The organism is Paenibacillus sp. MY03 (assembly GCF_002165585.1).
Taxonomy (GTDB): domain Bacteria; phylum Bacillota; class Bacilli; order Paenibacillales; family Paenibacillaceae; genus Pristimantibacillus; species Pristimantibacillus agaridevorans.
The window spans coordinates 1-49,008 of record NZ_MXQD01000066.1; the positions used below are offsets into that span (position 1 = coordinate 1).

The 49,008-nt window shown below is 54.4% G+C and carries 36 protein-coding genes; 17 read left to right on the forward strand and 19 right to left on the reverse strand.

Translation table 11 applies throughout. From position 1 onward, the window contains the following. The first annotated feature begins 441 nt into the window (after positions 1-441). On the forward strand, positions 442-1,497 hold the full coding sequence (locus B1748_RS32705) for an N-acetylglucosamine kinase (protein WP_306299355.1): 1,056 nt from the start codon (positions 442-444) through the stop codon (positions 1,495-1,497). A 28-nt stretch (positions 1,498-1,525) separates the two neighbouring features. Beyond that, on the forward strand, positions 1,526-2,713 hold the full coding sequence (locus tag B1748_RS32710) for an anhydro-N-acetylmuramic acid kinase (RefSeq protein WP_256976090.1): 1,188 nt from the start codon (positions 1,526-1,528) through the stop codon (positions 2,711-2,713). 394 nt (positions 2,714-3,107) lie between these two features. Here the strand turns inward: B1748_RS32710 and B1748_RS32720 are convergent, their stop codons facing one another. The 4 genes from B1748_RS32720 to B1748_RS32735 form a co-directional block, all read right to left on the reverse strand. Then, on the reverse strand, positions 3,108-3,566 hold the full coding sequence (locus B1748_RS32720) for a hypothetical protein (protein WP_143810427.1): 459 nt from the start codon (positions 3,564-3,566) through the stop codon (positions 3,108-3,110). A 6-nt stretch (positions 3,567-3,572) separates the two neighbouring features. Beyond that, complete coding sequence (locus B1748_RS32725) at positions 3,573-4,022, reverse strand: hypothetical protein (protein ID WP_087572173.1); 450 nt, start codon at positions 4,020-4,022, stop codon at positions 3,573-3,575. Positions 4,023-4,122: 100 nt separating this feature from the next. Next, on the reverse strand, positions 4,123-4,977 hold the full coding sequence (locus tag B1748_RS32730) for a lipase family protein (RefSeq protein WP_087572174.1): 855 nt from the start codon (positions 4,975-4,977) through the stop codon (positions 4,123-4,125). 299 nt (positions 4,978-5,276) lie between these two features. Beyond that, the gene (locus B1748_RS32735) at positions 5,277-5,855 is read right to left on the reverse strand and encodes a beta-class carbonic anhydrase (protein ID WP_087572175.1); all 579 of its coding nucleotides are present in this window, start codon (positions 5,853-5,855) and stop codon (positions 5,277-5,279) included. A gap of 273 nt (positions 5,856-6,128) precedes the next feature. Between B1748_RS32735 and B1748_RS32740 the strand changes: the two genes are divergently transcribed. From B1748_RS32740 to B1748_RS32755, 4 genes are all read left to right on the forward strand, one after another. Beyond that, on the forward strand, positions 6,129-6,557 hold the full coding sequence (locus tag B1748_RS32740; RefSeq protein ID WP_087572200.1) for an SRPBCC family protein: 429 nt from the start codon (positions 6,129-6,131) through the stop codon (positions 6,555-6,557). Between the two features lie 5 nt (positions 6,558-6,562). Then, entirely contained in the window at positions 6,563-6,952 is a 390-nt protein-coding gene (locus B1748_RS32745) for an ArsR/SmtB family transcription factor (protein ID WP_087572176.1), read from the forward strand. A gap of 337 nt (positions 6,953-7,289) precedes the next feature. Beyond that, complete coding sequence (locus B1748_RS32750; RefSeq protein WP_087572177.1) at positions 7,290-7,628, forward strand: VOC family protein; 339 nt, start codon at positions 7,290-7,292, stop codon at positions 7,626-7,628. A gap of 97 nt (positions 7,629-7,725) precedes the next feature. Next, a complete protein-coding gene (locus B1748_RS32755) occupies positions 7,726-7,962 on the forward strand; it encodes a small acid-soluble spore protein H (protein ID WP_087572178.1) in 237 nt (78 codons plus the stop codon). Positions 7,963-8,205: 243 nt separating this feature from the next. Here B1748_RS32755 and B1748_RS32760 read toward each other — a convergent pair whose 3' ends face one another. The 6 genes from B1748_RS32760 to B1748_RS32785 form a co-directional block, all read right to left on the reverse strand. Beyond that, complete coding sequence (locus B1748_RS32760) at positions 8,206-9,099, reverse strand: 1,4-dihydroxy-6-naphtoate synthase (protein WP_087572179.1); 894 nt, start codon at positions 9,097-9,099, stop codon at positions 8,206-8,208. A 1,313-nt stretch (positions 9,100-10,412) separates the two neighbouring features. Then, complete coding sequence (locus tag B1748_RS32765; protein ID WP_087572180.1) at positions 10,413-11,252, reverse strand: futalosine hydrolase; 840 nt, start codon at positions 11,250-11,252, stop codon at positions 10,413-10,415. Between the two features lie 20 nt (positions 11,253-11,272). Beyond that, complete coding sequence (locus tag B1748_RS32770; protein ID WP_256976091.1) at positions 11,273-13,582, reverse strand: ATP-binding protein; 2,310 nt, start codon at positions 13,580-13,582, stop codon at positions 11,273-11,275. 63 nt (positions 13,583-13,645) lie between these two features. Continuing rightward, on the reverse strand, positions 13,646-14,146 hold the full coding sequence (locus B1748_RS32775; RefSeq protein ID WP_087572181.1) for a hypothetical protein: 501 nt from the start codon (positions 14,144-14,146) through the stop codon (positions 13,646-13,648). A gap of 30 nt (positions 14,147-14,176) precedes the next feature. Further along, positions 14,177-14,680, reverse strand: a complete 504-nt coding sequence (locus B1748_RS32780; RefSeq protein ID WP_087572182.1) for a hypothetical protein — start codon at positions 14,678-14,680, stop codon at positions 14,177-14,179. Between the two features lie 86 nt (positions 14,681-14,766). After that, a complete protein-coding gene (locus B1748_RS32785; protein WP_087572183.1) occupies positions 14,767-16,911 on the reverse strand; it encodes a multicopper oxidase family protein in 2,145 nt (714 codons plus the stop codon). A 521-nt stretch (positions 16,912-17,432) separates the two neighbouring features. Here B1748_RS32785 and B1748_RS32790 point away from each other — a divergent pair. From B1748_RS32790 to B1748_RS32805, 4 genes are all read left to right on the forward strand, one after another. Further along, complete coding sequence (locus tag B1748_RS32790; protein WP_087572184.1) at positions 17,433-17,684, forward strand: hypothetical protein; 252 nt, start codon at positions 17,433-17,435, stop codon at positions 17,682-17,684. An 844-nt stretch (positions 17,685-18,528) separates the two neighbouring features. Beyond that, positions 18,529-19,062, forward strand: coding sequence for a YceI family protein (locus tag B1748_RS32795; RefSeq protein ID WP_087572185.1), 534 nt, complete (start codon positions 18,529-18,531; stop codon positions 19,060-19,062). Between the two features lie 450 nt (positions 19,063-19,512). Further along, complete coding sequence (locus B1748_RS32800) at positions 19,513-21,654, forward strand: GTP-binding protein (RefSeq protein ID WP_087572202.1); 2,142 nt, start codon at positions 19,513-19,515, stop codon at positions 21,652-21,654. A gap of 35 nt (positions 21,655-21,689) precedes the next feature. Beyond that, positions 21,690-21,947 carry a DUF2164 domain-containing protein gene (locus tag B1748_RS32805; protein ID WP_087572186.1) on the forward strand — a complete coding sequence of 86 codons (258 nt, stop codon included), beginning with the start codon at positions 21,690-21,692 and terminating at the stop codon, positions 21,945-21,947. A gap of 214 nt (positions 21,948-22,161) precedes the next feature. On the opposite strand, the gene B1748_RS32810 is transcribed toward B1748_RS32805, so the two are convergent. The 6 genes from B1748_RS32810 to B1748_RS32835 form a co-directional block, all read right to left on the reverse strand. Continuing rightward, a complete protein-coding gene (locus tag B1748_RS32810; RefSeq protein ID WP_179215941.1) occupies positions 22,162-22,971 on the reverse strand; it encodes an alpha/beta hydrolase in 810 nt (269 codons plus the stop codon). A gap of 84 nt (positions 22,972-23,055) precedes the next feature. Further along, positions 23,056-23,892, reverse strand: a complete 837-nt coding sequence (locus B1748_RS32815; protein ID WP_087572188.1) for a carbohydrate ABC transporter permease — start codon at positions 23,890-23,892, stop codon at positions 23,056-23,058. A gap of 13 nt (positions 23,893-23,905) precedes the next feature. Next, on the reverse strand, positions 23,906-24,856 hold the full coding sequence (locus B1748_RS32820) for a carbohydrate ABC transporter permease (protein ID WP_256976092.1): 951 nt from the start codon (positions 24,854-24,856) through the stop codon (positions 23,906-23,908). Positions 24,857-24,981: 125 nt separating this feature from the next. Further along, on the reverse strand, positions 24,982-26,463 hold the full coding sequence (locus tag B1748_RS32825; protein ID WP_256976093.1) for an ABC transporter substrate-binding protein: 1,482 nt from the start codon (positions 26,461-26,463) through the stop codon (positions 24,982-24,984). A 28-nt stretch (positions 26,464-26,491) separates the two neighbouring features. Beyond that, entirely contained in the window at positions 26,492-30,271 is a 3,780-nt protein-coding gene (locus B1748_RS32830; protein WP_087572189.1) for a DUF4838 domain-containing protein, read from the reverse strand. 243 nt (positions 30,272-30,514) lie between these two features. Continuing rightward, positions 30,515-32,767 carry a helix-turn-helix domain-containing protein gene (locus B1748_RS32835; protein ID WP_179215942.1) on the reverse strand — a complete coding sequence of 751 codons (2,253 nt, stop codon included), beginning with the start codon at positions 32,765-32,767 and terminating at the stop codon, positions 30,515-30,517. Between the two features lie 154 nt (positions 32,768-32,921). On the opposite strand from B1748_RS32835, the gene B1748_RS32840 reads away from it, so the two are divergent. After that, positions 32,922-34,496: an extracellular solute-binding protein gene (locus B1748_RS32840; RefSeq protein ID WP_179215943.1), complete on the forward strand. Its 1,575-nt coding sequence runs from the start codon at positions 32,922-32,924 to the stop codon at positions 34,494-34,496. Between the two features lie 69 nt (positions 34,497-34,565). On the opposite strand, the gene B1748_RS32845 is transcribed toward B1748_RS32840, so the two are convergent. Beyond that, the gene (locus tag B1748_RS32845) at positions 34,566-37,127 is read right to left on the reverse strand and encodes a TIM-barrel domain-containing protein (protein WP_256976094.1); all 2,562 of its coding nucleotides are present in this window, start codon (positions 37,125-37,127) and stop codon (positions 34,566-34,568) included. A gap of 66 nt (positions 37,128-37,193) precedes the next feature. Beyond that, entirely contained in the window at positions 37,194-38,786 is a 1,593-nt protein-coding gene (locus tag B1748_RS32850) for an FAD-dependent oxidoreductase (protein ID WP_087572192.1), read from the reverse strand. A gap of 282 nt (positions 38,787-39,068) precedes the next feature. Between B1748_RS32850 and B1748_RS32855 the strand changes: the two genes are divergently transcribed. The 5 genes from B1748_RS32855 to serS all read left to right on the forward strand — a co-directional run bounded on the left by B1748_RS32855 (position 39,069) and on the right by serS (position 44,710). Beyond that, complete coding sequence (locus B1748_RS32855) at positions 39,069-39,785, forward strand: N-acetylmannosamine-6-phosphate 2-epimerase (protein WP_087572193.1); 717 nt, start codon at positions 39,069-39,071, stop codon at positions 39,783-39,785. Positions 39,786-39,795: 10 nt separating this feature from the next. After that, positions 39,796-40,671, forward strand: a complete 876-nt coding sequence (locus tag B1748_RS32860; protein ID WP_087572194.1) for a MurR/RpiR family transcriptional regulator — start codon at positions 39,796-39,798, stop codon at positions 40,669-40,671. Positions 40,672-40,682: 11 nt separating this feature from the next. Then, positions 40,683-41,876, forward strand: a complete 1,194-nt coding sequence (locus B1748_RS32865; RefSeq protein ID WP_087572195.1) for a glycoside hydrolase family protein — start codon at positions 40,683-40,685, stop codon at positions 41,874-41,876. Positions 41,877-41,914: 38 nt separating this feature from the next. Further along, on the forward strand, positions 41,915-42,883 hold the full coding sequence (locus tag B1748_RS32870; RefSeq protein WP_087572196.1) for an ROK family protein: 969 nt from the start codon (positions 41,915-41,917) through the stop codon (positions 42,881-42,883). Between the two features lie 540 nt (positions 42,884-43,423). Beyond that, complete coding sequence (serS, locus tag B1748_RS32875) at positions 43,424-44,710, forward strand: serine--tRNA ligase (RefSeq protein ID WP_087572197.1); 1,287 nt, start codon at positions 43,424-43,426, stop codon at positions 44,708-44,710. Between the two features lie 208 nt (positions 44,711-44,918). Here the strand turns inward: serS and B1748_RS32880 are convergent, their stop codons facing one another. After that, a complete protein-coding gene (locus tag B1748_RS32880) occupies positions 44,919-47,243 on the reverse strand; it encodes an AraC family transcriptional regulator (protein ID WP_087572198.1) in 2,325 nt (774 codons plus the stop codon). 150 nt (positions 47,244-47,393) lie between these two features. Here B1748_RS32880 and B1748_RS32885 point away from each other — a divergent pair, with 150 nt between their 5' ends. Then, on the forward strand, positions 47,394-48,917 hold the full coding sequence (locus tag B1748_RS32885) for an extracellular solute-binding protein (protein WP_087572199.1): 1,524 nt from the start codon (positions 47,394-47,396) through the stop codon (positions 48,915-48,917). Positions 48,918-49,008: the final 91 nt, after the last annotated feature.

Here is a 49,008-nt window from a genome sequence, read left to right on the forward strand (position 1 = left end):
TCCACTATTTATTCTACTTACAAAGCTCCCTCTGATCTGGATAAATCGAGCTATGGGCTCGGCATAGAGGGAAAAGCTCCCTTTAATCGGGGTGATTCTATCCCAATACAGCGATTTGGTCTGGATTAGAGGTAGGATTTCCCTTTAAATCGCAAGCGAGGGCGGAGACGGGGACATTAGAGGTCCAATTTTCCTCTTGCTGCAAAACGGTAAGGTGTGCGCGGTGGGTGGGGCGGAAATGTAACGGACATTCTCGACCCTTAGCCGCCTGTTTTTTGTTAGCCGCGATTGTAACGGACATACGCGACTCTTAGAAGCTTAAAAGGGGAGAAATGCCCCTGATTTGAAGCTGTAAGAGTCGCTGATGTCCGTTAAAATCTCAATTTGTTCGATTTCTCCCCTAAGGGTTGCTGGTGTCCGTTACAATTTCGGCAGCCGGGCGTGGCTATCGTACGGGGGAAACAAGATCGCCGCCGGCATGGCCATCTTACGGGACAAACAAGATCGCCGCAAGGCGTTTTTCTCATAATTAGATTGGAAAAGCGGAGGTTGACGAGCATGCGTTATGTGGCGGGACTGGATGGCGGCGGTACCAAGACGGCCGTGACGGTGGCGGAGGAGAGCGGACGTGTTGTGCACAGGTTCACGGCGGGCCCTCTGAACTTGAACGGCCAGGACGAAGCCAGCGTGAAGGCGACTTTGCATGAGATTGCTGCGAATGTCGGACATGTCTGTGAGGGAGGTCTCGCAGCCTGTGTCGCGATGGCTGTAGGAGCAGCCGGCATCAGCAACCCTACCGTAAGCGGGCGATTGACGGAAGGCTTAAGAGAGGGGGGCTTCGCAGGGAGACTGGTGCTGGTAGGCGACCATGAGACGGCGCTGTGGGGCGCCCACGAAGGACCCCGCGGGATGATTCTGATCGCGGGAACCGGCTCCATCGCGTACGGCCGCAACGCGGACGGAACCGTACATCGCGCCGGCGGCTTCGGCCATCTGATCGACGACGAAGGCAGCGGCTACAGTATCGGCCGCGATCTGCTATCCGCCGTCGTAAGAGCCTCGGATGGCCGCGAAGCAGCGACCGTCGTGACGGAGCTGGTCTACGCGCGGCTCGGCCTGTCGACGGTGCAGGAGCTCGTCGGCTTCGTTTACGCCAAGGAGCGCAACAAAGCCGACATCGCCGCGCTCGCTCCGCTGTTGTCCGCCGCCTGCGAGGCGGGCGACGCATCCGCTCTGCGCATCGCGGAGCGGAACGCGCTGGCGCTCGTCGACACGGCTTCTGCCGTCGCGGAAGCGCTAGGCCTCGCCGAGAGCGGCGAGCTTGCGCTGCTCGGCAGCGTGCTGCTGCAGAGCAGCCAGGTGCGCGCGGCGTTCAAGGCGGGCATGGCGGCGCGCCACCCGCGGCTGCGATGTATCGATGCGCGGCGCGACGCGGCGCATGGCGCCATGCTGCTCGCGCTTTCGGAGCTGCGAGGCGTGTCTGCCGTGCGCGAGTAACCAAGTGTGCGGAAGGAGTGGATTGGGTTTGTTTCAGTGGAAGCAAGAGAAGTCGTACGTCTACGCAGTGGGATTGATGTCCGGCACGTCGCTGGATGGCGTGGATGCCGCTGTCGTTCGGATTGACGGCTGCGGCTTGGAGTCGAAGGTCGAGCTGGTGCATTACTATAGCCGTCCTTATGACGATGCGCTAAGGGGGCGTCTAAAGGAGCTATGCGATCCTGTGTCATCGGATGTGGCGAAGATCGCCGGGATGAACGTTTACATCGCCGAACGGTTCGCCGAGGCGGCGATCGAAGCCGTGCGAGAAGCAGGACTTCGGATGAGCGATATCGCTTTCGTCAGCTCGCACGGTCAGACGATCTGGCATATGCCGGAGACGTCAACGACCGATCCGTACCTGACTCGTTCGACGCTGCAGATCGGCGATCTGTCCGTCATCGCCAAGCGGACGGGATGCCTGACGGTCGGGGATTACCGTCCGGCCGATATGGCCGTTGGCGGACAAGGAGCTCCGCTTGTGCCCTATGGCGACTTGATCCTGTTCCGCCATCCGTCCAAGGGGAGACTGCTCCAGAACATCGGCGGCATCGGCAACTGCACGGCTATTCCGGCGGGTGCAGGAGTAGAAGACTTGTTCGCGTTCGATACCGGACCTGGCAACATGATTATGGATCAGGTGATCTTTACGTTGACAGACGGTCAAATGAGCTATGACTCCGAGGGCGCCTGGGCTGCTCAGGGCCAAACTGATGAGGAGCTGCTAGAGTGGATGCTGTCGAATCCTTATTTTGCCCTGCAGCCACCCAAGTCGACAGGACGCGAGTTGTTCGGAGCCAGCTATACGGCCGAGTTCATCGAGATGGCAAAGGCACGCGAGCTGGAGGCGGCTGACATGGTTGCGACCGCGACGGCTTTCACGGCGCGATCCATCGCGAATGCATGCCGCGACTTTGTCATGCCTCGCTGCCGTCTGGACGAAGTCATCGTAAGCGGCGGCGGAGCCCATAATCGCACATTGCTGAGACAGCTTGCGGAGTTGCTGCCAGAGCAGGCGATTCTGACCTCCGGCGAGCTGGGCTTAGCCGACGATGCGAAGGAAGCCGTTATTTTCGCCTTGCTCGGTAACGACTTCCTGAGAGGGATCAGCAACAATGTGACGGCAGCCACGGGAGCCTCCCGACCGACAGTCATGGGCAAGTTGGCTTTGCCATAACGGAGCAAGATTAGGGAAGCATGACAAGAAGATTCCCCTTGTCTTGTCGTCGCACGGAGAGAGGAGAGCGGATGAAATAAGCCGCTGCAACTAAGCTTTCCTTCTCCCTGCGGCCATCAGTCGGGAAGCAAAGCGCAAGCCTTGCCTTCGGGCGGATCGGCCATCTCTGTCGTCAGTTTCGTTATTCCCCTGCCATCAGGATCGACGCGCTAAGCGTCCACATTATAAGAGCGAAGAATATACCGGAAGAGAAAACGTACCTGTCAATAGACGCGTCTTTTTTTATCGCGCGAAGCAGTCCGGCAAAGCTAACGATAAAACAAAATGCATAAATTGGCATAAACAACGTACCTGAAAAACCGATAAATGCCTCCAATTCCATCATCGCTCCCTCTTATGAAAATACAACCGCAAACCCCACGACGGCAAGCGCCGGCATCGCCACCATCACAATGATCGCCAGCCTGCGCCAAGACTTCCTCTCCGCTATACGGAGCAGCATGTCCACCCCAAAGTACAGCAGCGCCGTAACGGCAAAACTCGCGATAACCCACCATTCGAGCTTGTCCAACTGCATAAGCCAACCGAACAAGGCGCCAAAAAACGTATGGCCAATGGCCGACAGCCCTATTCTTGCAGCGCGATTAGGCAACCATTTGTCCGTTGCAAACTCTAGCGCAAGCGACACGATTGTACCGTACAACAATACGACAGGGTACGCGACGAACGAAACGACTCCAAGCGTGGAGATGAACTGGCCTGGGTTTCCATTGTTAATTGCTGTTGCAAAAAACAGCACGCACGCGCTCCCTGCCGCAAACGAGCTGATCATCTTTCGGAGAAACATATACACGCGACATCACCTCGCCTTTTGTTTGGAGTTTGCACCTCGCATCGCCGCTATGATTGCAAGGACTACGACCGCAGCCGCTCCCATCCACACATAAACCGAAGTCCAAGGTCCCGCCCCCGCATAGCGGCCATCATAAACAGCGGCAATGTAGTCGCCCTCCGGCGTCTGAACGGCAATGGTGTCTCTCGTATTCTCGCCGATTATGGCATAATATGCCGTGCCCTTAGGCATCGTATTGGAGAAATTGCCTCGATACGTATCCTCGCGGTCAGAGTAATGAGTTACTTTGCCGATCTTTTTGCCAATCCGATCCTCCGTGACCTTTGCATCCGTTACCGTATAACTGCCTCCGTCATACACGACGAATCTCGAATTCCAATCAGCGAATACGTTGGAAGACGAGCCGCAGCATAGCAGCACGAAAGCCAACAAGAATACCGTCGTCCATTTCTTCATTAGCATCGTCTCCCGTTTCCGTTTTATCCAATCCGTTCAAAAGATTAGACGCATGTAACAAGGGATAAGTTGTTCCCAATTCTACACGGATACCCATCGTCTACTGAGGATTCAAGCTGCGATACATTTTCGCCAGCGATTGGCAGATTCTCTCCTGAATAACTTTCGAACGGAAATATCCGCCATGGGAACCAAGCGGCGTCCAGGCCATGAGCCCTGGATTGCAAACCTCGACGTCTTCGACGACGGCATTATCGTATTCCGGGCTTAACGGTTTGAGCGGATAGGCAATCATATCGTCCTTATCATAAAAGTTGACCCATTCGCCTACGTGCTTCAACCTGAACTTGGTGGCAGGGACCGAGACGGGCTTGCCAAAATCGTCGTAGCGAAGCGTCCACAACGCCAGCGGGCTGCCCATCGTAAAGAGATGGGAGAGGGTCTCGCCTTTGACGAGCGGAGAATTGCCATGCGCAATGATGGATTGAATGCGGGGAGGCAGCTTGCGGTTCTGCAAATCGTAGAGATAATTGCTGGCTACGACTGTTCCCAGACTGTGGCCGATGAGACAGAGGGGAGCTGAAGCCCCGGCCCGTTCGGCAAGACATTGGAGCTTGCGAGCGACGCGTTCGTGGATGTCGGTATAAATATATTCATGGGGAAGCGGATTATCGGCTTGGGGAATAGGCTGGTAGGCGATCGCATCCCCGGCGAAGCTGACCATGAAGCCTCGGGCATCGATCCAATCGTCCCAGCGCAGCTTATATGGCGCAAGCTTGCAGAGGAGCTTCTCCTCCAGTCTTTCCGTAATATCTCCCCAGTAGATGCCTTCCGTCACAAGCTCGATATCGGGGCAGATCAGAGATAGACGCTTGTTCAGCGCGGCAGCCAGCTCCTCGTGGAAATCCGGCTTCGGCCTGCCTATGCCGTGTATGAACCCAACCGCGATTCTCATCCCCATTCCCCCTCGTCATAAGCAGAACCGTTATCGTTCAACATATGCGGGGGATGGGCGAATGCTCCCGTTCTGAATTGTCCTAAAGTGAGAAAACCTCTATCGAGGCCTTTCGAAGATGAGCGACCTCCAGCTTTGCAAAGCAAAGCCGCTTCGGAAGCATGAGGTAGGTTTTATCGCCAACAGGAGTGATCATTTTTAGCAAAAAAAAAGTCCGCCAAATGGCGAACCGGTTAAAAAGGACAGGCAACTGTCAACGTTCGCCTGTCGTTATGCAGATGTGAGATAAGTCGGCGGGTTTACAATTGAGGAGTTTCCTCCCTGTAATCTTCCACGATGACTTCCAGCTCGCCCGTCTCGGGATGGATCACAAATCCGTGAACAGGAATGGCTTTCGGGAACAGCGGGTGATTGCGGATCATACGCACGCTGTGCATGACGCCTTCTTCCGCGCTGCTGAAGCCCCTGAGGAAACGTTCCATGCGGATGCCGGCATTTTCCAGCGTCTGTACGGCCAGCGGATCGATGCCATGCTCGCTGAACTTGGCAATCATGCCTTTAGCATCCAGATTAGTCATACCACAGCCGTGATGGCCGATCACGAGCACTTCTCGTGCGCCAAGCTCATAGACGGCTACCAGAATGCTGCGCATGGCGCTTCCGAACGGCTGCGTTAAAATGGCGCCGGCGTTCTTGATGAATTTGGCGTCGCCGTTGCGAAGGTTCAACGCTTTGGGCAACAGCTCGAAAAGACGTGTATCCATACAGGTGAGAATGGCAATTTTTTTCTCCGGGAACTTATCGGTTAAGTAGGCCTCGTATTGTTTCTCCTCGACGAATTGCTTATTAAACTCCATAAGCTGAGGTACGATAGACATGGAGCATCTCCTCGATTCTGTAGATATTTAGGCATGATGTTAGAATAGGCTGTCTTTTATTATTCATATCGTAAGCGCATACGTCAATCGCCAATTGTAAACGGCTTGAGATGAATGAGCGAATTTGTCCGTACTTGCGGGGTTTGGAAAGTTCTGTTCATAGGGCATGCTTGACATGAAACCTTTGGGTGTCATATAATTCGAATGTGAAACCTTAAGGTTTCCTATTGAGCGAAATGATTAAGCATTACAATGCGAGAGGCAGGAATGTTCATGGACAATAATGGATCTTCAACGAAGCTGGAAGACGTCGTTCAGCAGGTTTTTATTGCGGCGCCGCCGGACAAGGTGTGGGAAGCTGTAGCGACCTCGGAGGGGATTGCGGCTTGGTTTATGCCGAATGATTTCCAGGCGGAGCTGGGACATGTCTTCCATCTGGAGGCGGGTCCTTTCGGGAAATCGCGCTGCGAGGTGATCGAGCTGGATCCTCCTAATCGGCTCGCGTTTACGTGGGACAAGGACTGGACGGTGACGTTCCAGCTGGAGGAGACGGCAGGCGGCACGAACTTCACGCTGACGCATGGAGGTTGGGACGAGAATACGGCAACATCCTTCGGCGAGAAACATGCTGTCGTCCGTGAACGTATGGCTGGCGGCTGGGTCGGCATCGTTAAGAAGCTGGCCGAGTACGCAGGACAATAAAGCACATGGGGGCGCCGCAGCCTAAGGCTGATATATTCCAGGCCATTGCCGATCCTACCAGGCGGGAGCTGTTGCATCTGCTGAGCGCGGAAGAAATGCCCGTAGGAGCGATAAGCGGCCACTTCCCTATTAGCAGGACGGCCGTGTCGAAACATCTGAAGGTGCTGTCCGATGCCGGACTGGTGCAAGACCGGAAGGTGGGCCGCGAGACGCGTTATCGGCTTAACGCGGAGCCGTTGTCGGAGCTAAAGCGATGGCTGTCTTACTTCGACCGTTATTGGGAGAACAAGCTGTCCGTGCTGAAGCATTACGTGGAATCGGGAGAAGAGAGCATTGCCACAGGACCGAAACCAGTCCCGGTTAGTGACCCCGACACAAGCGAATCAGGTCTTTAGCAGCCGGGCATAAAGCTTTTCGGCCTTTGCAGGGCACAAATATACCGTGCATTCGAGGGGATTCCCCGAGGATGCGCGGTTTTTTTATGTCAAAAAAGCCCGATGAGCTGCAAAACGGGCAGGTGTGCCGGCGGGTGGGGCGGAAATGTAACGGACATTACTCCGTTGGTTACAGCAAAGCTTCTTCATGGTAGAGAGCGGATCGGTCGTGAAGAACCTTAGACATATATGACGGGTTTCTGTTACTCCTCCAATAAGTTGCGATGAAAAGCTTCCCACTTGCATCAATGTGATAGGCTTATCATGAAAAGGGTGCGAATAGAAGGGAGAGTGGCTTATGAAACTGAATCATGTTAACCTCACAGTTACCGACGTCGCGGCCGCAAGGGATTTTCTGCAGAAGTACTTTGGATTAAAAGACGGGGGAGGGCGCGGGAATTCATTTGCGGCTTTATTCGATGACGACGGGTTGGTGCTTACGTTGATGAAAGGGACGCACGTCAGCTATCCTGGCACATTCCATATTGGATTCATACAGGAGAACGAGGAGAAAGTGAACGAGATCAATCAACGATTGAAAAGCGACGGCTTCGACGTCGAGCCTCCCCAAAGATCGCATGGCTGGACGTTCTATGTAGAAGCTCCAGGAGGATTTACTGTAGAGGTTCTTGCGTGACAAGAATGCCGGATGGCAAGAGGGCTGGCTGTCGACGTATAGAAATTTCCTCCGAAGCAAACAATCTAATGATTAGCAGTAGAGGAGGGAATATCAGGTGAATATTCAACGAGCCCAGGAAATCGCGGATTCTCCCATAATGGAACATGTGGAGTACAACGGCGTTCGCATTTACATCCAACATGTGGATGAGCAAAACGAGACGGCCAGAATCTATCCGCTCAATCAGCCGGAGCAAGAAATGGAAGTTCCCGTACGAACTCTCAGCGAACCTGATTCTCAAGTGGCCATGGAGATCGAGGAAATCGCGTGCAGGGTTCAGAGCGAGGGTTAATCGGCATTTTCGATATCCGCTGGCACGGAAAGGACCGTCAGGCGGTTTGAGCCTGACGGTCTTTGTGCAATTATAGGAAGTATAAGATTTTCGATATACTTCCTTTACATTTCTCGGAATGCAACTTGCTGATCTGCAAAGGTCGGCGACAGCCATTTCACCTCAGGTAGTACAGGGAAGCCAGTTCCTTCTCATAGACAAGCGAAGTCAAGAGATGCTGGCAGCCGTTAGGTCACGAATAGGCTATCTTCTTAGCAAACCGAGATCGAATTCCGGCACAAGGCCTTGCTTCGCGGCCCTTCCCAGCAGCGACTCGATAGCGGCAAAACCTGCCTCGCCGAGATCGCGGCTAAATTCGTTGACATAAAGCTCGATATGCGATTGTGCAACCTGGGGGGAGAGCTCCTGCGCATGGGCCATTACATAGTCGCGCGAAGCGTCCGGGCGGCTCCAGGCGTAATCGAGCGAGGCACGAATCCAATCGCCGATTGCATCGGCATCCAGATCGCGGCGGGCGATGATGGCGCCGAGCGGGATGGGAAGCCCTGTGTCGTACTCCCACCAGCTGCCGAGATCGACCAGCATGGACAGGCCGTAGTCGCCATAGGTAAAGCGGGCTTCGTGAATCACTAGCCCGGCATCGACGCGACCTTCGCGAACGGCGGGCATAATCTCGTGGAAGGGCATGACGACGATCTCTCCTACGCCACCGGGCACTTGCTGATCGGCCCATAACCGAAACAGCATATAGGCGGTGGAACGATCGCTCGGCACGGCGACTGTTTTTCCGGCGAGGCTGTCCCCGCGGAAGGCGACCGCGTCTAGCGGACTTGCGTCAGTGGCTGTTTGGTCGCCTTCGGCGGAGCCCGCAATCGGCTCTCTCGTCAGAACAAGCGGACCGCAGCCTCGTCCCAAGGCACCGCCGCACGGGATCAGCCGATAATGCTCAAGCACCCACGGGAGGGCGGCGTAGGAGATTTTCATCACCTCGGGTCCTTCGCGCCGCGCGGCCAGGTGATTGGTAATGTCGATATCGGCATAAGTAACGTTGAGTTTCGGCGCACCGGGTACGAGGCCATGCGCCCACGCATGAAAGATAAAAGTGTCGTTCGGACAAGGAGAATATGCGATATTCATGTTGTTTGCAAGCTCCTTTCAAGCTGGAAATAAGGCCCCTGCGCGCTAGGCGCCGAGGTTTCTTGCTCTATTGGATGGAAGACGATGACGGTCACTCATCTCGTCGTTTCGCGATAATGAAGCAACACACCAGACTGCGGAACATAGGCTGCAGTGGCAGCCCGTGATCTGGCGAGATGCCTACCAGGAATCAGCGACCAGTAGGTGCGATTTAGCCAACCTCTAACGGACATGAGCGCTCAGTGAGTGCTATTCAGCCAATCTCACGGACATCATCGCTCAGTGTGTGCGATTCAGCCATTCTCTAACGGACATCATCGCTCAGTGTGTGCGATTCAGCCAATCTAACGGACATCAGCGACCAGTGTGTGCGATTCAGCTAATCTAATGGACATCATCGCTCAGTGAGTGCGATTCAGCCAATTTAACGGACATCAGCGACTCTATATTGGCGATTCGGACAATTATAGAAACGTAACGGACATGAGCGACGTTATTGAGCCCCACAATGTCGAAAGCTGATGGGAAACGTGCCAATAAGGTCGCCTATGTCCGTTAGAATTCGAAATCGGCCAATATTCGGCGTATAGCGTCTCTCATGTCCGTTAGCGCCAGCCGCCAGCCATGGGGCGGTTGGTTGCCTGCCTCGGGCACCTGTTAGCGCCAGCCGCCAGCCATGGGGCGGTTGGTTGCCTGCCTCGGGCACCTGTTAGCGCCAGCCGCCAGCCATGGGGCGGTTGGTTGCCTGCCTCGGGCACCTGTTAGCGCCAGCCGCCAGCCATGGGGCGGTTGGTTGCCTGCCTCGGGCACCTGTTAGCGCCAGCCGCCAGCCATGGGGCGGTTGGTTGCCTGCCTCGGGCACCTGTTAGCGCCAGCCGCCAGCCATGGGGCGGTTGGTTGCCTGCCTCGGGCACCTGTTAGCGCCAGCCGCCAGCCATGGGGCGGTTGGTTGCCTGCCTCGGGCACCTGTTAGCGCCAGCCGCCAGCCATGGGGCGGTTGGTTGCCTGCCTCGGGCACCTGTTAGCGCCAGCCGCCAGCCATGGGGCGGTTGGTTGCCTGCCTCGGGCACCTGTTAGCGCCAGCCGCCAGCCATGGGGCGGTTGGTTGCCTGCCTCGGGCGCCCGTTAGCGCCAGCCGCCAGCCACAGAGCGGTTGGTTGCCTGCCTCGAGCGCCCGTTAGCGCCAACCGCCAGCCATGGGGCGGTTGGTTGCCTGCCTCGGGCGCCCGTTAGCGCCAACCGCCAGCCGCAAGGCGGTTGGCTCCTTGCCCTCAGTCTGCAAGCACAACCCTCGCCAATGCCGGCGGGCTCGATTAGACCCCTGGGCCGCCGCTCTCCGCCGCGGCCTTGTCCAGTCTGCGCCAAGCGGATGCAATGGCGCCAAAAGCTTGCTCCAACGCGCGGAGTGCATCGCCGATCCGCCAAGCCTCCCGGTCGCGCGGACCGACGGCGTTGGAGATGGCGCGGAGCTCTGCGCACGCGACGCCGAAGCTCTCTGCGGCGACCGCGACGCCGTAGCCTTCCATGCCTTCGGCTGCAGCGCCCGGTACGAGCCGTCCGCGCAACTGAGCCGTCTCGGCCCGGCCCGTCGCCAGAGAGACGGACAGAATCGGGGCCAGCGCCGCTTCCAGCCCAGCGTCCTGGAGCGCCGCTGCGATTCTGGCGCTCCATTCGGCGGAGACGAGCCCGCGGGACGTGCCGAAACCAAGCTCGTCGAGCGTGAGCTGGCCTTCCGCCGTCTCTGCGCCGAGATCCGCTGCGACGATGGCATCGGCGACGACCAGCGCCCCGATGGCGGCAACGCCTGGGAAACCGCCGCCGATGCCTGTGCTGATGACGAGGTCGTAATTGCCGCGCGCGAGTGCCTTAGCCGTACCGGCTGCGGCGTAGGCAGGTCCGACGCCAGCGGCGATGACCTCAAAGCGAACGGCTGTGCCGCTGTCTATTTCGTCCTTAACAGAGGCCTGTCTTTCGTGTCTCTCATCAGTTGCTATAATAGCTCCATCTCCTGGCGAGGCTCCGCAACTTGCCGAGAGACCGCGCAGCACGGCATCGCGTTCGGCGTCGACGGCGGTTACGATGAGCACGTTAAGCGTTCGCCACACGCTCGCTTGAGACGTAGCTGTATTCAATGTTAGGTGATAGGAATCCATCTATCTCATTCCTCCTGCTCTTACGCGTCTTCGGACGACGCTGTCGCATCGGTATCCAGAGGCGGGGCTGCGGGCAGCCGCACCTCGACGCAAGTTCCTTCTCCAAGCGTGCTGCAGAAGGAGAGGCTGCCCTTGTGATTGTCGATGATTTGCTGGCATACCATAAGGCCCAGTCCGTAGCCCTGGCTCTTGCTCGTAAAGAACGGCTCGCACAGTCGCGGCAAATCCTCTTCGGAGATGCCGTAGCCTTGGTCGATGACTTGAATGACGACCTCATCCTTATCCGCCGGGGCAACACGAATATCGAGCTTGCCGCCGCCGCCCGGCATCGCCTCGATGCCGTTCTTGATGAGGTTGATCATGACTTGTTTGATCTGGCTGCCCACAACGAAAACATCCGGTGTATTCTCCTCAGCCTCATAAGATAGCATAACCCCGTTCAACCGAGCCTCCGATTCCATAATCATCACGATGTCTCTGATGATGGGAACAATCTCGACCCGCGCATATTGGTTGGCTTGCGGCTTGGCGAGCACCAGGAATTCGCTGACAATCATATTGATGTCGTCCAGCTCGGACAACATGAGGTCCAGATGCGTTTCGGACAAGGAGCCGGTCTGCTTGTGCAATTGCACGAATCCGCGCAGCGTGGTAAGCGGGTTGCGAACCTCGTGGGCAACGCCGGCCGCGAGTTGTCCGATGATTGACAGCTTCTCGGAGCGCCTCAGCATTTCTTCCGCTTGCTTGCGCGACGTAATATTACGTGAGATCGTGGCTATGGCGACGATCTGCTCCTCCTCGTCGCGGATGGCGGATACCGTCATGCTGACATCGATCCGCTCCCCTGACTTGGTAAGGTGGACGGTCTCGTAATCCGTTACGGAATCGCCGTACAGCACCTTGTTCATGATGGCGAGCTTTTCGCTTGCATATTCATCGGGAAGATTAGGGGTTGGATGACCAAGCACCTCGTCCATCTTCCAACCGTACATCCGCTCGAAGGCATTGTTGACCTGAATAATGTTGTAGTCCAGGTCGACGACATGAATGGCGTCCGACGTATTATTGACGAACGACTCCAGATACTGCTTCGTGCTTTGCAGCTCGTTTGCCGTATCCTTGAGCTGGGTCGTATATTTCAGCAGGTTGGTGCCCATGGAATTGACCCTCGCGGCCAGCAGGCCGATCTCGTCCTTGTTTCGGATCGAGATGGGGGCGCTGAAGTTGCCTATCGACATGGCGTTTACCTTGGACATAATCTCATGCAGAGAACGCAGCATATACCCTGCGATGATATAACTCGCTCCCATCGCCAGAAGCACGAGACCGAGAGAGATGAGCGAGTGGACAAGCAATTGTTGGCGCAAGGGCTTCATGAGCTCCTCTTCGTCGAATGCGACCCCAATGACATAAGGAGAACCCGTTACGATAGGGATGAAGCTGCGGATCACCTTTTTGCCGTTCGCCTCGAACTTGTCGAAGACCATCTCGTTCTTTTTGAGCGCGGTCTGAATGTGCACGGCGTCTTCGTCCGGATTGCTGTAGGTATATTCGCCGAACATAATGTCCCTGACATCCAGATTGTAGACGGGAATATCCTTTTTCATTTTAATGATTTTTTTCTTTCCGAAAAAGTCGGGGTTGAATCCCGTGATCTCAAGCAAGCTATTTTGGAACGTAACCAGCTGTTTCACCAGAGTATTTGTACCGTCCACGAGATTGAACTTCGTTGTCTGCTGCGCGTTGACGATGGTATTAATCATGTAATTGGTGGAGCCGTCGTAATAATACCCCCACTTGTTAATCTCGTTAGGATTGGACACGGCGTAGTTGATCGGTCCGGAGTAGAAGTGCTCCATCGCCAGTCCTTCCTTTACGGTGACGGGCTTTAAGTCCATTAGTTGATGGAACGCGGTATTCCAGTAATCCCATGAGCTTGAATTGAGATTCAATTCTTCCTTATTGGAGGATCGAACGGATACGATCTCATCGTCGATTCTTTGCCATAACGTAATGTCATGCAGTCCGAGCTCTTTGCTCAGGTTGATTAAGTCGTCATTGCTAATATTGCGGATATCGGGATCCAGACGCCCCTTTGCGGCTAGAGCCGCGAACCGGAGCTGCTCGGCCAGCTCGATGTCGATCTGGACGCGAACATTCTCGAAAGAATCGACCGATACGACGAGCTGCTCCGCGATGCTGCGCATCTGGCTCTCCAGTGCGACCTCTTGCGCCAGCTTCGACGTGTAATAAGAAAACCCGATATTCAGGATCAAAATGATCGCCACGATACCGGAGATCGATAAGGATAACTTGGCTTTTATGGACACGGAGGTTCCCCCTGCTATCTAAGTTGTAACTAGTACAATTAGACAATAACAGGGCAAAATCCTTTAACCCCGTCGAAACTCCTCTTCTGCCAAATATTCCAAAGCCTCCTTATAGGATTCGAAGGCCATGTCGATGGCGTCCCCCGCGTACAGGTACCACATCTCCTCATCAAAGAGAAGCGTGTAGGCTTCGCCGCCAGGGCTCAGCCACCGTTCGGTGACCGGGAGGGGCTTTCTGTTCGCGGCAGCGCGTTCCGAACCGGAGGATTCGGCGTCGGCGGGCCCGTCCCCCGATAGCGAAGCGATGGAGCGCGCGACCAGTCTCCGGAGCTCTTCCTCGGAGTAGTCGCGTATATTCACCAAACCCTTGGAATCCACGTGCACATCGCCGAGAAGACCTGCGTAGACGAAGCCGTTGCCATTGGGATGAAGGTGGTAGACGACGGTTTTTTTGTCATGGACGCTCTCTTCGAAGTGGAAGTTGACCCGCCCAAGCGAAACGTCCTTCCGCTGAAGCTCAGGAAAGGACGCGATAATATCAATTTTCTGTTGGAACGTTAGCATAACGACAGATGGCCTCCTTGGTTGGCTGCCCTAGTCGGCTTTCCTCCGCAGCGTCAGCAGCGCGGCACCGCCCAGAATGAGCAGAATCGCGAAGTAAGGCTGGCCTTTCAACATCTCGCCCATCAAGGCGCCGAAGGAGAAGACCGCGAAGAAGAGCAGGGACAGCACAGTTAGAATGTTGATCGGAATCAGCAGCCACTTGTTGCGGTTGCCGAACCAGTAAAACTCGAACAAGCCGACAGCAGGCGCGAGGATGAAGCCGGGCCACATATACTCCCAGTTGCCGAATAACATGGCGATCTGACAAACGATGCCTGCTGTGATGAGCACGCCGCCCGGGATCAGTACGCCGATGCCCTTGCGCCCCAGCACGCTGAAATACAGCCAGTGAAAGAACAGGCCAACCGGCATAACGAAAAGCGATGGCCAGAAGTAGGCAAAGATTTTGCCGGGACCAAACGACTCCCCTTGATTCAAGAGCAGGACGACACCTAGCAGGAGCGCGAGCGCGCCTCCGATTGTTTTGATATTCATGATTAAACACTCCGTTCTATTAGTATATACAACTGTAACCCTTATTCCAATCTTCAATGCGCTTGAAATCTTGTACTTGCTGGAGATTATTCGGGATGATTGAGCACCTCCCTGCCGATCTCGAAGGGGGAGGAGACTCCGTCGTACATCAGGTGCATCGTCATGCCTGCCGCCGCATGTACAAGATTGTGGCAATGATCCATCCAGAGTCCGGGATTGTCTGCGAGAAATGCGACTTCGTACACTTCGCCGGGCAGGACATCCAGCGTATCCGACCACCAGGGACTGCCGGTCGTGACTTCGCCGTTCCGGCTTAGGACAAGCATATGATGACCATGCAGATGCATGGGATGATCGACGGCGCTTCGGTTGATGATCGTAGTTTTCACCACTTCCCCTTCCTTCACGACGAACATCGGCGTGCGGGGGAATACATTCCCATTAATTGTATCATATAAGCCGGGAACTCCGTTATAAAAAGCTAATCCGTTATCGAGCAGCATGGTGAATTCTCTGTCGAAGACGCTGTCCGGACCGAACGGGGTGTCGGCAGGCTCGCCATAATGCGAAGGATCGAAGAGGCCGCCGCTGCCGTCGATGTCCGGCACTTCGTAATCCTTTCCGCCATCAGGAGCCAGAAGCACGCCAAGCTTCTTGCTGCCGTTTACGCTCACATAGACGGGATTGTCCGGCATGACGAATGCGAGGTCGTATCGCGCTCCCGTCGTTAAGTAAAGCGCGGTGCCGCGAAGTTCGCCGGGTTTGTTCAACTCGACGCCGTCGATGGCCGTTACCCGGAAGGGGGTTCCCGTCACGTGATGCGCCTTGCGCGTCCAGTTGTCCGTATTCAGGAGCCTGATCTTTACGGGCGTGCCGGGCGCTACTATCTTGCGCTGCAACGTATCGTTGTCTCCGATGGCGAGACCCCCTCCTTCCCAGACATGGGTCGCAACCGTAATGTCTTCGCCCGGTTCATCCTCTGTAGATGGAGGATCTACGATCAACATGCCGAACAGTCCTTTCTCGACGGCTTCCTTGGAATGCTGGTGGGAGTGATACCAGAACGTGCCGACCTGCTCCGCACGGAAACGGTACGTGTGGGATTCGCCTGGCATGACCGCGTCCTGCGTGGCGCCGGGGACGCCGTCTTCGGCGTTGGGCACGTCGAGACCGTGCCAGTGGATCGTGACGCCGTCTGCGATATCCTCGTTCACGAGCCGCACTTCGATTAATTCGCCAAGCTTCATTCGGAGCTCGGGACCGGGAATGACGCCGTTGTAGGTCCAAGCCTGCACGGCTTTGCCGGATGACAGCTTCACCTCCGCCTGCTTCGCGACCAGATCGAAGACGCGATCTGCTTCGCCGTCTCTTGGACCGGCGAGATCAGCAACCGAGATTGAAGGGCTTCCTGACGCTTCTTGGCCGGCTTCGGTTCCAGGGAGATGGCTGGCGTGCAGCAGGCCGCCCAAGGCGGAGTGACTGTGCTGCTTGGAGGCAGTCCCCGAGAGACCCCAATCCGGCGTACCCGTCATCATCGGCATACGGTCGGGAAGGCGGCTTTTGTCGGCCGCGATGAGGACCGGCAAGCTGATGATTACGGCTGCCGCGATGGCGGAGCCGCTAATGCGGAATCTTCTTCGCCAAGGGCGGTAGACGGTAGCTTCCGGGGAAGCGGCGGCTACCTGATTCCGGTTGGATTGATGCATCCAGAGCAGACCGCCGAGGAAGACAAGAATCGTAATCGGCATCAATACTTTGAACCAGACGAACGGAAGGGGAGGAGCCAGGAAGAAGTAGAAGGCGCCTGCCGCCGCCAGAGCCGTCAGCTTGAACGGCATGACGAGCCCGGTCTCGGTGGCGTGCCGCCTTCTAGCGACATCCAGCTCTTGGTCCGAGCCTGCCTGCGTGCGCTGTGCGAGCTTGCGGATCCGAGGCAGCGCCGAAAGCGGGATGGAGATGGCTGTCAGCAGCAGCAGCGGCGTTCTCAGCAGGAGCCGATCCAGCCAGAAGGCGGGGTGATAGGCTGCGGCCAGCGCGACGTCCGCCGCCGAGGATAGAAGCGCAAGCAGGAGCAGGCTCCAGCTCCAGAATATCAACTTGCGCGTTTTGCGATTAAGCTCTTGTTCATTTTTGCTGAATATCAGCTTGGATGACTTGTTTGCGGCAATCAAGCTCATAATTAACAGGATCGCGAGCGCTCCTTGCCCCGTATTGACGATTAAGCTGTACATCTGATAAACCCCCCGGTTATTCGAGAAATGATGCGTGCCTGTCGTGCACTTCCGATGCGAGCGCCGGCCTCATCTGGGATATGAAGGCGGCTTCTCGTCATAAAACTTGTTGTACCGTTCAAAGGACGGCGGCAGCCGTTTCAACTTGGAGTATAGGAAAGCATATCAACACGCCGTACTATCTCTATATTCCTCGGAACGAAACGCGCCCCGCCGCCAAAGGACGGCTTAGCCGTTTCGCCTTGACTGTATTAATCGTATCCTTCGACGTTCCTCATCGGAACGGGCGAGAGGCTTAAGCTAACCTAGACCTCGGTCGGGGGGGAGAAGCGGGAGGGAATAGCGTCGTAATCGAACATGGAGTGCTACGTCCAGCTTGCTGTCGAATCCTCGTAGAACTTCGAGAAGACAAGTGGTCGAATCCGGGCGAAAACTTCCTATGATCCGACAATTTACACCTCTTGTCTCTCAGCGTGAAAGCGCTACAATTAAGATAAGAAATAGGACAGGAGGTGATAGACATGAGCCAAGATCAAGACGTGGTTCAAGAAAATGACGAAATCGTGGAGCTGATCGAAGGAGAGGCTGCTGCAGAGGAATCTGCTGCTGAAGCTATCGAGGTCGAGGCGGTGCTCGCGGAAGAAGCGGAGGAAGAAGAAGCCGAAGCGGAGGCCGAAGCCGTTACGGAAGCCGAGCTGGAGGAAGAGCTTGAAGAAGCTGCCGCTGCTTCGGACGAAGAGGCGGAGGAAGCTCCGGCAGAGGAAGAGGAATAAGGCGTCAAGGACGCAGGCAGCCAGGCTCGCGCTTGGGCTGGCCGCATCCGTGGAATGAAACCCGTACTTCGTATCAGAAGTTTATACCTATACATGCGTTGCAATCGTATCTTGCCGTATTCTGGCGGACAAGCCACGGTTCGACGCCGCGGGCTCTCGCGCGTGACAAGGCAACGTCCTTGCGCGCAGTGAGCAAGCCTGCAACCGCAAGCCGCTCTGGCGCTGATTGTATTCAGCCGCCGGGGCGGCTTTTTCGAACGATAAGTCATTGAGGTACGGGAGTCCGGAATGCATATAGCGACAAACCAATTTATAATGGCGGATGGCTGCTCCAATGGAGGGTTATTGAGTAGCGATAATATTTGTACAAATATACACAAATATAGCTGGGTATGTGCTGCATATCGATTTAATTGTACGAAAATACATAAATTTGGGTTCGCAAAGGCTCGAATCGCCGATGTGAGTCAAGGATTTGTGTACATTTGTACAATTTGCCGGTTGAGGGAAGCAAAGGCTAGTAGATTTGAGTAAAAATGTACAATTGTTACGGAACTCAGAGGGTCAAGCTATACAATCACACAGCATCGTTCTAAACATGGGCAGCGGCTAGCTGTTATGCTGCGCCGAATTCTGGAAGTTATTTAGCTTTATTAGCTTTAAGAGAAAAACGAAAAAAAAGCTGTTGACATTGAGATATCTTTAGTTTAAGATAAATGACATGAACGAAACATAAGTAAGTTAATTATTAAAGGTTAGTAATCGGCAAGAAGCAACAAGAGAAGACACTTCTGCGACAAGCAGAGCGCTATAAAACTAAAACATTATATGGAGGTTGTTCACAATGGAAAAAACAGTTTGGGCAGTAGACGCATCCCACAGTGTGGTAGAGTTCTCCGTTCGGCACATGATGATCGCGAAGGTAAGAGGTTTGTTCCACGCTTTCGAAGCGAACATTGATGCAGACGTTAACGATCTGACGACAGCGGACATCACGTTCAAGATCGATCTGAGCAGCGTAGACACTCGTAATGGCGACCGTGACGCGCATCTGAAATCCGCCGACTTCTTCGACGTTGAGAAGCACCCCACGCTCGACTTCAAAGCGACATCGATCACGAAATCCGGCAAAGGCGAATACGAAGTGACCGGCGATGTAACGCTGCACGGCGTAACGCGCTCCGAGACGTTCGAAGTATCGTTCGAGGGCTCCGGCAAGGACCCATGGGGCAACACTAAAGCGGGCTTTAGCGCGAAAGGCGCTATTAACCGCAGCGACTACGGATTGACTTACAATGCGGCTCTGGAGACAGGCGGCGTTTTGATCGGCGACGAAGTGAAAATCTCCATCGAGATCGAAGCTTTGCAACAAGCGTAATTGAGGCAACGAAACGGGAAACGGTTTGCTGGAGCATGCTCCGGCAGACCGTTTTTTTGTTTTGTAGAGAGCAAGCGGGTGGCGATTGTGTATGAAAAAGCGAGTACAACGGTGCGCAGACGGACGGGGACGAGCGAATGAGTATGAAAAAGCGAGTGCAACGGGGCGCAGACGGACGTGGGCGAGCAAATGTGTATGAAAAAGCAAGTACAACGGGGCGCAGACGGATGTGGGCGAGCAAATGTGTATGAAAAAGCGAGTACAACGGGGCGCGTAGGCCATGCGGCTTGTGCTCTGGACGCAGCTCCGGTACTTTGGTAAGCTTCCTGTGTACAGGTTGCTTGAACGGATGGAGGGTCAGCACATAGAGTGCTGCACATGAATCAATTAACATGCCATGTCCCGCTTGAGGGGAAGCATGGACATGGCATGGTAGAGGAGTTTCTGCAGATGAAGAGGAGCGAGACGGAGTCTCTCCGCAATATCGGCATTTTCGCGCATGTCGATGCAGGCAAGACGACAACGACGGAAGGTTTGCTGTATCTAAGCGGCCGCATCCGCGAGCTTGGAAGCGTGGACGAAGGAACGGCGCAGACCGACTCTATGGAAGTCGAGCGGACGAGAGGCATCTCGGTGCGTGCGGCCTCTGCCCGTTTCCAGCGGAACGGGACAACGATCAATTTGATCGACACGCCGGGCCACGTCGATTTCCTTTCGGAGGTCGAGCGCTCGCTGCGCGTCATCGACGGCGCGGTGCTGATTCTGTCGGCGGCGGAGGGCGTACAGGCACAGACGGAGGTGATCTGGCATGCGCTGCAAGAGAGGGGGATTCCGACCCTATTGTACGTCAATAAAATGGATCGCACGGGCGCCTCTGCCGAACGAACGCTCTCGGAGATCCGGCGCTTGCTGACACCGAATGCAGCGCCAGTGCAGGCGCCTGTCGGCTCCGAAGAGACGTTCGACGGAGTCGTGCCGATCGTATCGTTCGGATCCTTGGCAGCGGACGAGAGCCAGAGCGCCGAAGCAGCCAGTCAGCGCGCTGAAAACGCGCAAGCGAGTGTCTTCAGCGCACGCAAGTTCGCATCACGCAAGGACATCGATGGCGGACGGCAGGACGAGAAGCGGCATACGTCAAGCGACAGCGAGTTCGCGGAACTGTTCCGGCAGGCGCTCGCCGAAGCGGTCGCGGATGCAGACGAGGAACTGATGCTTCGTTACCTGGAGCAGGGCGATTTGACGGGGCAAGAGCTTGCGGAAGCCGTCCCTCGCCTGGTCAAAGAGGCGCGGCTCCATCCTGTGCTGTTCGGTGCATCCGCCAGGGGCTTGGGCATTGAACCGCTGATGGACGCGCTGATTGCACTTCTGCCGGCTCCCAAGGGCGATGCGAACGCTCCGTTGTCCGGCGTAGTTTTCCGAGTGGAGCGGGATGCTGCCATGGGCAAGATTGCATACGTGAGATTATATGGAGGCGTCATTCGCAACCGGGATTCCGTCCTCAATCTGACGAGAGAGATAGAGGAGAAGGTGACGCAGATCCGACGCATCGACGGCGGCCGCCGGACTGAAGATGTCGGGGAGCTGCGAGCCGGGGACGTAGCGGCCGTGTACGGCTGGAGCGAGGCGCGTATCGGGGACATCGTCGGGAGCGCGGAAGGAGTGCCCGGAGAGGCGAGGCTTGCGGTTCCGCTTCTCACAGTGCAGGCGAAGTGGACCGATGAATCGCGCTACCCCGCGATTGTGACCGCGCTTCGCGAGCTGACGGAAGAGGACCCCCACCTCGACTTGCAGTGGCTGCAAGAGCAGCGAGAGCTGCATGTTAAGGTAATGGGACCCGTTCAGATCGAGGTGCTGAGCCAAGTGCTGAAGAGCCGATTCGATCTCGATGTCGAGTTCGGCGCTCCTTCCGTTATTTATAAGGAGACGCCGGCGGAGACAGGAGAGGGCTTCATCGCCTATACGATGCCGAAGCCTTGCTGGGCCATCCTGAGATTCCGCATCGAGCCGGGCGAACGGGGCAGCGGCTTGCATTACGAATCGCTGGAACGTACGGAACGGCTGCTGGAGAGCTACCAGAACGAGGTGGCCCGTCGTGTGCCGGAAGCGCTTCAGCAGGGTCTGTTCGGCTGGGAGGTTACCGATCTGCGCGTCACGCTTGTCGAGGGCGAGCATCATGTGTGGCACACGCATCCGTTGGACTTCGCCCTGGCTACGCCAATGGGCATTATGGACGGCTTGAACCGGATCGGCGTCAAGCTGCTGGAGCCTCTGCTGGCGTTCAAGATTTCCGTGCCGGAAGAGCATGGCGGCAAGATCATGAACGAGCTGATCGCCATGCGCGGAGAATTCGACGCTCCGCAGCTGCGGGGCGAACGGATGGAGCTGACGGGCAAGCTGCCGGTGGCGACTTCGCTCGATTTTCCCGCGAGATTCGGGTCCATGACCAAGGGCAGGGGCATCCTCTCGACGACGTTCGCCGAGTACCGCGAAAGCCCGCCGGACGTCAAAGCGGAGCGGCCTCGCAGAGGCGTGAACCCGCTGGATCAATCCCGCTTCATTCTGTATATGCGGAAGGCTCTCGCGCAATCATAACGTGCGGAGCATGGAGCAGAAAGGAGGTGCGTATCATGTCAGTGACGAGAATGCCGAGAGAAACGAAGCAATTGCTTGTGTCAAGTATCCGGCAGTATTTGGAGACGGAGCTGGACAAGGAGATCGGAGAGCTTGCGGGGGAGCAATTCCTGGACTATTTGCTGAGCGAGTTGACTCCGCATATTTATAACGGGGCGGTCGACGACGCCCGCAAGCTGCTGGAGGAAAGAATGGCCGCTGCGGACGATGATCTGTATGCCCTTAAGAAACCGCTCTTGAATGGCAGAAGGTAAGTGCGCTTCCTGCACGCGCGCATGAACGCTTAAACATAAAACGAGGCTGTCCCAAAAGCCAAATTATAATTTTTCGAGCCCCTATGGCAAGTCGGATTTTTTCCGAAAAAAAGGACCTCAGCCCCCACTTTACAGTGGAAATCGAGGTCCTTTCACGTATAGATTGGAACGTTCCCTTATCATTCGAATACTTTTGGGACAGCCCCATATTCGTTTACTTCATCTTTTTTTCTTTCCGGCGGTCAAACCAAGCCTCCAGCAAGCCCAATGCCCGTTGTTGTTCGGGGGTCTCCAAGCGATAAAAAAAACCGTGCTCTGTTCCTTCGATCAAAACGGCCTCTGATTCTCCTCCGTAACTTCTGATCTTCTCGCTCATGAGATGAATATGCGCGTGGGGAAAGAAATACTCACGCTCGGCAAGCAGGAACAAGAAGGAAGGACTATCCCGACCAACATGGTTAACCGGCGAGGCTTGGGCAAACATATCGGTACGATCGAGAACGTCATACGGATACCCGATAGTCTGCTCGATACTGCCTCTTATGTCCGCGTTCATATCCGGCCACTCCTCCAACGTTGCAGGACCGTTTATCGATACGCATGCATCGGGCTTCCGCCACAGGTCACGATCTTTCTGCGCAATATCCAGAGCTTCCGGGGAGACAAGCGCCAGCAAGGAAGCAAGATGCGCCCCCGCCGAGCTGCCAAGGACAATCATATTGCGGACCGTCTCCTGCCTGCGCTCCAGATGGCGCAGGAAGGCAAGATACGCTCCCGTTACATCGGTTAGCTGCTGCTTCCAGTTCACTTCGGGCGCCGGACGATAACCGGCGCTGGCACACCAGTACCCGCGGGAAGAAAAGTGTTCCAGATGATAATGGAACAGATCCCTGTTCCCGGAATTCCAACCGCCGCCGTGAATATAAAACAAGGCCGTAGGCCCCGCAGTACCATAGGGCGCGGCAATATCCACAACTCTTTTCCATACAATGGGCTGATCCAGATACAGCGTCGTTAGCTCCATACTCCCTGCCCCCATTATCAAAAAGCGAATCTTGGTTCAATGCCCCGATCTGATCCGCATGTTCCGGCAGACGAAGCAATCGATCTAACCTTTAACCGCGCCGAGCGTCGCGCCTTCCATGATCCAGCGTTGAAAGAACATAAACATGATGATCGAAGGCACCATCGCAATCATCACTCCGGCAAACATGGTCACCCAATCCGATGTGTACTGCATCATTTGATTCGCCGCGTACATACTGACGCCGATCGTGTATTTCGACTGATCGCTCAAATAAATGAACGGTCCCAGGAAATTATTGTACAGTCCCAAAAATTTAAAGATCGCCACCGTCACGATGCCCGGAATCGATAAAGGGAATATAATGCGCATGAAGACCTGGAAAATCGACGCTCCGTCCAAAAATCCGCTTTCTTCCAGCTCCTTGGGCAACGATCGCATGAAACCGCCCAGAAGCATAAGAAAAAATACATTTTCCCCGAGACTGTCGAGCAAGATGAGCCCGGTCAGACTGTTCGTGAGATGCAGCTCCCGCATCAGCACATATTGCGGAATCAACGCATTGATTCCCGGCAAAAACAAGGAAAGCATGATGAGCGCCCACATCAGCTTCCGGCCTTTAAACTGGATGCGGGTTAGCGCGTAGGCGTTAATCGTTGTCAGGAACGTGCCCAACACAAGACTGACTCCGACATAATAGAGCGTATTCAGCATCGCATTTCCGATGCCGTATTTGATCCAGGCATTTTTATAGTTCATCCAGTTTAACGATTCGGGCAGCGCCCACACATCTTGAAAAAACGACGGATTTGATCGCAGCGATTGATAAAACACCCATAAAAGCGGAAACAATATCGCCATGGACCAGGCGATCAGCAAAACCCACCAAACAACATCGATGATCGTACGTTTCTCTCGCATGCCTTCCATCCTCTCAATATTCAACCGACCGGTCAGGCATATATTTATCCATCAGCAATTTTGCTGTCACCAAAATGACAAACAGAAGCATGCCCACAGCCGAAGCGTAACCATAGTTATGATTTTCTGTTCCAAAAGCAAGATTGAAAATATATAGCCCGACTACATCCGTTGCTCCCGCGGGACCGCCGTTCGTCAGGATCAATTGTTTCTCGAATCCTTTCAGGGTGCCCAGAATCAGAAACAGCGCGCTTATGCGGACAATCGGCATAATTAGCGGTATCGTGATGCGAAATAAAATCGTCATATGGCGTGCCCCTTCCAAAATGGCCGATTCATAAAGCGACTTCGGAATGGTTGTCATGGCATTCATGAAAATAATGACGTAAAGGCCCACGCCTCCCCATACGTAAGGCGGTACAATCGCGGCAAGCGCGGTTCTGGCTTCGCCAAGCCAATAAAAATTGCCGATCGGCACACCCAGCAGCCGCAGGAAATCGTTTAACAACCCAAAACTTCCGTCATAGATAAATGTCCAGAGCAGGGCAATCACGATGGTAGAGAGCACATTCGGGAAAAAAAACAGCACTTTAAAAAAGGATGTTCCTTTATAGCCTTTATTGGCAAGCAAGTATCCCAATAGCAGTGAGATGGAGATGACGGCAATCGGCACGGTCGCCATGTAGAACAGGTTGTTCAGCAACGCCCTCCACACGTATTTATCCTGAAACAATGTCACAAAATTGCTCAAACCAACAAATTCCGGCTCGGAGATGCCATTCCAGTTCAATAAAGAATAATAGACCGACAACATATTCGGGTAGAGCGTAAACAGCAAATATCCCCCAAAGGCAGGAGTTAGCGCCAACAGCAAAAAGAGATTTCGCTGCATCTTCGCATTTTTCAACCCATCTTTCCACAAACCGGAAGCTGGGGATCGTTTGGCGCGCGACAGTCGATTCAATTCGGCAACTCCTTTCTGTATTAGAATCGCTTATGCACTTTTCCGCTGTATTGGCGACAAAGGATGATTAACCGCGAATACTTTGCCGCCAATAGCAGCGGGGAGTCATTTCCTTGCAAAAGCTATTATTTCTGTGCCTGTATCGCCTTTTCGATTAACTTTTCCGCCTCCTCGAGAATAGGCAGAGGTTCCTTATTTCCTGATGTAATGCCGATCGTGCCTTCCTGAATGACCTTGTTCGCTTGAGAGACGCTCGGGTCCGTTAACGTCCGATCCCGAACGGCCCCCTCCATTTTTGTGTTGTTGGCATTCATGTACTCGAACATCGCTTTCGGAGCATTCTGCAACTTGCCGGCTCTCGTCTCGTCATCGGAGAAGTCCTGGCGCACCGGCAATTGTCCGCCTTTCTCGGCGATGACCTCCTGTACGTCCAGATTCCACATCCAAACATTAAATTCTTTGGCCCATTGCTTGTTCAAATCCGGCTTGCCCGCCCAGATGTAGTGACCATTGCTTGCCGTGGAGCGAATCCATCTGGTGCCGTTCGGGTCGTCGCCCATAGGAACCGACATATAACCCCAGACGAACTCAGGCGGCAACGCCGACTTCATTTCGTTTTCCACATACACGCCGGTCGCTACCATCGCCGCCTGCCCCTGGATCATTTGCATTTGCGATTGAGTGTGCGACAAGGCCGCTACGCCTTCCGGGAAATATCCTTTTTGGCCAAGCTCATAGATTCGTTTCCATACTTCGATGCTTTCCGGCGAAAGATGCTGCGGCAAATTAAAGTTGCGGAAGTTCTTTGTAAACTCCTCCAAATTGCCGTTGATTTCAGCAAGCTCAAACATTTTGACTGGGCCGAATGCATGCTCGATATAATTCGGATATTGGCCCGGATACGTTATGGGAATGACTCCGTCCGCTTTGATCTTGGCCAGCAGTTCGACAAATTCGCTCCAAGTATTCGGCGACTGGTTCCATCCCTTCTGCTCGAACAATAGTTTGTTAAAGAACAGGCCGGATCCGCTGGCGGCTACAGGCAACGCATAAAGTTTACCCTGGACGACATTGACCGAAGCTTCAACCGCTCCCGGCATTACCAGTTGCTTGAGTGTTTTGCCGTTTCCATCATATAAAACATGGTCCCACAGATCGTCCTGCGGCTCCAGTTTGCCTGCCAGGACAAGCGGCGTTACTCCGCCCGGAATCGTTCCATTGAACAGATCAAACATATCGTCGTCGTCATTGGCCGATATTTTGGCATTGATAATATCGCCGATCTTCGGAGAATAGACGACCTCGAAGCTGACATTCGGGAATTTCTTTTTGAACGTGTCCATCGCATAATCGATGTATTCGCGCCCCATACCGCCTTCAAAGAAACCGAATTTCAGCGTCACGGCCTCGTCCTTCGGCAATCCGTTCTCCGGATATACGTCATCCTGGGCCGTGGCCGTCGGGGAACTTGTATTCGGCGCCCCGCTTGCCCCATTCGTTTCTTTATTTGTTTTGCCATTCCCGTTGCCGCTGCAGGCTGCCATGGACATCGCAAGCACCAAAGCAAGGAGCGCAACCACAATCGATTTCATTTTAACTGCCTTCATTGAAAGTCCCCCTAATCGTTTCTATTAGTCAACTGCCGCTCGCCGCATTAAAAAATTGCACATCGTCGATATAGAGTTCTATCGGCTGCGCGCTTTCAACCAGGAAATTCAGACGCACTTTACCTACTGCTATACCGTTAACCGTTGCGGGAATTTCTCCTGTAAGCCGGGCTTCCAGCCATACGCCTTCCGCATCCTCCAGAGCAGTCACCGGAGAACGCACGGTGCTGAAATTGAGCCAATTGCCTTGATCATCCAGCAAGTCGAATCCCCACTGCATGCTCGTCGACGTATTGCCGCCTGCAGGTATATGGTAATGGAACGAGAAGTCTACCAAACCCGGTTGGACAGCAATCACCTGGCTTGGACCGCCCCAGCCTTTCCCATAAACCTTCATACTCGCGTTATCCGTATATCCCGTTCCTTCCACGCGCTGGATGGAGCGAGACGATGTCGATCGGGACAACAGCTCCCACGGCGGCGCTTTTGTCGCATCACCGACCTCGCTATTCTGGAAGGATGGGTTTTGCACCAGGTTAGGCTCGGATACCGCTTGCAGCAGCATGGTCGCAAACTCTCTGGCACGGAGGGAGGCATGTGTCAACGACAGATCGGCTGCGCGAGCCCGCACAGGTCCGCCGCTTGGCTCCTGTTCCCTCATGTATTCGACGAGCTGCCAAAACTCGGCGACATTCCAGCCCGACCACATCAACTGATTAAACGATCTGGCATCAAAAGGTTGAAAGAGCGCCGGATCGCTTCTAAATTGCTCCAGCAACAGAACCCGTTTTTCGGCCATGTCCAGCCTTTCTTCAAAGGAGTCTACCGCTTCTTCCAGCAAGACGAGCGCTGCGGCTGTATCGGCAGGCGGTTCATTGGCTTGCGGATAACTCAGGACGGACGCTTCGTAATACTCGAAGGCTTTCATAAGCAGATTTGCTCTGGCCTGCTGCTTAACCGTGCCCGCGTTCGCAACGACCTGCTCCAGCAGCCCTCTGCTAATCGCGATGTCTTCCGTTGTGACCGCTTTCAGATAAGAAGGATTATGAAAGGTTTGATAAATGGCGCCGGGCAAAAACCAGGGTTCCTCGATCGCCCGTTCCGTCCAGAATTGTTCCCAATGCTCATAATAATCTTCCAGATAGGGAGCCGCTGCTTCGCCAACCGCCCGCGAATACCATTCCTGGAGCAGTGCATCGACGTTCAGATCGGGATCCCAAAGCAGCTTCGCCGCTACCCATGCCTTTGCTCCTTCGCCCCAATTCGGATACAGCTCGGCGTATAGCGATGTTACTCCCCGATCATGGGCAATTCGGAAATTGTCCGCCATCAAATGCGGGTATACGCGCGGCACAAGATAGGGACTGCCATAAATATAGTCATAGTAGGCGACCTGCTGCGTAACCTCCAGCCAGCTGTCATGAGCCGCCAAATCCTGTGCTTTCTGATCCGGATCAAGCCAAGCCGTCCTGTCCTTCGTAATAAAAGGAATAACGCGCGGGTTCAACTGGAACGATGGCGGTCTGTCAATCGCTTGGTAAACAAGAAATCCAAACCACTTGTCCGGGTAAACCTGCAGCACGCGCTCTACAACCTGATTGACCCAATTGAAGTAGACGGGAACCGGGTCGCTCTCGCAAAAACCGTTTCCATCGTTAGTACCGAGCGAATACGATTGCGAATTTGGATTCGCCTCGAAATAGGCAAGAATCTCCGTAACCGCCGCGTCGATCGTATCCGGATTCGAAAAGCACGGCTGCCATCCTTGTATCGAATTCGCTGCCGGAGGTATGCCATTCGGATAAAACTCCGGATTGCTCACTCCGTACTTGGATATTGGGAATAAATTATACATATTGTGATGAAAGCTGATCGGAGCGTTATAGAAACCTTGCATTCCGTTTCTTTGCGCCCATTTGTATTGCTCCTGCCACACGCTTACGCTGTTGTTCGGTTTGGCATGCAGAGGACTGAACACCCGAAAATCGAATGCCGGTTCTTCGCGTACGATATCTCTGGCAACCAGCAGGTCACTGCGCTGCGGAATATCCTCGCCGTCAGGTCCGGGCATAAGCCAGCGCACGCCGGCATATCGCTCCAAGAAGTTGTTGACGCCGTTGACGGCTCCCCAAACTCCGGCTCCTGCGATGACGACCTGATGTTCTTGCGGATAGATAACAAAGCCGTCGCGACTTAGCCCCTCCAGCAAAACATCCAGCGCCGGATCATTGCCTGAAACGCTTTGGGCGGTGCCGAGACGAATCACGATCGTATCCGGATCGACTCCTTCGCTCAAATATTCCGCTTCCGTTAGAACGGGCAAAAGGGTGTTTGTCGATTTATGCACGTATTCGACAAGCGTATCAATGGCAGGGCTGCTGCTGGAAACGATCGGCTCGAAACCCGGATTCGTTATCGGCATGTTTTCGTCACTGGCCGACTTCAGCGCTACATCATCGAAGTAGAGATTGGCAGGAGCCATGCTGGTGAACAGGATCACCGCCGCGTAGGCTGCCGATGGCGGCGCCGCGGCGGTATAAGACACGTTCTGCCATTCGGCCAATGGTATCGCCCTGATTGATCCTTGCTGGGCGATCCTGACTTTATTGGCGTCATAGTAACGAATAAAGACTTGAGGATCTCTGCCGGATTCGCGATAGACGGCTGCCGAGAGCGTATAGGAGACTCCTCCGGTTATCGCGACGGGATCGCTTATTATCCCGTAGGACCCGTTATCCGCGGCTTGGATATGAAGGCTCTTGATGCCGGAGTGGCTGCGCTCGTCGCTTACGGCAATACTTCCTGTCCCGTATTCTTGTTTCCAGCCCCGGATGCCGTTTGGCTCCGGTATTTCTTCACTCTCATAAACCGTGTCGTCCACCACGATTACCGCATTGGCCTGTCCGTTACGAACAATCTCCAGCGGCGGCAACGTCGGCTCCGGCGTAGGCGTCGTCGTCGGCTCTGATGTCGGCTCATCCGTGGGCACGGGCGTTGACGCCGGTGTTGGCTCGTTGGCCGGTCCGGACGATGATGCAGGAGTCGGCGACGGATTGAGGGACGGTTCCGGCGTGGACGTGGGAGCCGTTGTTGGGCTTTGTTCGTTCTGCCCTTCTCCCGCTTGTTTGTAAGCTTCAAAATTCGTCATAAATTCGAATGCGAGCCGGGCCGCCGCCTGGCGCTCCGCAAAATCTTGCGGTGCGAAACGGAGCGATCCATCGTTACCCGCGATCCCTTTCAAAAATCCGATGCGGAAAGCCAGGGCGACATAAGGTTTCGCCCAATCGGCAATGCTTCCGGCGTCGGACCACTTCACCGCGTTCCGTTCCTTGAGCGCTTGTTTTTCCAGTCCAAAAGCGCGAATGTACAAAACGGCCAATTGTTCTCTTGTCACATAAGAGTCCGGCGAGAAAGTCGAAGCCGACGTCCCTTGGACAATGCCTGCCGCGACAAGAGCGCCAATGTAGCCGCGATGCCAACTGCCTTCCGCAACGTCGGAAAACCTATTGGCTTCATCGGGCTGTTCCGGCAAACCCGATACAAGCGCCATGACTTTCGCCAGCTCCGCTCGCGTAATCGGCTTTAGAGGAGCAAACGTACCGTCTTTGTACCCATTGATAATGCCTGCCGCCGTTAATTGCTCAATTTCTTTCCGGGCATAAGAAGAATCGATGTCCGTTATCCGCGGCGTAGCCCCGTATATTTTCCCGGGTGCTTGAAAACCTCCAAGCGACAGAGTGGAAGTCAACAATAAGACAACAAGCAGCTTGGTTACAACGTTTCGTGCATACCGTTTAACGTAAAGCATGGATCATCCTCCTTGAAGCAGAAGTATGTTCTTCTAAAGCCGAAAGCCTTTTCATATTAATTCAACGGCGCTCCCCCTTCGCTTTCCAAATGCAGTTCCGTCACCCGGGACTAACCATAACACCTCCCTTTTTACCCGTATATATAGCCTTTTTGACCGTATAGACAAAAATTAAAAAACGGCCTCGAAAGCTTCGAAGCCGTTTCTGCGACGTTTTTTGACCGGTGCGACTTTAATTGAAATCTATGGAATCAAGTCCTTCCGATAGTTGCCCGGCGTGCTTCCCGTATATTTCTTGAACGCTCGGATAAACGTAATGCCATGCATATAGCCGACCTCCTCCGCGATGGACTGAACCGTCTTGTCCGGGTATGCCTTCAGCAGCTCGATCGCTTTCTCGATCCGGGTCTGCGACAAGTAGTCAATAAATTTAACCCCGAACTCCTCCTTGAACAGCCGGCTCAAATAACTGGCAGTCAAACCAAACTCTTTTTCCAAATGGGCGTGGGACAGATTCGAATCATTGTAGTGTTCATGGATATATTGCTTTACGCCGCGAATCAAATGATGATTATGTTTGCTCTCCCGCAAATCGCTCATTCTTCTGAAAGTATCCTGGAGAACTCCAAAACATTCTTTTTGTATCGTATCCAACGTTTCCTGCCGTCCCATAATTCCGTTTAATTGCGCATGCGGTCCATCGTTCCAGATCGTTTGAAATTCTTTGGGAAGTTCCGAGATTTCTTTGTGCAACTGGTAGATGAGGTAATTTAACATCCCGAGCAACTCGTCTTTTGTAAATAACTGTTCGCGCCATTCCTCGAACAATTCGTGCCAATGACGTTCCCAGTCCACTTCCCCTGACCGAAAAGATTGGCCGACGGCACGGACGCGCTGCGATTGCTTAAGGATTTCAAGCGGCGGTTTGGCGGCGATATCCGTGTGTTTGATAATCCGGTTCATGCCGAGAGAGGCTTTATAATTCAGCGCTTCCAACGCGCTCTCGTACGATTCGACCACATTGGCGGCATCCTCTTGCCAGTTTCCTACGCCTACCGTAACCGTGTAAGGCAAATGCCGATTAACCCATGCTTTTAATCTCTCCATTAGCGAAAGCGCCTGTTCGTCTGCATTCCCGTCATGTTCTATAATGAACAACACGCCTAGCTGATGGCGCTCTATCCATTCCGACCATACGCGGCATGTTTCCGTCTCCGCCATTTCATCAAGCGCCGAGTACATGACATGCTTTAGCAAGTACAGATCCCGGGAGGTATATTTGCCGGAAATGTCCTGGTAACCGTCAATTTCGACGATGGCAACAAGCAATCTGCTATGATCGATCGCCCCGCCGAACTGCTCGACTTCTTGCCGCCATTCAATCGTTTGTCCTGAAACCGCTCCTTCCAGCAATTGCAGGAACACATGCCGCTTGCGGTAAGCGAGATTTTCTTTGTTCTGCTCAAGCAGCAAGCTGGATTGATCAAGCAGTTTGTTGACTGCTGTCTCGATATACTTCAATTCATCGTCCCGGTCGGGAAGCGTCAGTTCCTGCCGCTTCTGCTGAAAGTATTCGGTCATGCGCTGCGAAATCATTTGAATCGGCCGGTAATTCCGGCGCGTTACAAAGATGAGCCATATTATTCCCCCGGCAATAGTCAGAAACCCGAGCGTTATCCATACGTAAAACAGGGTCGACACCCACTGCATGATGCCTCCTTCATAAACGCCGCTTCGAACCGTCCACCCCGTATACTCGGATTGGGCATTGGACCATTCCGCGCCGCTCTCCGGGCGTTCTCTCCATCGTTCCTTCGTCGCATTCGGCCAATCACGCGTAGCAACAACCCCGCCGTCGACATCCGACAGCTCGAAATAATTCAGCCCTGACGGCGTCATCCCGCGAATCAAATGGCTTAATCGTTCCGTGCTGACATTAACCACGACCAAACTGCGGTCGGATAGATTGGCATACTTGACCAAACTGACCACATCAACGGTCGAATCTCCCGATTGCTCGCGATATTCGCGGTTGCTCGTCCAGCGGAACGGCTGCAGCGAAGAAAGCTTCCGGCCAACAAACTGCTTGTCTCCGAATTCATCCAGCCTGATAAACGTTGTGGGACTTAAAACCATATTGTCCCTTGTCCGGTACAAATAGATAGAGTCAATAAGCGGATGGCTTTCCAGCAGCTCATTCAATACGATTGCCGTACGATAATCCCAATATTGCCTGTCCCGAATAGATGTTTCTTGAAAAAAAAGAGAGATCATATCATTCTCGAGCAATTGCCGGTCTATTGCCAGATCAATCGATTGCAACGAATTGTCGATCATCTGCATCACGTTGTGGGCTAACATGTTGTTGGCCTTATGCGCAGATTGTTTGCTAACCTCGCTCAGAGTCAAATATGCGATAAACAACAGGCTTAAGCTGATGACGAAAAAAACCGGCAAATAGGACAACTGGATTCGGTTTAACCGATTGATTCGCATAGGAGCCTCCGGAGCTTCGTAGTTTATTAGGACACATTCTACCTTCAATGATATAGCCCTGCAACGAATAATCTTTGCTATGGATGAAATTTTGTTTATTTTGTCTGCTATAATGAGTATGATTATAGCAGCATGGCATGTGGGAGGAGATGCAGTGAAATTTGTCAAAATGAGTCTTGCCCTGTTCACGATTCTTGGCGTTATCCTGATCAATTTCGGGATGAAGGACAGCGGCAATGCCCAGACTCCCGTATCCCCGACGGCATACCATTCATTGGACAAACTTTCCTTGAATCTATTTATCGACGCTCCATCCTCAGCCCGCTTGCCTGATCCGGCGAGCGATGTCGTGCGGCAGGAGATCGAAAAGCGATTTAATGTCGACCTTGATGTTACCGTGATGGCGCCTGGCGATGAATACAATTCAACCATCGCTTCATTGCTCGCTTCCAACGATCCTCCGGATATGTGGCTGGTCTCCAGACCGGACGGAGGCGCCAAATATATACTGGACAACGTATTGGCGGACATGACGCACTACATTGCGCCGGATACCATGCCCAACTATTTTAAGCACTGGATCAGTGAAAAGGAACTGCGCGAATACCAGATGCAGAATAAATTTGCGCGTGCTCCGGTTCCTTATGACAAACAATCGTACCGGGCTTATTATATACGAAAAGACTGGCTGGTCAATCTCGGCATGGATATTCCGAACCATTACGAGGAATACGTCGATGTTTTGAGAGCGTTTACCTTCAACGATCCGGACAAGAACGGCCTCGACGATACCTACGGTTTTTCGACAGCCGGGAACGGGGTATCCATCTCGCTGGAATGGCCGGAATATGTCAAGAACGGATTGTTATTCCCGTCGTACTACGGGGACGATCATCTGGTTGATATGCAGACGGACCTGCGTGTCGGACGAGTTGTCGATGACATTCTTAACGTGATCGACGAAGGAGTGGTCGACCCGGATTGGTTTCTGAATAAGGGAAACAAACCCGTGGAGAAAGCCATTCAGGGCAAAGTGGGGGTCATCATGGGCGAAACGGCGGATTTCGCATTTGATTCCAACCCAAGAAGCGTCCAGGCGCGCAGTAAGGAGAGCAACCCTGCCGCGGATTGGGTGCCCTTTAACCCGTTCGGCAATCAGCCGTTGCGAACAAGCGTCACACCCGACTATTCGTTTGTGTTTTCCAATAACGCCGCAGGTCAGAATCCGGAAAAATTAAAGAGGATCGTCGATATTCTTGACTGGATGGCAGGCGAAGAAGGATTTTTGCTGACCCATTACGGCATGGAAGGAAAACATTACACGCGTAAAGGAAACACGATTACGTTAATGACGGATGCTATTGAAAAAGACGTGCAAGAAAGGGGAGATCTATTTGAAATATGGAGCTTTTTCACTCCCCGAACTCCCGAAGTGTTGGGGCTTACCGTTTTAGACCCTCGGATCACCGAGCGGGATAAGGCGGTTTACCGCTCGCTTGTATCCTTTCCTGTACGCGAAGGATTGGGAACTACGCTCACTCCCCCTCTAGGTATAGATGTTGACGCTATGCGCTCGAGGCAAAATGAATTGCAGGTCAAGATGCTTTTCTCCGACAAATCGGGGGAATACTGGCCGGAATATCGTCAGGAAATTATGGACTTTTACGAAGGACATCAAATTTTTCGTCAGTATGAGGAGAAAATTCGGGCTGCGCGCATAAATCGTTAACATGGCGGGGAACTGTCGCGGGACGAAGCTCCAAACGGATGGCTGCCGACCCGCATTTGCAATAAGTCCTTACAATTTGATCTCGCCGGGAGTCATTCCCCAATATTTGCGGAACACGCGAATAAAATAACTGGTTTCCTTGTAGCCGGTGAGGTTCGAGGCAACCGCGACAGTAGAACCGGACAACAGCAGTTCCTTGGCCAGCGCCATCTTCTGCTCCAGCACATAGTCGGAAAAGGATAACCCGACATCTCTCTTGAAACAGCGGCTCAAATAGGCAGGGCTGACATGCAAGCGCGAAGCGATCTCATGCAACCTTAGTTCACGGTCAATTTCGAGCTTGATCATATCCGTTACCTGGCTTGCGAGTTTATAGTTTTGTCCGACCTCGACTTTATTCTCCAATTCCGTGGCCGTACGCCTTGCATGGTCAGGCCGGGGTTTCTCCTTCGTCGTTTGCAAAGCGCCGTACAACAATTCGACACGTACGGTCAACTGGTTTTCCGGTTCATTCAGAGTCATCCGGAGCGTACTCGATTTCCGTTGATAGGACCAGCAGTCGGGAGGGAGCCCCTTGCGCCCGGCTGTCGTCTCGCGCCATTCCGAATCGTCAACGGTCACTGCAGACGGCTTTTCCGCAGAATGAAAAACAACGCTCCAGATTCGTTGCTTCGGCATTCCGGCATATTGACCTTTCCGCCGCTCAATCTCCAGCAATATGCGCTCCTCGTTGACATGGCAAGTCATTTTTGTAATCGCCGACTCCCCCTGCAAGTAACCAAACGTCTGCCCATCGTCTTCGCATAAGGTAAATTCGCCTTCTTTGCCAGGGTACACATGCAGTTCCAACCGATCGAGGGGTTTCTGCCCGACATAGTCCATCTCCGGCCACATCGGTATGATCGACCCGGCACGTACGAACAGGGGACCACCCGCATGAGCGGGAAGGCGACAGACAACCTCGCTTGATCCGAAATATCGTTCGTCGGTCCAAAAGTCGAACCATTCGCCGGCAGGCAAATACACCCGGTCCGTGAATACCCCGACGAGCAGGTTGTCTCCAAACATATATTGGTTTGGCAGTGAATCTGAACGGGAATCGTGCGGGAACGCCAGCGGCATCGCCCGGGCAATCGGCAACCCGTTACTAACGGCGGTGTGCGCCGCAGAATAGATATAAGGTATCAGCTTATAACGCAATACAGCGTATTTCCGGAAAATGTCCAGCAGATTCTGATCGAGAAGCGTAGGGTGGCGCCAATATGCCCAACTGTTCACGTTCGCCCACGGCTGAAAAAAACCAAAGTGAATTCCCTCGGGCGTATGCAGATTTATAGCGACGCTCATATGCGGTATACCCGATAAACCCATATTGAGAACGGTCAAATGCGGCGAGCTTCTTCCTCCCGACCACATCGCCGCATATTTTTGAATGCCCGTATATCCGATTGGCGAATAGATCATCGGCCGACGACCCGTTTGTCCCGCGAATCCTTCGAATAGGATGCGGCTCACTGAACCCGGATGTGTCAAGCTAGAAGAATCTTCCGGTTTTTGCGGGAGAGAAGGAGGATACGTTTGCTCCCCTATCTGAACCTCCGTGCATAGCTTGAACCCGTCTACACCTTGAGCGACAAAACGCTCCAGATCTTTGTACCACTTTGCATCTCGGCGGGAGGGTTCCCCGATATCGGAATTTTCCCGGAGCGGAAGACCAAGACTTAATTTGAAACCCATCGTCTGCAGAACTCCCAGAAACGTGTGCGCGCCCTCCGGCATCCATGCCGGAATATAGAATCGATCGGGGTGCCAATTGATGGATGTCCCGTAATCGAAAGGTTTGTCCATCCAGGTGGGCTCCAGCCCGATCATATCGCAAGGGATATGATCGCGTCTGAATTTCAAAGCGTCCTCAATCATATCGCGCGCCGTCGTCTGCCGATTGCAGACGAATGATAGCCCATATGCCCAGATCGGCAGCATATACGAAGAGCCGACCAATTTCGTGTACTTGTCGAGCAAGCCGGCCAGATCGCGATCGGCTATCAAATAAAAGGCCAGTTCTTCCTGCTTCCCGCGAACGCGCAAAATGTCCGGCAAGTCGCAACCGACATCGAATTCATGTTCCCGGTCGCTATCGACAAGCAATGCCCAGCCGGCGGTCGACATAATGAACGGGATTGGGGCATGTACACGATTGTCGCGCAAACGAATAGAAATCTTATGACCTCTCTTCATCAGCGGGGTGTCATACTGGTCGCCCAATCCGTACAGGCGCTCCTCCTCCGCCAAAACAAACGCCGTTTCGAAGCCATCCGGATCGCCCCCATAAGCCGGCTGGTCCTGTCGGGTCAGCAGACGGCCCCCTTTGTCCCGAAACGCGATCTCCCCCGTGCGCCGATTGACCTGGATGAGAGCCTCTTCCACGCTAAGACTGACTCTTTCCTCATTTTGCTCCGTAACCCGGCAGGCAACTTGCGGAATCGAACGATCCGTGTCGAGCCAAGTCAAAGGGGGACTTGCGTCAAAGCAGTCTGTCCGGCTCACTCGAACATGGAAGGCGAACGGAGCTGCCGCTGCAATCTGCAGATACATCCCTTCCCCGGTTAGAATGGTTTCCGAAGTCAACATGCTTTTCACAAAAATCCCCCCGACGGTTTTTTGTTCATTTTAGCACATTTCCAATAGTATGCGATTTCAATTCATGATGTTTTCCGGCCAGGCAAGCTCGACCCCGTGTTGTTGCAATACGGTTTGAAACTCCGTCAACAGCTTTTGGTTGTTGCGCACGTTGCGCGGCGTCTCCTTCCTTTCCAGACAGAACGCGGCAAGAGCGCCTGCCGCTTCCCCGATGTTCCATTCCACCGGATGCAGACGATAGCTGCCATTCGTAATATGAGTCGTGCCAATATTTTTGCAAGCAGGCAACAAATTGTTCATTCGTACAGGAATCATGCTGCCTAACGGGATCTGGAATGGCAGAGCCGGCAAATGAATATAATGCCGGTTCCCGGTGCTCGGGTGAAGATCCATCGCATAGTAACCGATGCCAACAGAATCGTGAAAATTCTCCGCCTGGCCATCAGATCGGTCTTGCGGGTTAATATGCTGCTCCAGTATAGTAAATTCCGCTTTGATTCTTCTCGACTCGCGAATATAGGGATACAGAGCCATACCATCCTCTGTTCCGAAGACATCCCGACGAAGACGAAATCCCGGATATCCGCATTTGCCGTCCGGTCGCGGCGCTTCCGTCTGCAACCAATATAAAAGCGACAAACTCAATTGTTTGGCTTGATAAAGATGACGGGATTTCTCCTCTTCGCTGACATCTATGATCGAACCCAGGAAATAATCATTCTGCGGCCAATTGACAACACTAACATCCCCGGGAAAAGTGCCTGGCAAAAAAATGTTTTTGTCCGCAAGACGCCGATAAGTAAGCAAAGAGAAGCCTTCCCAGAACGACAAACCTTTGCCTCCCGGCAATAAATCGTAATAAACGGGCTCCAGGGTAGTTGGTCGAACACCGGCCAAGCTTAGCAATCGATCCGGCCAAAAATCGGGACGATACCATCGCCAAAACTCGTAATCGGCGGGTTTGTCGATGGTATGATTCTCGCCTTCCAAATAATCGACGACAAAACAATGCGTGATGGATTGCATGTCCTGGGGATCGGCAGGGCCGTCAAGCGCATGCCGCTCTCCTGTCTCGGAACGGGATTCCGACCCCGTAACGTATTCCGTTCCGGTAAGCGGAAGCAGATCCCCGCAATCCGTGGCATCCAGGTAATATTGCCCTACAGCGATCGTGCGTGCTCCCGATAATACGTTCCGCAATGTGACGGAGCGTATGCGATCCCCATCCGTCTCCGCCGCTTCCGCCCGGCAATGCGTCATCACGACCAGCTTTCCGCTGTACATATACGGTGCCAGCATTTCCAGAAGTACGGCAAGCGCTGCTCGGGGGTCATGGCTTATGCGGCTAACCTTGGCGTTGCCCGGATTAAGGAGCGGATCCGCGGCAGCTTGATCGGACAGCGGGAAATTCCTTCGGTAATATTCCCTTACTCCATTACGAAACTTACGGTAATTCGACGTGCAACCGAACTGTTCAATCCATTGGTGCTCGTCGGGAGGAACCGCCTGACTGGTCAATTGCCCTCCAATCCAGGCCGTTTCTTCCGTCATCAAGACCGTTTTCCCCATAGCCGCTGCTGCAAGAGCGGCAGCGCAGCCGCCCAGACTCCCCCCGATAATAATGACATCGGCATTCGTTTCGCGTAACATAGTTTCACCCTCCGAATTTATATAGTCAATGCCCCTACATTATATCTCCGACAAGATCCTGGAATAAGTGAAGATGATGACCAAAAATGATACTTTGATGACCTTGGAATCATGTAGTTTTCATTCTCGAAGCGAGAGTTCTCACGGCGGCTACCGGTAGAGGATAGAGGTGAACAAAATAAAAATATTTTCTTTTTATAATTAATAAAAAAGAGAAAAATTCTTTTTTATTGCAGAGGCATATGCTAGAATGGGACTAAATCATAACTGGCAGGTGAACCCATGAATGCAATGATCAAAAGTCTCAGGCATGGATGTATCGTCTCGTGCCAGGCGCTGGAGGATGAGCCGTTATTCGGAGCATCGCATATGGCGGCAATGGCCGTGGCGGCGGAACAGGGGGGCGCTGTCGCGATCCGTTGCAATTCTCCGGCGGATATCGCGGCAATCCGGCAAGCGGTGTCTTTGCCGCTGATCGGACTATACAAGCGCGATTACGACAATTCCGAAGTGTATATTACGCCAACGATGGAAGAAGTGAAGGCTGTCGTTGAAGCCGGAGTCCATATGGTCGCCATAGACGCAACTTCGCAGCCAAGGCCGGACGGCAGAACCATTGCCGAATTTATTGCCGAAATCAAGGCGGTTTATCCGCAGGTGCCAATCGTTGCGGACATCTCTACGTTCGAGGAGGGAGTCCATTCGATGGAGCTGGGCGCCGATCTGATATCGACGACATTGTCCGGCTACACGCCGTATAGCGAGCAACAATCGGAACCCGATCTTGCGCTGGTTAAGCGGCTCGCGGACTTGAACCGCACTCCCGTATTGGCGGAGGGGCGGATTTGGACGCCGGACCAATGTCTCGAATGTTTGCGCGCCGGCGCGTACGCGACAGTCGTCGGGACGGCGATCACGCGGCCGCGGGAGATTACGAAACAGTTTGTCCATGTGATCCGCGGTTTCGGCGAACATTCGCAACCAGCCCGGAAGAAGTAGGTGGGGGGAAATGAAGAAAAAAACATCAATCAAGGGAAATGCCAACACGCTGCTAACGATTTCCAGCTTATATTCGTCCATGACGAAAGCCGAAAAGAAAGTGGCGGATACGGTGCTGAACGATCCGGAAGCGGCCGTTCATTATACGGTAACGGATCTATCCGAGAAGGCCGGCGTTGGCGAAACCTCGGTCATTCGCTTCTGTCGGAGCTTGGGCTTTAGCGGATATCATGAGTTCAAGCTGTCGATCACCGTTACGGTGCTAAATGCGGTGAAAGCGGAGACCGAGGAGGAGGCGGAGGAGGCGGGCGACTACCCGCTCTCCATCATGAACCGCGTCACCGCCATTCATACGAAGGTCATGGCGGATACGAGAGCCTTGCTGGACCCGAAATCGTTGATGCAGGCTGCAGAGTGGTTACTGTCGGGCAAGCGGGTTCATTTTATCGGCGTAGGTTCGTCGGGCATTACCGCCCAAGACGCGTATTACCGGTTCATGCGGCTCGGCTTGCCCGTGACGGTGCAACAAGACGCGCATATTATTGCGATGTCGGTGTCGCTGCTAGGCAAAGACGATATTGTGTTCGGCATCTCAACGTCGGGCAGCACCAAGGATCTGGTCGATCCGATCAAGAAGGCGAAGGCGAGCGGCGCCACCGTCATTTGCCTGACCAGTCACGCCAGGTCTCCGATTACGCAGGTTGCCGATGCGATTTTGTTGGTGCCCACCAAGGAATCGCCGCTTCAGGGAGGGGCGCTTTCGACGAAAATCGCGCAAATCCAGGCCATTGACATGTTGTCCGCCATTGTAGAGTCTCTCTCCAGGGAGAGGACTTCGGAAGCGATCATGAAGACGGCCAATGCCGTAGCGGACAAGCTATATTAAGGAGGCAGGACATGAACAGCCAAACGTATTTGACAAGCGTAGAAACGTGCATGGAGTGGATCGAGTCGCAAATGCTGACGTTCGACGGCGGCTATCACGGCATGTACGAACGGATTCGGATCAATGAGCATATAAGGGTCAACTGGGTCAGGCCCGATTGCAATACGGAGCTGCTCAGAACTTTAACGGTGTACGAGCGGATCACCGGCTCCGATCGTTACGCGAAGCTGGCCGCGAAGATCAAGGAATGGGTGCTGCGCGTGCAGGATAACGATCCTTTGTCTGTATGGTACGGGAGTTTTCCGTTTTTTTTGGTAGAGGGGAATACTGTAACGGATTCGGGGAAAAAGCTTTACCAAAATGACAACGGCCGGATTATGATCGCGTTGCTCCATGCCTACGAAATCGACCGGGATCCGCGCCTGTTGGAAAGCGCGATGAAAGTAGCCGATTACTGGATAGGCATCCAGCGTTCCGAAGGCAATTTTGTGCGGAAGGACGGCAAAACGTGGGAGCTTGCGAAAGGGCCGGACTTTGTGCTGTGGCTTGCGGCCGGCTTCCTGCTTCTGCATCAAGCTGCAGGCGGAGAGAAGTACAAAACGGCGGCATTGAAAGCTTACGATTATTTGCTCGCGCTTCAGCTTGAAGACGGCAGGATAAAGACATCCTACGAGCTGGAACTGACCGAAGATTGGAGACCTCTGTCCTCCGAGACGGCCAAAGCGCTGTATAGCTTCAGCGTGGCGTACCGTCTGACGAAGGATGAGCGTTTTGCAACAGCGCTGAAGAAGGCGGGCGCCTATACGCTCTCCTTGCAGCATGGAAGCGGCGGAATCTTGAACAATGACGCCCAGACGAAAGATGCCGCACTGCAAAACAACGAAAATCTATGCGATCTGGTCTATACGCAAGGGTTCGCTTTGATGGCGCTCATAGAGGCGTGGCAGGCTACCGGCGATGTTAACTATGAAGAAGGCGCGCGGAAGCTGGCAAACTTCTTGACGGACATCCAGTGCAAAGGCGAATCGCCGCTGTGGGACGGAGCTTGGCGCGGCTCCTACAATGCCGCAACCCGGCAATGGGACGGCAGGGCCGACCAGAACAACCATATCGACGAAGGCGGCATGTATTCGGTTTATACCGGCTGGACCGCTACGAATAATATGTTTGGTTTGCTGCGCTTGCATGAGCTTTCGCAAAAGTAGTTCAGTTCGGTTACGGCAAGTGAAAGGTGGGCGGAGAGTTGAGCGGCAGAGATGATTCAAGGGTTGAAGCACAGGAGGGCGCGGCGGCTGGCAAGGACGGGATGCATGTCATAGGAATGGATGTCGGCGGTACCAACATCAAGGCGGGCATCATAAGCCCGGATGGCGCGATAATCGGACTGGCTCAAGCTGCGACGCCCGTGAACCAGGGCAAAGAGGCTATTCTCGCCTGCATGGAGGAAGTGGTCGGTCAGCTTCGGAACGATTATAGGGGGGGAATCGGAGCGCTTGGCATCGGCTCGGCAGGCCGAATCGACAGGCAAACGGGGACGGTACTTTATGCGACCGATAATTTGCCGGGCTGGATGGGCACGCCGTTGAAATCGGTAATGGAGGCCAGGCTGTCGCTGCCTGTATTCGTGGACAACGACGTCAACGCGGCTGCGCTGGGAGAAGGTTGGCTGGGTGCTGGACGGGATGCCAGGCATTATGTGCTGCTGACATTGGGTACCGGAGTAGGGGGAGCTCTCGTGCATGACGGCAAGCTGATTGCGGGTCCGCGCGGCGGAGCGGGAGAAATCGGACATATGATCCTGCATCCCGGCGGCAAGGCTTGCAACTGCGGTCAGTCTGGCTGTCTGGAGCAATATGCTTCCGGAACGGCCCTCAACCGTTCGGCGAAGCTCGTGGACAGCGGATGGGACAGTCGCGAGCTGATGCGGCAACTGGAGCTGGGACATGAACAGTCGCGAGTCGTTATAAGCCGATTCGTGTCCGATCTGGCAACCGGACTGGTCTCTCTGCAGAATTTGTACGATCCGGAGCTAATCATCATTGGCGGCGGAATTATGGATACGCATCGATTGTGGTGGAGGGACCTGTTGGCGCGGCTTGGCTCCTGCACGGAGCAAGCGCTTAGCGTAAGACCCGCAGTGTTAGGCAATGAAGCGGGACTGCTTGGGGCCGCCCGATTGGCGTTGGACGAGTGGAATGCAGGATGGTCGTAGTCGAAGCCGTATTCGGTTCGAAGACTTGCGCAAGACCGATCGCATAAGCTATAATACGTAAAAATCGAATTCGACATTATGCCCGTGAAGAGAATCCAACTCGGAGGCGTACTCGTCAAGAGGATAGCAGCTCAAAGTACCGCAAGGTGCGGAGCAAGCGTGATTGATCTCGCGCCGCTTCGGTCAAGCGTCCTCCTAAGTTTACCGGAATCCGCCCGTTACCGCGGAACAAAGAGGATCGGACATGGCCATTGTCTGTCTGGTCAATTTGGGTGGCACCGCGAGTATAAGCGCTCCTCGTCCCAGTGGGATGAGGGCGCTTTTTGTGTTTTTTGAAGGTTTGAGGCATAGCTAGGGCGTGTCTGAATACTTCGAGGGGAGCAGATTTTGCCGAATTTTCGTTCCATGCAAGGAACTTTTGTGAAGGCGTACCGGGGGTACGTCAAGCAAAAGTGACGAAGCAGGGGGCGGAAAGGCGGTGAAAGATGCCCCCGAGCGGGTTTTCAGACACGCCCTAACAAACAAAGGAGCGGTGTCACGATGTTGGACATGAAGTGGATCAGGGATCATGCGGCTGAAGTACAGCGGACGGCGGATCTCAAAGGAATCAAATTGTCGATTGCGGAGCTGATGGAGGCGGACGACGCCAGGAAGAAGGCGCAAGGCGAGACGGATGGACTCAGAGAGCGTCGCAATAAGCTGTCGGAGTCGATCGGCGGATGGATGCGGGGCGGCAACCGTGACGAAGCGGAACGAGGACGCGCCGAAGTGCGGGAAATAAACGGCCGCATCGGGGAGCTGGAGCGAAAGCTGGAAGAAGTCCTGCTCGCCGTAGAGAATCTGGCTGAACGCGTGCCGAATATCGTATCGCCGGATACGCCGATCGGGCAGTCGGATGAGGACAATGTGGAACTGAAGCGGGTAGGAGAGCCGCTGGTCTTCGACTTCGAATGGCGGGATCATATGGCGCTTGCGGAGCTGCACGGACTTGTCGATGTGAAGCGAGGGGTAAAGACGGCGGGCAGCCGGCATTATTATATGACCGGTACGGGCGTGCTGCTGCATCGCGCCGTCCAGCAAATGGCGCTGGACCTGCTGGTGGGGCGAGGTTTCACTCCGCTGGATGTGCCGCTGATGGCACGGGCGGAAGCGATGAAGGGAACCGGTTTCTTCCCGCAAGGGGAGGATCAGACGTACCGGATTGCGGAAGAAGAGCGCTACCTGGTGGGGACGTCGGAGGTGCCGCTCGTCATGTTCTATGCGGGCGAGATTGTGGATGTCGACCAGCCGATCAAGCTGGCCGCGGCTTCGATGTGTTTCCGCAGCGAGGTCGGCTCGGCGGGGCGGGACGTGCATGGTCTCTATCGCGTGCATCAATTCGCCAAGGTGGAGCAGGTAGTCATTTGCCGAGCGGACGCTGAGCATTCGGAGGCCATGCTTCAAGAAATTACGGGGCATGCCGAGACGGTGCTCCGCATGCTGGAGCTGCCTTATCGCCAGATGGCGGTCTGTACGGGCGACATGTCGCAAAAGACGTATAAGCAATACGATCTGGAAACCTGGATGCCGAGCCGGGGCGCTTACGGCGAAACGCATTCGTCGTCGAATTTGCTCGACTTTCAGGCCCGCCGCTCGAACATTCGTTACCGCGACGAGGAGGGGACGCTTCGTTATTGCCATACGCTCAACAACACGGCCGTAGCCAGTCCGCGCATCCTGATCCCGCTGCTGGAGAACCACCAGCGGGAAGACGGCTCGATCTACCTTCCTGAGGCGCTGCGTCCCTATATGGGCGGCAGGGCGGAGCTGGGCGTTCCGGAGAGGTAAGAGGCAGGCGGTAGCTGGCACGGCCAAGAGTCGAGAGCTGCGCTTGGTGCGGATCGGGCAGGCTTGTCTACCTGCACGTCCGGGCTCTTTGGCTTTTCTACGTTGCTCGTTTCGTTAAGGCTATATGCCTCTCCCTCCGCCCAAGCGGGTTTCCAACCCGCACCTTACCGGCTCCTTGCCTACTCCTTACCCGCTCCTTACCCGCTCCTTACCCGCTCCGCTTCCGCTCGCGGTACTGGCCCGGAGTGACGCCTTCCTGCTTGCGGAAGGAGCGGATGAAGTTCTGCGGGTTGTTGTAGCGCAGCCGCGCGGCGATATCCTTGATCGGCATCTCGCTGTCCGACAGCCAGCGCTTCGCCATGTTGAACCGGTACATCGTCAAATATTCGCTGAACGAATGGCCCGTCTCCTTGCGGAAGACGCTGCTCAAGTAATTGGCGTTGTAATGCAGACGTGCCGCACATTCCTCAAGCGTCAGATCCGAATCGTAATGATGCTGGACGAGATCGATGATTTTCTCCGAAATGTTATGGTATTGCGCCTCGCGTCTGTCCCGGAACACCTTCACCATGGGATGCACGACTCCGGTCCAGAACCACTCCTCGATCTCCGCATGCGTAGGCAGCTTGAGCAGCTCCTCCAGCAGCGAGCTCTTCATGGGATGAATCTGACCGAGGCCGACGCCGGATTCCTGCATGACGACAAGCAGACTGTTCAGCAGCCGCGCGAGCGGAATCTGGTATTCCTGCGGACTGTGCTCCTCCGCGAACACGGCTTGCAGGAATTGCTTCAGCAGCTCCTTGGAGGTGTCCTTCTCGGCCAGCTTGATCGCGTCGAGCAGCTCGTTCTCGATGTACGAAGGGTAGCCAATGCCCCAAAACGGCTTGCCCTCCTGCTGCTCGAAATGCTCGTATTGAATAATAATGCCCGTACCGAGCTTCATCCGCTGTTTAAGCGCTTCGATCCCTTCGCGGCAGGCAACGGAGAGATGGTCGAAGGCCGTGAAAGGCAGGCTGAGGCCGATGCTGATCTGCACGTTCAAGTAACCGGCAACCTGGCTCTGTACCTGCTCCGTAACGGCATACATTTCCTCGGAGAACCCCGTGGCATCCTCGGTGACGCTCCCAACCACGACGACGATTGTGCCGTCCATGGCAACGGGAGCCAGTCGGCCTTGCAACGGCACCAGCTCTTCTACGATATTTTGGACAGCAAAGAGCAGCAGCTCCAGATCGCTTTTGGTATAACGGCTGTCCTCCTGAAAGTCGATCTGCAGCGCCATGACGGCCATAGTCCGCCAGCTCTCGAGCTGCTCGCCGTAGCCGAACTGCCGGAGCTTCTCCGGCATGGAGCTTCCCCGAACGTTGCCTTGCAGCGCGCGCATCAGAAAGAAGGCGCGCGCTTGCTGCACGTGCTGCTGGACCTCCTTCTCCAGTTGGGATTTGGACTGGAACAACCCGTGCACGCGCTCGCTGATGACCTGGAATTCGTTACGGCTCCGCCTGTCCGCGCGTCCGTCCGTCATGCGCTCGCCGACCTGGGCGAGCAGAAGCTGGATGGGCGAGTACATGCGGCGGGATCCGATCCAGGCAAGAAGCAGCGACACCAGCAGCATAAACAGGCAGATGTACAGCGTGTAGGCGCCGATTTTGACGGATTCCTTGGTCATGGCCGAGATGGAGGAGACCGACAGGTAATGCCAGCCGTTAAGCTCGGAACGGTAATACGTAACGGATTGTTTGCCCTGCTCTCCTGCTACGACGAAGTCCCCTGCCGCGTCGGTCAGGCGATCGGCGGGCATTCCCGCGGCCTCGGCCGGCTGTCCGATGAGGGAAGGGTCGCTATGCAGCAAGATCCGGTTTTCTTCATCCAGAATGATCATGTGCGCAAGCGTGGCTTCCGACGTCTCCAGTTCTACGAGATCCTGCAAACTGCAGGCGGGAATATTGGCGACGGCGAGGCCGTATTTCTCCAAACCCGACGTTGGAAGCTTCTTCACCAGGCTGATACTGTATGGGCAAGCGGCAGTGCCGCGGGCATTTTCCTCGGAGTAGAACCATTCCGAAGGCGTCAGCACCCAGGACACGCCCTCGGGCGTATTTCGCAGCGAAGCCAGCTGTTCGTGGAAAGGGTAGCGGTCGAACGCATAGAGACCGGAGTTTTTGACCATCCAGTTGTGGCGCTCGTTAATCAGAATGACATCTTCCAGCTTCGTGTCAAAAGATTGCATATACCGGATCTCATTCTGGATATCGTTATAGGTCATGAAGTCGTCAACCGACAGCGGCCCCTGAATGGCACGCTTCAGGACGGTGGAATGAATCACCTGATTTAGCGTGTGGTTGACAGTCGTGAGCTTCTGCTCTACATTGGAGTTAATTTGCATCAGCAACTGGCGATTGCCGCTGGCGACGTTTTCCTGAATTTCCTTGGATGACGTCATGTAGGAGAACGCCCCGATGAAGATAACCGGAAGGGTGCCAAGCAGGCAGCCGAAGATCGTCAACTTGCTAAGAAAGGACAATGAACGCACGGACTTCTCCACCTTCTCTCTCTCTAGATTGCGTCGCTGTTACCACTATTTTAGTAAACGCATACATGCGGGACAATAATCATCTTCTCTGGCGATGATCATTAGCTTAGATTATGTCGGCTGCAGGCCGCAAGTACAAGGGGGATTTCGATGTCAGGGTTACAGAGACCAGCTGTCTGCCGCTTCCGCAAGCTCATGCTGACCATTTTGCCGCTGCTTCTATTATGCGCTTCTTGCACCGGCGGCGATGACAAAAAGTCGAGCGGCGGCGGAGACGACAAACCCGTTATAACGATTATGGCGCCGCTGCACTTCCCCCACTCGCCGAGTGAAGAAACGATGAACGAGCTGGAGACGTTGACGGGCACGCAGCTGGAGATCAACTGGGTGCCGGACGGCATCTACACCGACAAGATGAATACCGCTCTGACGACGAATTCGCTCAAAAAGGTAACATTCGCCAAACATACGGACTACATGTTCATGAAGAATTCGATCCGATCCGGGGCCTTCTGGGAGATCGGTCCTTATCTGGAGCGTTTTCCGAACCTGAAGCATCTCGACAAAGGTATCATTGCCCAGACAGCCGTGGACGGCAAGCTTTATGGCTTATACACGGAGCGGCCTTCGTCCAGACAGGGCATCATCATCCGCGAGGATTGGCTGAACGTGCTGGGGCTGGCCAAACCCACTACGCTGGAGGAGCTGTATGAGGTGATCCGGCAGTTTACGCAAAACGATCCCGATGCCAACGGCAAACACGACACCTTCGGCCTGGTGGACCGGAACGACCTTGTGTTTGGCGCGTTCAAGACGCTGGGCTCTTATTTCGGGACGCCTAATAATTGGGGAACGGATGGCGCGGGGGGCGGGCTTGTACCAGAATTCGAATCCGCCGCTTATCTCGACACGATGAACTACATGAAAAGATTATATGATGAAGGGCTCGTCAACAAGGAATTTGCGGTAACCAGCAAGGAGATGCAGCGCGACTTCGTCATTCGCGGGATGGCGGGCGTATACATTGGCAGCATGCAGGACGTGCAGCGTCTGTCCGATGAGGCCCAACTGTTTAATCCGAAGGCGAAATTTACGCTGGTGAACCGTATTCAGGGTCCGGAGGGTTATCGGGTTTGGTCGATTCCGAATTATTTTGGGCTTTATCTGTTTTCGAAGAAGGCGATCCGCACCGAGGAAGAGCTGCTGGACATTCTGGCGTTTTACGACCGGACGATGGATGGCGATGTAGCGAATTTGCTCAAATACGGCATGGAGGACAAACATTATTTGTTGAAGGACGGCAAGGTGCTGCTGCCCGAGGAGATGACGCAGAAGCGTACGACAGAGGCGGGCGGACTGTATGTGCTCATGATCGCCGATCTCAGCAATCCCAACGTCAAGGATGTCAGCGAGCAAGAGACGCTGCAGGAGGAAGCCGAGAGGTATACGGCGGACAACGAGAAGTTTATCGTGCCGGATCCCACTAACGGGCTGGAGTCCAAGACCTATGACGAGCGCGGCGTGGAGCTGTACAAGATTATCTCCGACGCCACCTACAACTATATGTTGGGCAAGCTGGACGAGGATGGCTTCTACCGGGAAGTAGAGCGGTGGAAGCTGCAGGGCGGATCGGATATTATAAAGGAATATACGGAAGCGTACAACGCGAAATAATAGTGGCCCTCCCGGGTGTATGGGAGGGCCTTTTCGTAATGCTGCGGGGGGCTGACTGGCGCAATAGCCCGAGAAAATCGGGCTATAGGAG

Coding starts and splice junctions, on each gene's coding strand:
- B1748_RS32725 (WP_087572173.1), bottom strand. CDS start 4,022: ATGAAGAAATGGACGACGGTATTCTTGTTGGCTTTCGTGCTGCTATGC.
- B1748_RS32730 (WP_087572174.1), bottom strand. CDS start 4,977: ATGAGAATCGCGGTTGGGTTCATACACGGCATAGGCAGGCCGAAGCCG.
- B1748_RS32735 (WP_087572175.1), bottom strand. CDS start 5,855: ATGTCTATCGTACCTCAGCTTATGGAGTTTAATAAGCAATTCGTCGAG.
- B1748_RS32740 (WP_087572200.1), top strand. CDS start 6,129: ATGGACAATAATGGATCTTCAACGAAGCTGGAAGACGTCGTTCAGCAG.
- B1748_RS32745 (WP_087572176.1), top strand. CDS start 6,563: ATGGGGGCGCCGCAGCCTAAGGCTGATATATTCCAGGCCATTGCCGAT.
- B1748_RS32750 (WP_087572177.1), top strand. CDS start 7,290: ATGAAACTGAATCATGTTAACCTCACAGTTACCGACGTCGCGGCCGCA.
- B1748_RS32760 (WP_087572179.1), bottom strand. CDS start 9,099: ATGAATATCGCATATTCTCCTTGTCCGAACGACACTTTTATCTTTCAT.
- B1748_RS32765 (WP_087572180.1), bottom strand. CDS start 11,252: ATGGATTCCTATCACCTAACATTGAATACAGCTACGTCTCAAGCGAGC.
- B1748_RS32775 (WP_087572181.1), bottom strand. CDS start 14,146: ATGCTAACGTTCCAACAGAAAATTGATATTATCGCGTCCTTTCCTGAG.
- B1748_RS32780 (WP_087572182.1), bottom strand. CDS start 14,680: ATGAATATCAAAACAATCGGAGGCGCGCTCGCGCTCCTGCTAGGTGTC.
- B1748_RS32785 (WP_087572183.1), bottom strand. CDS start 16,911: ATGTACAGCTTAATCGTCAATACGGGGCAAGGAGCGCTCGCGATCCTG.
- B1748_RS32790 (WP_087572184.1), top strand. CDS start 17,433: ATGAGCCAAGATCAAGACGTGGTTCAAGAAAATGACGAAATCGTGGAG.
- B1748_RS32795 (WP_087572185.1), top strand. CDS start 18,529: ATGGAAAAAACAGTTTGGGCAGTAGACGCATCCCACAGTGTGGTAGAG.
- B1748_RS32800 (WP_087572202.1), top strand. CDS start 19,513: ATGAAGAGGAGCGAGACGGAGTCTCTCCGCAATATCGGCATTTTCGCG.
- B1748_RS32805 (WP_087572186.1), top strand. CDS start 21,690: ATGTCAGTGACGAGAATGCCGAGAGAAACGAAGCAATTGCTTGTGTCA.
- B1748_RS32810 (WP_179215941.1), bottom strand. CDS start 22,971: ATGGAGCTAACGACGCTGTATCTGGATCAGCCCATTGTATGGAAAAGA.
- B1748_RS32815 (WP_087572188.1), bottom strand. CDS start 23,892: ATGCGAGAGAAACGTACGATCATCGATGTTGTTTGGTGGGTTTTGCTG.
- B1748_RS32825 (WP_256976093.1), bottom strand. CDS start 26,463: ATGAAGGCAGTTAAAATGAAATCGATTGTGGTTGCGCTCCTTGCTTTG.
- B1748_RS32830 (WP_087572189.1), bottom strand. CDS start 30,271: ATGCTTTACGTTAAACGGTATGCACGAAACGTTGTAACCAAGCTGCTT.
- B1748_RS32835 (WP_179215942.1), bottom strand. CDS start 32,767: ATGCGAATCAATCGGTTAAACCGAATCCAGTTGTCCTATTTGCCGGTT.
- B1748_RS32845 (WP_256976094.1), bottom strand. CDS start 37,127: ATGTTGACTTCGGAAACCATTCTAACCGGGGAAGGGATGTATCTGCAG.
- B1748_RS32850 (WP_087572192.1), bottom strand. CDS start 38,786: ATGTTACGCGAAACGAATGCCGATGTCATTATTATCGGGGGGAGTCTG.
- B1748_RS32855 (WP_087572193.1), top strand. CDS start 39,069: ATGAATGCAATGATCAAAAGTCTCAGGCATGGATGTATCGTCTCGTGC.
- B1748_RS32860 (WP_087572194.1), top strand. CDS start 39,796: ATGAAGAAAAAAACATCAATCAAGGGAAATGCCAACACGCTGCTAACG.
- B1748_RS32865 (WP_087572195.1), top strand. CDS start 40,683: ATGAACAGCCAAACGTATTTGACAAGCGTAGAAACGTGCATGGAGTGG.
- serS (WP_087572197.1), top strand. CDS start 43,424: ATGTTGGACATGAAGTGGATCAGGGATCATGCGGCTGAAGTACAGCGG.
- B1748_RS32885 (WP_087572199.1), top strand. CDS start 47,394: ATGTCAGGGTTACAGAGACCAGCTGTCTGCCGCTTCCGCAAGCTCATG.